This window comes from Pseudomonas sp. yb_2, assembly GCF_043103905.1.
In the GTDB taxonomy this organism is placed as follows: Bacteria; Pseudomonadota; Gammaproteobacteria; order Pseudomonadales; family Pseudomonadaceae; genus Aquipseudomonas; species Aquipseudomonas alloputida.
The window spans coordinates 1-54,931 of sequence record NZ_JBICKH010000040.1; the positions used below are offsets into that span (position 1 = coordinate 1).

General features: G+C 60.4%; 57 protein-coding genes and 5 pseudogenes (1 of these 62 cut by a window edge). 43 read left to right on the plus strand and 19 right to left on the minus strand.

From position 1 onward, the window contains the following. From ACF8FB_RS10025 to ACF8FB_RS10070, 10 genes and pseudogenes are all read right to left on the minus strand, one after another. Positions 1–104: pseudogene (locus tag ACF8FB_RS10025) on the minus strand (haloacid dehalogenase type II); the annotation flags it as partial. Positions 105–362: 258 nt separating this feature from the next. After that, positions 363–1,832, minus strand: coding sequence for an aldehyde dehydrogenase (locus tag ACF8FB_RS10030; protein ID WP_367250828.1), 1,470 nt, complete (start codon positions 1,830–1,832; stop codon positions 363–365). Between the two features lie 335 nt (positions 1,833–2,167). Further along, the gene (locus ACF8FB_RS10035; protein WP_392511263.1) at positions 2,168–2,749 is read right to left on the minus strand and encodes an IS3 family transposase; all 582 of its coding nucleotides are present in this window, start codon (positions 2,747–2,749) and stop codon (positions 2,168–2,170) included. Next, positions 2,698–2,964, minus strand: coding sequence for an IS3 family transposase (locus ACF8FB_RS10040; protein WP_367250832.1), 267 nt, complete (start codon positions 2,962–2,964; stop codon positions 2,698–2,700). Before ACF8FB_RS10040 ends, ACF8FB_RS10035 begins: the two co-directional genes overlap by 52 nt. A gap of 93 nt (positions 2,965–3,057) precedes the next feature. Then, on the minus strand, positions 3,058–4,407 hold the full coding sequence (locus ACF8FB_RS10045) for an IS110 family transposase (protein WP_367250833.1): 1,350 nt from the start codon (positions 4,405–4,407) through the stop codon (positions 3,058–3,060). Positions 4,408–4,533: 126 nt separating this feature from the next. Further along, positions 4,534–4,941 (minus strand): transposase, encoded by a 408-nt coding sequence (locus ACF8FB_RS10050; protein WP_367250834.1) that lies wholly within the window; start codon positions 4,939–4,941, stop codon positions 4,534–4,536. Between the two features lie 214 nt (positions 4,942–5,155). Next, positions 5,156–5,266, minus strand: a pseudogene (locus tag ACF8FB_RS10055) (haloacid dehalogenase type II); the annotation flags it as partial. Positions 5,267–5,304: 38 nt separating this feature from the next. Further along, positions 5,305–6,276, minus strand: coding sequence for a threonine/serine dehydratase (locus ACF8FB_RS10060; protein ID WP_367250835.1), 972 nt, complete (start codon positions 6,274–6,276; stop codon positions 5,305–5,307). A gap of 35 nt (positions 6,277–6,311) precedes the next feature. Beyond that, positions 6,312–7,301, minus strand: a complete 990-nt coding sequence (locus ACF8FB_RS10065; RefSeq protein ID WP_367250836.1) for an ornithine cyclodeaminase family protein — start codon at positions 7,299–7,301, stop codon at positions 6,312–6,314. 237 nt (positions 7,302–7,538) lie between these two features. Then, positions 7,539–7,928: a hypothetical protein gene (locus ACF8FB_RS10070; protein WP_392511264.1), complete on the minus strand. Its 390-nt coding sequence runs from the start codon at positions 7,926–7,928 to the stop codon at positions 7,539–7,541. Between ACF8FB_RS10070 and ACF8FB_RS10075 the strand changes: the two genes are divergently transcribed. From ACF8FB_RS10075 to ACF8FB_RS10160, 18 genes and pseudogenes are all read left to right on the plus strand, one after another. Continuing rightward, positions 7,906–9,231 carry an NAD(P)/FAD-dependent oxidoreductase gene (locus ACF8FB_RS10075; protein ID WP_367250839.1) on the plus strand — a complete coding sequence of 442 codons (1,326 nt, stop codon included), beginning with the start codon at positions 7,906–7,908 and terminating at the stop codon, positions 9,229–9,231. The genes ACF8FB_RS10070 and ACF8FB_RS10075 overlap by 23 nt on opposite strands. Before the next feature lie 457 nt (positions 9,232–9,688). Then, positions 9,689–11,029 (plus strand): OprD family porin, encoded by a 1,341-nt coding sequence (locus tag ACF8FB_RS10080; RefSeq protein ID WP_367250841.1) that lies wholly within the window; start codon positions 9,689–9,691, stop codon positions 11,027–11,029. A gap of 307 nt (positions 11,030–11,336) precedes the next feature. Further along, on the plus strand, positions 11,337–12,194 hold the full coding sequence (locus tag ACF8FB_RS10085) for a GNAT family N-acetyltransferase (protein ID WP_367250843.1): 858 nt from the start codon (positions 11,337–11,339) through the stop codon (positions 12,192–12,194). A gap of 46 nt (positions 12,195–12,240) precedes the next feature. Continuing rightward, on the plus strand, positions 12,241–12,954 hold the full coding sequence (locus ACF8FB_RS10090) for a cupin domain-containing protein (RefSeq protein ID WP_367250845.1): 714 nt from the start codon (positions 12,241–12,243) through the stop codon (positions 12,952–12,954). 524 nt (positions 12,955–13,478) lie between these two features. After that, a complete protein-coding gene (locus tag ACF8FB_RS10095) occupies positions 13,479–14,939 on the plus strand; it encodes an aldehyde dehydrogenase family protein (RefSeq protein WP_367250847.1) in 1,461 nt (486 codons plus the stop codon). A 206-nt stretch (positions 14,940–15,145) separates the two neighbouring features. After that, positions 15,146–15,430 carry a twin-arginine translocase TatA/TatE family subunit gene (locus ACF8FB_RS10100; protein ID WP_367250849.1) on the plus strand — a complete coding sequence of 95 codons (285 nt, stop codon included), beginning with the start codon at positions 15,146–15,148 and terminating at the stop codon, positions 15,428–15,430. A 3-nt stretch (positions 15,431–15,433) separates the two neighbouring features. Next, positions 15,434–15,784 carry a Sec-independent protein translocase protein TatB gene (tatB, locus tag ACF8FB_RS10105; protein WP_367250850.1) on the plus strand — a complete coding sequence of 117 codons (351 nt, stop codon included), beginning with the start codon at positions 15,434–15,436 and terminating at the stop codon, positions 15,782–15,784. Beyond that, complete coding sequence (gene tatC / locus ACF8FB_RS10110) at positions 15,781–16,569, plus strand: twin-arginine translocase subunit TatC (protein ID WP_367250851.1); 789 nt, start codon at positions 15,781–15,783, stop codon at positions 16,567–16,569. The genes tatB and tatC overlap by 4 nt, the downstream gene beginning before the upstream one ends. Positions 16,570–16,778: 209 nt before the next feature. Beyond that, a pseudogene (locus ACF8FB_RS10115) lies at positions 16,779–17,144 on the plus strand (transposase); the annotation flags it as partial. Between the two features lie 248 nt (positions 17,145–17,392). Continuing rightward, entirely contained in the window at positions 17,393–18,130 is a 738-nt protein-coding gene (locus ACF8FB_RS10120; RefSeq protein WP_392511265.1) for a hypothetical protein, read from the plus strand. Between the two features lie 113 nt (positions 18,131–18,243). Next, positions 18,244–18,459 carry an AlpA family transcriptional regulator gene (locus ACF8FB_RS10125; RefSeq protein ID WP_367250853.1) on the plus strand — a complete coding sequence of 72 codons (216 nt, stop codon included), beginning with the start codon at positions 18,244–18,246 and terminating at the stop codon, positions 18,457–18,459. A gap of 3 nt (positions 18,460–18,462) precedes the next feature. Beyond that, entirely contained in the window at positions 18,463–19,341 is an 879-nt protein-coding gene (locus ACF8FB_RS10130) for a ParA family protein (protein ID WP_392511266.1), read from the plus strand. 14 nt (positions 19,342–19,355) lie between these two features. Continuing rightward, entirely contained in the window at positions 19,356–20,891 is a 1,536-nt protein-coding gene (locus ACF8FB_RS10135) for a ParB family protein (protein ID WP_367250855.1), read from the plus strand. A gap of 16 nt (positions 20,892–20,907) precedes the next feature. Continuing rightward, positions 20,908–21,459 (plus strand): DUF2857 domain-containing protein, encoded by a 552-nt coding sequence (locus ACF8FB_RS10140; RefSeq protein WP_367250856.1) that lies wholly within the window; start codon positions 20,908–20,910, stop codon positions 21,457–21,459. Continuing rightward, positions 21,453–22,670, plus strand: coding sequence for an STY4528 family pathogenicity island replication protein (locus tag ACF8FB_RS10145; RefSeq protein ID WP_367250857.1), 1,218 nt, complete (start codon positions 21,453–21,455; stop codon positions 22,668–22,670). Before ACF8FB_RS10140 ends, ACF8FB_RS10145 begins: the two co-directional genes overlap by 7 nt. Positions 22,671–22,820: 150 nt before the next feature. Continuing rightward, entirely contained in the window at positions 22,821–23,576 is a 756-nt protein-coding gene (locus tag ACF8FB_RS10150; protein ID WP_392511267.1) for a PFL_4669 family integrating conjugative element protein, read from the plus strand. Further along, positions 23,573–24,067 (plus strand): DUF3158 family protein, encoded by a 495-nt coding sequence (locus ACF8FB_RS10155; RefSeq protein ID WP_367250859.1) that lies wholly within the window; start codon positions 23,573–23,575, stop codon positions 24,065–24,067. The genes ACF8FB_RS10150 and ACF8FB_RS10155 overlap by 4 nt, the downstream gene beginning before the upstream one ends. A 4-nt stretch (positions 24,068–24,071) precedes the next feature. Then, positions 24,072–24,500, plus strand: a complete 429-nt coding sequence (locus ACF8FB_RS10160; RefSeq protein ID WP_367250860.1) for a single-stranded DNA-binding protein — start codon at positions 24,072–24,074, stop codon at positions 24,498–24,500. A 94-nt stretch (positions 24,501–24,594) separates the two neighbouring features. On the opposite strand, the gene ACF8FB_RS10165 is transcribed toward ACF8FB_RS10160, so the two are convergent. Continuing rightward, the gene (locus tag ACF8FB_RS10165) at positions 24,595–24,822 is read right to left on the minus strand and encodes a hypothetical protein (protein ID WP_367250861.1); all 228 of its coding nucleotides are present in this window, start codon (positions 24,820–24,822) and stop codon (positions 24,595–24,597) included. 140 nt (positions 24,823–24,962) lie between these two features. Between ACF8FB_RS10165 and ACF8FB_RS10170 the strand changes: the two are divergent. The 13 genes and pseudogenes from ACF8FB_RS10170 to ACF8FB_RS10230 form a co-directional block, all read left to right on the plus strand. Then, positions 24,963–25,304 (plus strand): annotated as a pseudogene (locus ACF8FB_RS10170) (helix-turn-helix domain-containing protein); the annotation flags it as partial. A 101-nt stretch (positions 25,305–25,405) separates the two neighbouring features. Then, the gene (locus tag ACF8FB_RS10175; RefSeq protein WP_392511268.1) at positions 25,406–27,373 is read left to right on the plus strand and encodes a DNA topoisomerase III; all 1,968 of its coding nucleotides are present in this window, start codon (positions 25,406–25,408) and stop codon (positions 27,371–27,373) included. Positions 27,374–28,114: 741 nt separating this feature from the next. Next, positions 28,115–28,672 (plus strand): STY4534 family ICE replication protein, encoded by a 558-nt coding sequence (locus ACF8FB_RS10180; protein WP_392511269.1) that lies wholly within the window; start codon positions 28,115–28,117, stop codon positions 28,670–28,672. A gap of 67 nt (positions 28,673–28,739) precedes the next feature. After that, entirely contained in the window at positions 28,740–28,997 is a 258-nt protein-coding gene (locus ACF8FB_RS10185) for a hypothetical protein (RefSeq protein ID WP_367250864.1), read from the plus strand. Between the two features lie 67 nt (positions 28,998–29,064). Further along, positions 29,065–29,559, plus strand: a complete 495-nt coding sequence (locus ACF8FB_RS10190; protein WP_367250865.1) for a JAB domain-containing protein — start codon at positions 29,065–29,067, stop codon at positions 29,557–29,559. 65 nt (positions 29,560–29,624) lie between these two features. Further along, positions 29,625–30,341, plus strand: coding sequence for a hypothetical protein (locus tag ACF8FB_RS10195; RefSeq protein WP_392511270.1), 717 nt, complete (start codon positions 29,625–29,627; stop codon positions 30,339–30,341). A 131-nt stretch (positions 30,342–30,472) separates the two neighbouring features. Then, positions 30,473–30,979: a PilL N-terminal domain-containing protein gene (locus ACF8FB_RS10200; RefSeq protein ID WP_367250868.1), complete on the plus strand. Its 507-nt coding sequence runs from the start codon at positions 30,473–30,475 to the stop codon at positions 30,977–30,979. Beyond that, the gene (locus ACF8FB_RS10205) at positions 30,976–31,644 is read left to right on the plus strand and encodes a hypothetical protein (RefSeq protein WP_367250869.1); all 669 of its coding nucleotides are present in this window, start codon (positions 30,976–30,978) and stop codon (positions 31,642–31,644) included. The genes ACF8FB_RS10200 and ACF8FB_RS10205 overlap by 4 nt, the downstream gene beginning before the upstream one ends. Then, on the plus strand, positions 31,616–32,374 hold the full coding sequence (locus ACF8FB_RS10210) for a TIGR03759 family integrating conjugative element protein (RefSeq protein WP_392511271.1): 759 nt from the start codon (positions 31,616–31,618) through the stop codon (positions 32,372–32,374). Before ACF8FB_RS10205 ends, ACF8FB_RS10210 begins: the two co-directional genes overlap by 29 nt. Then, positions 32,356–32,910: a transglycosylase gene (locus ACF8FB_RS10215; protein ID WP_367250871.1), complete on the plus strand. Its 555-nt coding sequence runs from the start codon at positions 32,356–32,358 to the stop codon at positions 32,908–32,910. Before ACF8FB_RS10210 ends, ACF8FB_RS10215 begins: the two co-directional genes overlap by 19 nt. Then, on the plus strand, positions 32,907–33,326 hold the full coding sequence (locus tag ACF8FB_RS10220; RefSeq protein WP_392511272.1) for an integrating conjugative element protein: 420 nt from the start codon (positions 32,907–32,909) through the stop codon (positions 33,324–33,326). Before ACF8FB_RS10215 ends, ACF8FB_RS10220 begins: the two co-directional genes overlap by 4 nt. A 9-nt stretch (positions 33,327–33,335) precedes the next feature. Continuing rightward, positions 33,336–35,462, plus strand: coding sequence for a type IV conjugative transfer system coupling protein TraD (traD, locus tag ACF8FB_RS10225; protein ID WP_367250873.1), 2,127 nt, complete (start codon positions 33,336–33,338; stop codon positions 35,460–35,462). A gap of 24 nt (positions 35,463–35,486) precedes the next feature. After that, positions 35,487–36,215 (plus strand): TIGR03747 family integrating conjugative element membrane protein, encoded by a 729-nt coding sequence (locus tag ACF8FB_RS10230; RefSeq protein ID WP_367250874.1) that lies wholly within the window; start codon positions 35,487–35,489, stop codon positions 36,213–36,215. A gap of 183 nt (positions 36,216–36,398) precedes the next feature. On the opposite strand, the gene ACF8FB_RS10235 is transcribed toward ACF8FB_RS10230, so the two are convergent. The 3 genes from ACF8FB_RS10235 to ACF8FB_RS10245 form a co-directional block, all read right to left on the minus strand. Beyond that, positions 36,399–37,757, minus strand: a complete 1,359-nt coding sequence (locus ACF8FB_RS10235; RefSeq protein ID WP_392511273.1) for an MFS transporter — start codon at positions 37,755–37,757, stop codon at positions 36,399–36,401. 55 nt (positions 37,758–37,812) lie between these two features. Next, complete coding sequence (locus ACF8FB_RS10240; RefSeq protein WP_392511274.1) at positions 37,813–38,883, minus strand: C45 family autoproteolytic acyltransferase/hydolase; 1,071 nt, start codon at positions 38,881–38,883, stop codon at positions 37,813–37,815. A gap of 238 nt (positions 38,884–39,121) precedes the next feature. Beyond that, positions 39,122–40,033 (minus strand): LysR family transcriptional regulator, encoded by a 912-nt coding sequence (locus ACF8FB_RS10245; protein WP_367250877.1) that lies wholly within the window; start codon positions 40,031–40,033, stop codon positions 39,122–39,124. A 244-nt stretch (positions 40,034–40,277) separates the two neighbouring features. Between ACF8FB_RS10245 and ACF8FB_RS10250 the strand changes: the two genes are divergently transcribed. Both ACF8FB_RS10250 and ACF8FB_RS10255 read left to right on the plus strand, forming a co-directional pair. Continuing rightward, positions 40,278–41,999, plus strand: a complete 1,722-nt coding sequence (locus ACF8FB_RS10250; protein WP_392511275.1) for an amidohydrolase — start codon at positions 40,278–40,280, stop codon at positions 41,997–41,999. A gap of 121 nt (positions 42,000–42,120) precedes the next feature. After that, positions 42,121–42,846: a TorF family putative porin gene (locus tag ACF8FB_RS10255; protein ID WP_367250879.1), complete on the plus strand. Its 726-nt coding sequence runs from the start codon at positions 42,121–42,123 to the stop codon at positions 42,844–42,846. A gap of 164 nt (positions 42,847–43,010) precedes the next feature. Here ACF8FB_RS10255 and ACF8FB_RS10260 read toward each other — a convergent pair. The 3 genes and pseudogenes from ACF8FB_RS10260 to ACF8FB_RS10270 all read right to left on the minus strand — a co-directional run bounded on the left by ACF8FB_RS10260 (position 43,011) and on the right by ACF8FB_RS10270 (position 45,798). Beyond that, positions 43,011–43,871, minus strand: a pseudogene (locus tag ACF8FB_RS10260) (SMP-30/gluconolactonase/LRE family protein). A gap of 41 nt (positions 43,872–43,912) precedes the next feature. Further along, entirely contained in the window at positions 43,913–44,386 is a 474-nt protein-coding gene (locus ACF8FB_RS10265; protein WP_367250881.1) for a DMT family transporter, read from the minus strand. Between the two features lie 11 nt (positions 44,387–44,397). Further along, positions 44,398–45,798, minus strand: a complete 1,401-nt coding sequence (locus tag ACF8FB_RS10270) for an amidohydrolase family protein (protein ID WP_392511276.1) — start codon at positions 45,796–45,798, stop codon at positions 44,398–44,400. Between the two features lie 143 nt (positions 45,799–45,941). Between ACF8FB_RS10270 and ACF8FB_RS10275 the strand changes: the two genes are divergently transcribed. Then, positions 45,942–46,844: a LysR substrate-binding domain-containing protein gene (locus tag ACF8FB_RS10275; protein WP_392511277.1), complete on the plus strand. Its 903-nt coding sequence runs from the start codon at positions 45,942–45,944 to the stop codon at positions 46,842–46,844. A 68-nt stretch (positions 46,845–46,912) separates the two neighbouring features. Here the strand turns inward: ACF8FB_RS10275 and ACF8FB_RS10280 are convergent, their stop codons facing one another. Beyond that, complete coding sequence (locus ACF8FB_RS10280) at positions 46,913–47,494, minus strand: NAD(P)H-dependent oxidoreductase (RefSeq protein WP_392511278.1); 582 nt, start codon at positions 47,492–47,494, stop codon at positions 46,913–46,915. Between the two features lie 68 nt (positions 47,495–47,562). After that, on the minus strand, positions 47,563–48,771 hold the full coding sequence (locus ACF8FB_RS10285) for an MFS transporter (RefSeq protein ID WP_392511279.1): 1,209 nt from the start codon (positions 48,769–48,771) through the stop codon (positions 47,563–47,565). Positions 48,772–48,858: 87 nt separating this feature from the next. Between ACF8FB_RS10285 and ACF8FB_RS10290 the strand changes: the two genes are divergently transcribed. From ACF8FB_RS10290 to ACF8FB_RS10330, 9 genes are all read left to right on the plus strand, one after another. Continuing rightward, positions 48,859–49,653, plus strand: coding sequence for a helix-turn-helix transcriptional regulator (locus ACF8FB_RS10290; RefSeq protein ID WP_367250886.1), 795 nt, complete (start codon positions 48,859–48,861; stop codon positions 49,651–49,653). Between the two features lie 659 nt (positions 49,654–50,312). Then, positions 50,313–50,645 carry an RAQPRD family integrative conjugative element protein gene (locus ACF8FB_RS10295; RefSeq protein WP_367250944.1) on the plus strand — a complete coding sequence of 111 codons (333 nt, stop codon included), beginning with the start codon at positions 50,313–50,315 and terminating at the stop codon, positions 50,643–50,645. Then, complete coding sequence (locus ACF8FB_RS10300) at positions 50,632–50,871, plus strand: TIGR03758 family integrating conjugative element protein (protein WP_041167230.1); 240 nt, start codon at positions 50,632–50,634, stop codon at positions 50,869–50,871. Before ACF8FB_RS10295 ends, ACF8FB_RS10300 begins: the two co-directional genes overlap by 14 nt. Positions 50,872–50,886: 15 nt before the next feature. Next, positions 50,887–51,264, plus strand: coding sequence for a TIGR03745 family integrating conjugative element membrane protein (locus ACF8FB_RS10305; RefSeq protein WP_138736114.1), 378 nt, complete (start codon positions 50,887–50,889; stop codon positions 51,262–51,264). Positions 51,265–51,271: 7 nt separating this feature from the next. Further along, on the plus strand, positions 51,272–51,673 hold the full coding sequence (locus ACF8FB_RS10310) for a TIGR03750 family conjugal transfer protein (protein WP_367250892.1): 402 nt from the start codon (positions 51,272–51,274) through the stop codon (positions 51,671–51,673). Then, the gene (locus ACF8FB_RS10315; RefSeq protein WP_186556101.1) at positions 51,670–52,308 is read left to right on the plus strand and encodes a PFL_4703 family integrating conjugative element protein; all 639 of its coding nucleotides are present in this window, start codon (positions 51,670–51,672) and stop codon (positions 52,306–52,308) included. The genes ACF8FB_RS10310 and ACF8FB_RS10315 overlap by 4 nt, the downstream gene beginning before the upstream one ends. Continuing rightward, a complete protein-coding gene (locus tag ACF8FB_RS10320) occupies positions 52,308–53,114 on the plus strand; it encodes a TIGR03749 family integrating conjugative element protein (protein ID WP_392511280.1) in 807 nt (268 codons plus the stop codon). The genes ACF8FB_RS10315 and ACF8FB_RS10320 overlap by 1 nt, the downstream gene beginning before the upstream one ends. Next, complete coding sequence (locus ACF8FB_RS10325; RefSeq protein WP_392511281.1) at positions 53,104–54,612, plus strand: TIGR03752 family integrating conjugative element protein; 1,509 nt, start codon at positions 53,104–53,106, stop codon at positions 54,610–54,612. Before ACF8FB_RS10320 ends, ACF8FB_RS10325 begins: the two co-directional genes overlap by 11 nt. Next, positions 54,575–54,931, plus strand: the 5' portion of a protein-coding gene (locus ACF8FB_RS10330; protein WP_392511282.1) for a TIGR03751 family conjugal transfer lipoprotein. It continues 63 nt past the right edge of the window; 357 of the gene's 420 nt are visible here — the first part of the coding sequence; the start codon lies at positions 54,575–54,577; its stop codon lies off the right edge, out of view. The genes ACF8FB_RS10325 and ACF8FB_RS10330 overlap by 38 nt, the downstream gene beginning before the upstream one ends.

Genomic DNA, 54,931 nt, shown 5'->3' on the forward strand with positions numbered 1-54,931 from the left:
CTGACGCGATCGGCGAACAGCTCGCGGGTCAGCGGGCCCATCTGGAAGTTGGTCAGGGTGCCGTAGCAGTCGAAGGTGATGTACTTGGGGCGCATGAAGCTCATGAAAGGAGTCCTGAATGTTAGTTGATAAAAGCGACGAAGCGTCGCAGCACCACAAGGTCATTACAGCACCGAGCACTCAGCAGATGGGGTTAAAAGCTCAATCCGCTCGATACTAAAAGACAATCTTTCAGGGCAATCTCAGCAGACTCTGCGGAGTGGCTTCACATTACAAAATTGCGCCCGGAACGCATTTTTCGCAGGCTTGCACAAATACCAAGGGCGCCCATCGTGGCGCCCTTGATACTCATCGCAGCAGAATCAACCAATGTCGATAAGCACACTTTTGTGTCGCTGATTGGCTTCGAACGCCTCGCTGCCCAAATCCTTGCCGATGCCCGAACGTTTGTAGCCCCCGGTCGGCAGGACATGATCGTCGCTGCGCCCGTATCGGTTGACCCACACAGTGCCGACCTCAAGACCGCGGACCAGGCGTAAAGCACGATTGAGGTCGGATGTGTGCACTCCGGCTGCCAAACCATAGGTGGGGTGTTCGGCCAGCTGTAGCGCCTGCTGCTCGGATTCGAACGACTGGATGGTCAGCACCGGACCGAACACCTCTTCGAGCACCGCCGGGTTGTGGCTATCGGCGATGCTCAATAGGGTGGGCTGGTAATAAGCGCCGCCAAGGCCATCGATTGACCCGCCGCCCTCGAGCACTTCGGCACCGGCCTGGCGCGAACGCTGAACGATCTCATCGATACGTTCGGCCTGCTGACGCGAGATGATAGGCGACAGGCTCGTATGTGCCGACCAGGTATGGCCGGGGCGCAGCTCTCGGAAATACTTCTGCAGGTACTCCACAAAAGGCTCGAGAATTGAGCGTTCGATAATCAGCCGAGAACCGGAGACGCAGACCTGCCCTGCGTTTCCGCTAATGCCCTTGGCAACGCTGAAGGCTGTCTTGCGAAGATCCGAAACATCGGCGAACACCAGCTGCGGACTTTTGCCGCCAAGCTCGAGGGTAACCGGTTTGGGGCCGAATCTGGCGCAGGTCGACATGATGCTCGACCCAGTGGTGGTTGAACCCGTGAAGGTCACCTTGCTGATTCGAGGGTGTCGGCACAACGCATCCCCAGTGAGCCGGCCGTCGCCCTGGACCACATTGAAGATGCCCGGCGGGAGGCCCGCCTGCACTGCCAGCTCGGCGTAGCGCAGGACGGAAAATGGCGTCAGTTCGGACGGTTTGAGAACAACGGCGTTGCCTGCCGCCAGTGCGGGAGCGACCTTCCAGTTGGCCATGCTTAGCGGGAAGTTCCACGGGGCGATTGCACCGATCACCCCATATGGTTCGGCGATCTGCATGCCGAGGCGGTCGCGCTGGGTGGCCGCCACCTGACCACCGTGCTTGTCCGCGAGCTCGGCAAAGAAGCGCAGCACTTCGGCTACGTAGGGAATATCCCAGCCCAGAACATCCTTATGTGGACGCGTCGAGCCGACCGCCTCTAACGGCGCCAGCGTCGCCGCATCAGCTTCGATCAGATCGGCCCAGCGGCGCAGCACGCGGCAGCGCTCGCGCGGCGGACGGCTCGACCAGTCGCTGCGGCAGAAGGCCTGCCAGGCGTTCTCCGCTGCCTCATCAACCAATGCTACATCGGCAACCGGCAGCGGTGCGTAGTACTGGCCATCGGAGGGGCGCGCCACATCCAGCCCCGGAAGGCCGTCGCGGTATTTGCCACCGATGAAGTGGGCACTACGAACCTTGACGGTGCTAGGATCGAAGCTGTTCATAAAGGACTCCAGGATGAAGAGTTGGCACCGGCTCGGTGCGTATGGGACCAGACCTCCATCCTAGGAAACATTGCCCGATAGATGCTGCCGACCTTTCCCTTCATTTGAGCAGTAGCTGCGGCTTGTCGAGGCGCTATTTATGGAATCTGCCGAAACTCTCTTCGGGCCTGGCAGCAGCTGCGTCTAGACACCTTAGCTGCGCCATTACTGAAGGTCCATCCATGGTGGACGACAAGCTCGAACCTGCATCCAAATCGCTGTAAGAACCGCGCCGACATTGCACCCCATCAGTCCCGACTTGATCTGGTCAAGTAATTTTGGACACCGGTTAAGGTTCATGCCGCTGCCCTGAGCTTTTCCTCCATGGCTACCGGCGTCTCGTAGCCGTTGTAGCTGTGGAGGCGCTTGAGGTTGTAGCGCATCAGATAAGCCTGGATATCCACTCGTGCCTGTGCTTCGGTCTCATAACCCTCCGCTGGCATCCATTCTGATTTCAACGCGCCGAAGAATCGCTCCATGGCTGCGTTATCCCAGCATTGGCCACGATGGCTCATGCTCTGGCTCAAGTTGTACTCATCGAGTGCCGCCCTGAATTTGTGGCTGGTGTACTGACAGCCCTGGTCTGAATGAAACATTACACCCGTCGGCCTGCCTCGCGATTCGGCAGCCATGCGAAGGGCGTTACAAGCCAAATTAGCGTCTGCAATCATTGAGAACGCCCAACCCACTACTCGACGGGCATAGAGGTCAATCACAGCGGCCAGGTACAACCAGCGCCTGCCAACCTGGATGTAGGTCACATCGCCACACCAAACCTCATTGATCGTCGAAACCTTGAAATTGCGCTTCAGCTGATTTTCCGCGATCAATGATTCCGCCCCGATGACCGATACCGGTGCGGCCTGCGCTGCTTGCACTTCAGGCCAGCTTCACGCATTAACCCGCGCACCTTGTATCGTCCGACTTCATGATCTTCTCGCCGCAACTCCTGCACCAGCGTCCGCGAGCCAGAGGCACTTCGCGAGGCGTTGAAGTTCTTGATTACCAGCAGGCGCAGAGCATCTTTGGCCGGGTCTTCACGCCCTTGCCGTTTGCGCCATGCATAGAAACTGCTGCGCTTGACCCCAAGCACGCGGCAGCAGTCGATAACAGGGTATTGCTCACTCAGCTCGTTGATCAGCGAGAACGATCTTTGGAGTCCCGAAGCAGAAGAGCACTGGCCTTCCTAAGAAACACCATCCGCCGGGCGCAGCGTGAAGCCAAACTCAGCTGCACGCCGGTATAAACCTTTTACCACTCGCTCCCGATATTTTTGCTCGTAGTGATCTGCTCCTGGGTCTTGATAATTCATGCCGAAACGCATGGCGTTGTAGAACAGGATGGCGATCTTTCGCGCGGTCGCCGTGACTGCCTTGGCTTTACCGATTCGAGCCGCGAGACGTCGATAGAACGCACCCAATGCCGTATTGGTTCTTCCGACGGTCACTGCTGCTAGCCGCAAGTGGGCGGTCACTCGATTTTTGGTTTTGCGGGTATGGGCCGAAAGCACCTTGCCACCGCTTATGCGGCAGCCGGGGGCGAGCGTTAGCCAGGAAGTAAAGTGGTGGCAGGTACGCCATCGGCTTAGATCCGTGCCGCACTCAGCGACCAATCGCAGGGCCAGATAAGGGCCGATGCCGTGGATCTGCGTCAGATCGACCCCGACCAATTGATAGAGCAAGGTACGGACATCGAAGTTGAGCGCATTGGGTTGCCGTGTGTTGTGGCGTGGTTTTGGCAACGGCTCGGAGGGAGTTACCTTTTGCTGCGAGAGTGTCATCAAGGTTTGTGCAATCTGCTGGTCACAGACAACGAGTTGCGCTTGATAGGCGTCATACATGGACAGCGCTTGAGTTAAGGCGAATATGTGCTCGGGCTGGTAGTTACCGACCAATGACGCCTCAATGACATCAATACCAGCCTTGCAGCGTTTGTCACTCATCGCCGCTAACGAAGAGGGATTGCGCTCACCAGCGACAATAGCCCGGATTATCCGCATGCCCGTCAATCCGGTGATATCGGCCACGACGTGATGCAATTGCAAGTTCATGTGCGTGAGGGCTTTTTGCATGTGCTGGATATGTGCGGCGCAATAGTCGAGATGACGCTCCCGTAGCCTCAAATAGCTGCGCAAGGCTGAAATCTCGCGATTCGGGTGAAAACTGGCTCGCAGCAAACCGCAGGCATGGAGTCGTTGTATCCACTGCGCATCATTCACATCGGTTTTACGCCCTGGCACGGCGCGAGCCTCGCGGGCGTTGGCCAGTACCACCTGAAGACCATGCGCTTCCAAAATCTCGTAGACGGGAATCCAGTAAACGCCGGTCGACTCCATCGCGACGGTAGTGATGCCGAGATTGACCAGCCAGTTGGCCATGCGCTCCAGATCAGCAGTAAACGCCTGGTAGGTTTGAACAGACTCTTTGGCCAAGTCGGCGGGAACGGCCACCACATGAAAGCGTGAGCCAACATCGATGCCAGCTGCGCGATCATGAATAACCGGTAACCCTCGCTGCTTTAGATCGTGCCTTTTCATGAGCACCTCCAGTCAAGTTGAACTGGACGGGGACTCGGATCAAATCACCTTCCTAAACGGGGTCACGGTACGCGCCACCACTAACGGGTCCGCAGCTTCCCCTGGGTCAAGTTTTTTGACGGGGACTTAGCCTCCAAAAAGCCAGCGACCACTGTCCAGTGGGATCAGTGTAGAACGCAGTGTTTCTAGTCCAATGGGCCGCGGAGCGCCGGGGAGGCGGTTTTTTAGAATTTCGATATCCCGATCTTTTTGCCGAACCAGCGCCTCAAGTTCTTCGATTCTCTGCTGCTCCGGCGTGATCGCTTTGGCTCCGACCGGAACCTTGCCCGCTCTCTCTTCACGCACCTGCTCAACCCAGCGACGGAGGGCCGTAGGCCCCAGCCCAAGGGCTGCGCAGACTTCAGGAACTGACTGGCCACCGTCCAGCACCATTTCGGCAGCTTGGACTTTGTATTCTCTTGAGTAAGATTTACGCACTGATTTTGCCTCTAATTGGGCGCCATCATAGCGCCCGATGAAGGTGTCCAAAATCATTAGGCCAGTTCAACTTGACTCTCCGTTTGCGATGGAGCTCAGCGGATATCCACGCTGATCGAGCGGTTGTCGCAGTACGATCCGACTGGCAAATTTCTCGATGCCAATACTCTCCTCTAGCAACCGATTGTTCGCGTTGTGCGGTCCCCGACAAGCTCCACACCGACGAACATTCTCGCGCCGCGTACGTCGCCTAGCCGTCGCAGGCAGGTGTGTGACCGCGGTCGGCCATGAATCCGAGATCCGACGTAGTCATCAGGTCGTAACGGAAGCACGACGAGACGTGCATCATCTGTTCCGGCCCACAGCCAAGGCGATCGAACATACCGCGCACTCTGCCCGCATCTTTAGCGTACCAACCGCTTAGTCGGCAGTGCCGTATACCTCGGCCAGATCCCGCAGGTCCCAGTTGCCGCCGCTCAGTACTACACAAACCTTCTCATCCGGCCGCACTTTGACCACGCCCGCCAACAGGGCGCCGATGCCGATCGCAGCGGCGGGTTCGGCAATCAGCTTCGCGTCCTTGGCTAGGCAACGCATGCCTTCGATGATGTGCTGGTCCTCGACCAGGACGATCTCGTCGACGTAGCGCTCGATGATCGGGAAGGGGTTCCGACCCGGCACGCTCAAGCGCAAGCCGTCGGCAATGGTGTTCAGCAAAGGCAGCGAGGTGCGCTCTTTGTTCAACCGGCTGTGATAGTACTTGGGAGTCAAGGCAGGTTCGGCCCCGACCACCCGCACCGACGGCTTGGTTTCCTTGATGGCGGTGGCGATGCCCGAGATCAAACCGCCGCCGCCCATGGGAACGATGACGGTATCCACATCCGCAAGGTCCTCGAGGATCTCGCAGCCGATGGTGCCCTGGCCCGCCATGACCAGCGGGTCTTCGAAGGCATGGACGGGCACATAGCCGTTCTCCTCGGCGATTTCGTAGACCCTTTTCCAGCGGGCAGCGTTGTCGCCATCAAAGAGGATCACTTCCGCACCGAGGGCTTCGGTATTAGCGATCTTGATCTTCGGGGTCATCACCGGCAGCACCAGGATGGCTTTCACCCCTAGCATGCGCGCGGCGTAGGCAAGCCCCTGGGCGTGATTGCCGGAAGAGGTGGCAATGATGCCGTTGGCGATCTCTTCCCTGGGCAGCGAGAGCGTTTTGTTGAGCGCGCCGCGAATCTTGAACGCTCCAGTGATTTGCAGGGTTTCGGGCTTCAGATAGAGCTGGCATCCGGCGGCCTTCTCTATCTTCTCCGCGCGCAGCAGCGGCGTATGTTTGATATGGGGTTTCAGGCGCTCCTGAGCTTCTCGAATGTCCTGAATGGTTGGATGGTCGCGCATATGATGTCCTCTCTCCTATTGCCCAAAATCACGCTTTAAAGAAACACAAAGAAGGTTCCAACGTTACTTTCCACTGCATTGCGATAGATTTTTTCGGCTGTGGTGTTGTCCTGGATGGCCATGCCGGTGGAGTCGAAGATGGTGATTTCCTCATCGTTCTCCCTACCTGGCTTGGTGCCCAGCAGAATCTCGCCGAGTTCACCGTGGATATCGCTCAGGCCGATGGTCTTCGCGTCCAGCGGATGCCAGACCTCCCCTTTTTCGATGCACTGCGAGGTCGAGTCAGTGACGATCTTGGCGTTGCGGAATATCTCAGGCTCGAACTCCTGCTTGCCTTTCATATCCGTGCCGATAGCGACGATATGAGTGCCAGGCTTAACCCAACTGGCTTCCACCAGCGAGCCCTTGCCACGGGTGGTAGTGATGAGGATGTCGGCCTGCTCGACCGCTGCCTTCTTCGATTCACACAGGATCACCGGAATACCGAACTCCTCTTCGATATCCACCTTGAAGCGCTCGCGCGTCTCCGAGCTTCTGCTCCAGGCATAGATCTCCTCGATCTGCATCACCAGGCTGATTGCGCGAACTTGCATCCGCGCCTGGTTGCCGGTGCCAATGCAGGTAATTTTTCTGGCGTTCTTTCTTGCCAGCACCTTGACCGAGACGGCACCCGCGGCGCCGGTTCTGAGACCGGTGAGCAGGCTGCCATCCATCATGCAGATCAGCGCGCAGTTCCTGGCATCGAACAGCAGCACGCTGCCCATCCCGTTGGGCACGCCATACGCGGTCGGGTTGTCGAGAAAGCCGCCGGAAGAGGCCTTCATCGAGATGATTTCATTGGTTTTGCAATAACCGACTTTGAAGTCGATCTCACCGCGCGGCTCAGGCAGATGTATGCCGATATAATCGGGCTGTACCACCTGTCCGGCGCTGAAGGCCTTGTAGGCCTCCTCCACCGAACCGATGACCTCCTCCATGGATATCAATCTGCCGACTTCCGCTTTATTAAGTAGCAGGGTTTTCATCTGCCGGACCTCACTATTCTCTGATTGGGCGACCTTTATTGACCGGGTTTACGCACGCAGCATCGATGTTGGGCTGCTCGCCCTGGTCGGCGCACGTAGTGCGACACTACAGTGCCGACTTTCTGTAAGTATGCTGGTGAGCACTCGGCAGAAAGTTTCGAATGCAAGGGCGAATACGCTATTCCCGCATCCTTTCCCCTCTATAGACAAAAGCTAACGCTTCGCTGCTGCGCCCCATCATCCCGCCAGGCCATAGCCTCTTCTGCATGGAGGGAAGGGATGCAGAGGCTCAAAAACCTGCTGCGCCAGCGCCGCAGCAGAAACTTCCAGTCCCCCTTTGGAAAACACCCGATTCTGCGATCGCACACGGCCAATACGACAGCCCCTTTGGGGTGCAATGCCTAAAATAGGATCAGCGCAACGGTATGGGTGACTGCCGAAGCCTGTCTGCCGCGCCGAATCAAGCGACGAGGCAAACTCAATTTCGATCATCCGATTGATGCACCCCAATCCGCTCATCGGCGTACCCAACGTGGCCTTGTAGCTCGCCAGCTTTATTCGCTGCAAAGCCCTAACAGCAACAGGTTCAGGCCAGGAGAACATAATGCCGGCTCCCTTGATCACCATGCAGTCCAGTCCGGAGCTTCCGAATAGCGCTGATGTCGTCATTATCGGAGGTGGCATCATCGGCGTATGCGCCGCCTACTTCATGGCCCGTCGCGGCATGAGCGTTGCCTTGGTGGAGAAAGGCCGGATCGGCGCCGAGCAGTCGAGTCGCAACTGGGGCTGGTGCCGCCAGCAGAACCGCGACGCGCGCGAATTGCCCCTATCGACCCAGAGCCTCAAACTGTGGGAGGAGATCAGCGCCGACCTCGGCGAAGACCTTGGTTTTCGCCGTTGCGGGCTGTTCTATCTGTCGGATGACCAGGCCGAACTGGATGGCTGGGCCAAATGGCGTGACTTCGCCATCACACAGGGGGTCACCACCAATATGCTAAGCAGTGCCGAAGCCACCCAACGTGGCGCGGCGACCGGCAAGCCCTGGCTGGGCGGGGTGTTCTCGCCCTCCGATGGCATTGCCGACCCGTCGCGGGCTGCACCGCTGATCGCCAAGGGCGTCATCAAGCATGGCGGAACAATCCATCAATTTTGCGCCGCCCGCGGTATTGAGACCGAGGCCGGCCACGTATCGGGGGTTATCACCGAAAAAGGCGTGATCAAGACCCGCCAGGTGGTGATGGCCGGCGGCGCTTGGGCTTCCTCTTTCTGCGCACAGCTGGGAATTCGTTTCCCGCAGGCCTCGGTGCGCTCCTCCATCCTCTCGGTAATGCCAGGTGTACAGGGGATTCCCGACGCGCTGCATACCAGTGAGGTGACCGTCACTCGGCGCGGCGACGGCGGCTACACACTGGCCATTTCTGGACGTGCCTGCGTGGATCCGACGCCACAACAACTACGCTTCTCCTCGTACTTTCTGCCGATGTTCGCCAAACGCTGGCAGATGCTCTCACCGGGTGACCTGCAGGGTTGGCAATACGGCCACGAAACGCGCCGCAAATGGGCACTCGACCGCCCCACACCGATGGAGCGGGTGCGCATTCTCGATCCGCGCCCGTCGGAATCGATACTGCGCGATACGCTGGCCCGCGCGCGCCGACTACTGCCCGTCTTGGGCAGCGTCCCGATTCAAGCCGGCTGGGCCGGGTACATCGACAGCACCCCCGATGGCGTACCCGTCATCGATGAAGCGCAAAACCTGCCCGGCTTCATTCTGGCCGCAGGCTTTTCGGGGCATGGCTTCGGCATCGGCCCCGGTGCGGGGCGCCTGATTACTGAACTGGCGATAGGTACAACTCCCTTTGTGGACCACACGCAATACACACTCACTCGCCTGAACAAAGGAGTCTGGGGGAAGGTTTCCGAGTTCTGATCTTCTTTCTTCGTTATTCGGCGGGAGCTTCGCTCCCGCTTTTTTTTGTCTGTTGCGAGCCCGCCTTCGAAAAGCCGCCCCCCCTCCCCCGCAGACCTTTCCTCGCACTCGGCTCGACAACGCTTGGGCAACCTAGAACTTTTTCCGAAAATCTGGAGGCCCCTTACATGGCACGCTGGTTAAGCGTTCATCCCGAAAAAATAGCCGAAATTTGCTGCCGACATTGCCCTCGATTTGAGCCATAGATGCGGTCGATCAGGCGATCTTTTATGCAATCTACCGAATTGCGTTCGGCCTATTGTCAGGCCTCTCAGCAACTGCGATACAGCCGCTACCAGAGCAATAGGAAGGGCTCCATTCACCTCCCTCACTTACCCTGGAGCAGTTCACTGGTCTGCCAAAAACGTTGTCCGCTGTAGGGGCAACGGACACTAATAAAAACTCAATGGAGTAACCCATGAACGTTGTGAAACACAGTTGTCTTGCCCTGGCAGTCACCGCCACGGCCTCGCAATTGGCTATCGCCAGCCAGCAAGAGGAAGCCAAGGGTTTTATAGAGGACAGCAGCTTGAACCTGCTCAACCGTAACTTCTACATGAACCGCGATTTGCGCAACGGCGGCAGCAACAGCCAGGGCAGCAACGGCGCCAAGCCGGCCAGCGAGCGCAATGGGTACCGCGAAGAGTGGGCACAGGGCGCCATGTTGAACTTCGCTTCAGGTTTCACTCAAGGTACCGTCGGCTTCGGCACTGATGCCTTCGCTTACGGCGGGGTCAAATTGGACAGCGGTCGGGGGCGAGTCGGTAATGGCCTGCTACCCATCAGCAACAACCGAACCTCCGATGCAAATGTGCCAGACTCATACGGTGAGATTGGCGGAGCAGTGAAAGTGCGGGTCTCCTCCACTGTGCTTAAGTTCGGTGAACAGCGCCCGACTGCACCTGTATTCGCTATGGGTGACAACCGCCTGTTGCCAGAAGTGGCAACCGGTTTCCAGGTGTCGAGCAAAGAATTCGATGATCTTTTTCTCGAAGCTGGCCATTTCACTGCGTACAACGGGAGAAACTCCACTAACTCGAATGATAAACTGATCACCAGCTACGCAGGTGTCGAGGCGGACAGCGTCGACTTCCTTGGTGGCTCCTATATGGTCAGCGAAAACCTCCGCCTGATGGCCTATACCAGTCGAGCCGAAGAGGTCTGGCGCCAGTATTTCGGCAGCGCCTCCTACACCCTTCCTTTGGCAGACAAGCAATCGTTGAACTTCGGTTTGACCGCCTACAAGACCAGCGACGAGGGCGAGGCGCGCGCCGGCAAGATCGACACCACCAGTTGGTCGGCCAAGGCAGCCTACACCTTCGGGCCGCACAAACTCACACTTGCCTATCAAAAAATTGATGGCGACGAGACCTTCGACTATATCGGCGTGGACTCGATCTGGCTGGCGAACTCGATTCAGTACTCGGATTTCAATAGCCCCAATGAGCGGTCCATGCAGGTCCGCTACGACATCGACATGGCCAGCTTCGGGGTACCTGGTCTCACCCTGATGACTCGCTACGTAAAAGGTGACCAGATCGACTTCACCAAGGCCGATCCCTCGGGCGCATACTTCCGCGCCGGTGCAGACGACGAGAAGCACTGGGAGCGCAATATCGAGGCCAAGTACGTGGTCCAGTCAGGTTCGGCCAAGGACCTCTCCTTCCGTTTGCGCCAGGCCACCCACCGCTCCAGCTCATATGAAAGCGACGTGGACGAAGTGCGTCTAATCATCGAGTATCCGTTGAGTATTCTGTAAAGGTTCTGCGGTCGGATCCTCTGAAGTCTTAGTGCACACTCCCTCAGTTTTAGGCGCCCAATCGGGCGCCTTTTCACTCTGTCTGATCTTGCAAAAGATCTCTTCGTTGCCTCTCACAAGAACAAACCTCCAAGTACTTATTGCTGATAGCACGTGGCGTTCAAGTCAAAAATTGGGCTGTTGGAGCTTTCAGTTGGGGAATCTGCCGAATTGAGCGCCGCCCCTTGTCAGGCCTTTGCGCAAGTGGGATACAAGCTCCAACGTCGATGATTTTTTCGCACCGATCAGCCATTCACGGAGACCTGTCATGTCCGTCTCGCAGAAACCCTCTTATCGCTTTCGCCCCTTTACCCCAGCCGATTTAATGGAGGCCCACGCATTGTCGGTCCAGTTGAAATGGCCTCACCGCCTGGAGGACTGGGCGATGTTGCAGCGCGTCGCCGAGGGTTTCGTCGCCGAAGACGGCGAACGTCTGATCGGCACCGCATTCACCTGTCCACAGGGCGCATACGCCACCATCGGCCTGGTTATTGTCAGTGACGATTACCAAGGGCAAGGCATTGGTCGCAAACTGATGGACCTGGCACTCGAGGCCTCCAGTCCGCGCACGGCCATCCTCAATGCCACACTGGCCGGGGTCCCGCTTTATAGCAGCCAGGGGTTTGTCGAGTTCGGTCAGGTCCAACAGCATCAGGGCCAGGCGCAAGCCGCCTGCCTGCCTACCCTGCCAGCCAATGAACGGTGCCGGCCATTGACCGTAGCCGACCGGCGCCGTCAACTCGAACTGGCTAACGCCGGCAGCGGTCTGGATCGTGCGAGCGTGCTCAACGACCTGTTCGATGTCATTGAGCACGCAGTCGGCATAGAGCGTGATGGTCAACTGTGTGCTTTCGCCATTCAACGCGCCTTCGGTCGCGGCCACTGCATCGGCCCGATCATCGCGGAGAATCCTCGACAAGCCCAACACCTGATAGCCGCGTTAGTGGCCCAGGTGCCCAATGAATTCATTCGCATTGATGTTCCGACAGACAGCGGTCTGTCCGACTGGCTCGAAACCGCAGGCCTGAAACAGGTCGACAAAGTCGCGCAAATGGCTCGCGGAACCCCACCTCAGGCTGTCGGCGGCGTTAATCAGTTCGCGCTGGTTAGCCAGGCCATCGGCTGACCCTCCCACACCTCTCGCCTTGCCCACCCCTACCAGGAGAACGCAGATGTCACTACCCACCACCTTGCTGCTGGCACGCGCCGACGGCAATCCTGTCTCAACCACATTCACCGCTGGCCCCCTGGACGCGGGAGACCCTTTCGGTGCGCAGCGAAAAACGGCCTATGCAAGTGCAGGAGAAATCGCTGCGGGCCTGATCGAGGCCAGCGGACAATTCACCGTTGACGAGTACCCTTATGTCGAAATGATCGTGGTCCATTCTGGACGGGTCATCCTGCAGAGCCTGGGCACCACGTTGGAACTCGGCCCAGGTGCCAGTGCCGTTATTGGCCGCGGTTCGCCACTTCAGGTGCAAGCGCAGGCGAACTCCCGTTGGGCATTCTGCGCTGATCTCCAAGATGTCGGCGAGGACCGCCCTGGACTCACCGCACTCGACTCGCTCGCGGCACTCTCGCCCTCCCGGGGTCTGGACGCCGAGATTCTACTCAGCCCTGCGCCGCAATGCCGCTCAAATAATATGTTCATCGAAGAATCGGCCAATCTAAATATTGGTGTCTGGGACTCAACGCCCTACACCCGCCGGGAGCGCCCGCACAAAGTGCATGAGCTGATGCATTTGATCGAAGGCAGTGTCACCCTGCAAGCAGCCGACGGGAGCGAGCTGACGATCAACACCGGCGATACGGTTTTCGTGCCCAAAGGCGTGCCATGCGCATGGAAGAGCACTGTCTACGTTCGCAAATTCTACGTCGTTAAGTAAACGCAGACAGGATTGGGTGCCCGAGAACGCGATAACACCGGTGCACCCTTCGCAATCGGCTCAAACGAGCTTGAGGAATAGCGCTTCGCCAGGGATGTCTGTGTTCGCATCGTTCCTACGCCTGGACTCTTACCTCGTCAGCATTAGGCTCTGCCGATTACTCCAATCTGATTGTACTGGCAATGGTAATTGCAGCATCACGCATAGATATCAGGAACGGTTCGGGCTGGCCATCTGGATGGAAAGCCAGATTTACAGCACACCGAAACAGCATTGACACAAAGTTTTCAGTGCAAAAAAAGCAGATTATCCTCCACAACCTTAAAGAACAGAAAATTATCGCTGGATAGCTTTGGTATTTTATTGAAGAGGACAGTATCTCCGTGCGCAGCACGGCGATATCCTGATGAAGTACACCGCCCAGGCCAGGTTCGGATATTTGCTCCAGCGGCATTCAAGTGTCGCAAGGCAGGCAACCCTATGCTGCTCGCAGTGCCTATTACTATTCTAATGGAGCTAGTTGGATGACAATACAATCTTTGAACACCTACAGCGTTAATCCTGAAACGTTTCACAAGCTTTACATTAATGGTAATTGGTCAGCCCCTGCAGTTCCCACAAGTGTGCCGGTGGTGAACCCAGCAAACGAAACCGTTGCCGCTCAGGTCGCGAGCGGATCAGCCAAGGATGTCGATCGAGCCGTAGCGGCTGCGCGTGCAGCTTTTCCGGGTTGGTCTGCTACATCGGCAGAATCGCGTGCACTTATCATAGGAAAAATTTATGATCTGATCCTTGAAAGAAAGGAAGTGCTTGCACAGGCCATTTCTCTCGAGATGGGAGCAGCCATCAGTTCCGCAAGGGCCATGCAAGTTCCATTGGCGGCCGAACACGTTCGCGTCGCACGTGATTTGCTTTCTACCTATCGTTTCCAAACGGTTGAAGGCGGCACAGCGATCGAGCGCGAACCCATAGGCGTCTGCGGCCTCATCACTCCGTGGAATTGGCCGCTTTATCAGATTACCGCCAAAGTCGCGCCTGCTATTGCGGCCGGATGCACAGTGGTTTTGAAACCAAGCGCACTGTCACCTCTGAGCGCGCTTCTTTTCGCACAACTGGTGCACGACGCAGGCCTTCCACCGGGCGTGTTCAACCTAGTTAATGGTAGTGGCTCCGAAGTCGGCACAGCCATGGCGGCGCACCCCGATATCGATATGATTTCAATTACCGGTTCAAATCGCGCGGGCGCTCTGGTCGCACAGGCTGCCGCGCCTACGGTGAAGCGCGTCACTCAAGAGTTAGGAGGCAAGTCACCGAATCTGCTGCTTCCCGATGCAGACTTTGCCAAAGCCGTTCCGCTGGGAGTGATGTCTGCGTTTCGCAACGTCGGACAATCGTGCAGCGCACCGACAAGAATGATCGTTCCGAAGGACCGGCTGGCGGAAGTTGAGTCGCTGGCTGCTGCAACCGTGGATGCGATCATCGTTGGTGATCCACAGTCCGAAGATACGGTACTCGGGCCCATTGCCAATGAGGCCCAGTTCAACCGCGTGCAGTTGATGATCGAGGTTGGCCTGAATGAAGGCGCAAAACTCGTTTGCGGTGGACCAGGACGTGTGCTGGGTTATAAAAAGGGCTTCTACACCCGTCCGACTGTGTTCTCGGAGGTTAACTCCGCCATGCGGATCGCTCAGGAGGAAATTTTTGGTCCGGTGCTGTGTATCATTCCGTATGACACGATCGATGAAGCGGTTGCTATCGCTAACGATACGATCTACGGGCTAGGTGCGCATGTTCAGGGGCAGGACCTTGATCTTGCACGAGCCATTGCATCTCGTATCCGCGCAGGCCAAGTGCATCTGAATTACCCGGCCTGGAATCCGATGGCTCCATTCGGAGGCTACAAGCAATCAGGTAATGGTCGTGAGTACGGTGTCTACGGCTTTGAAGAGTACCTGGAAACCAAAGCAATTATTGGATTTGGCTGATTATTTCCGTGACAGTTGACTGTACCGTGAGTCAACGTAAACAGTGCGCCTTAATGCCACCAGCCTGCACGATGGCACTGTGTGACTGGCCGCCAGTGATGCACGCCATGGAGGCCAAACACAAAAGCAACACGAGATACGAGCGGTTTGGTCCGCGCAGTTGACCTGGGCCATAACCGACTCACGTTATTCGGGAGTAATGAAAAATGGGTGTTTTTGACTGGAAACACTGGATCGTCCTGCTGGTCGTCGTGGTCCTGGTGTTCGGCACCAAGAAACTGAAGAACTTCGGCGGTGACCTGGGCGAATCGATCAAGGGCTTTCGCAAAGCCATGAACGAAGAAGAAAGCAAGTCGGCCGAGCAGCCCCCACTGTCTGCTCAGCCTGTGTCGCCAATGCAAACCACACAACAGCCAACCACCGCAACACATCAGGGTCACATCATCGAAGGCCAGGCACAGCCAGCTCAAGGGCCACAACGGAGAGACTAACCCATGTTCGGCATCAGTATCAGCGAGCTGCTGCTCGTCGGCCTGGTCGCCCTACTGGTGCTCGGCCCCGAGCGCCTGCCCGGTGCCGCGCGTAAGGCAGGCTTGTGGATCGCTCGGCTCAAGCGCGGCGTCAGCAGCATCAAGATGGAAGTGGAGCGCGAAATCGGAGCCGACGAAATTCGCCGCCAGCTGCACAACGAGCACATCCTGCAGATGGAAGAGGAAGCCAAGCGCATCCTCAACCCGATGACGCCACCGGCGCAGCCCCCCGCCGGGCTCGAAGCCAGGCCAGCCGCAACAACGGCCACCCGGGCAACGCCTTTTGAACCGCCTCAACCGCCGCGAGCCCCATGAGCGAGAATCCGGAACACGACCAGCCAATACCGCTGGTTTCGCACCTGACCGAACTGCGCATTCGCCTGTTGCGCTGCGTTGCCGTCATTTTCCTGATCTTTGCCGGGCTGTTCCCCCTCGCCCAGAAGATCTACACCTTGGTCTCCGCGCCGCTGCGCGAACACTTGCCGGCCAATGCGACAATGATCGCCATCGATGTGGCCTCGCCGTTCCTCACCCCGTTCAAGTTGACCATGATCGTCTCGCTCTTCCTGGCGATCCCGTTCATCCTCCAGCAGATTTGGGGTTTTATCGCGCCAGGGCTGTACCGCCATGAAAAGCGCATCGCCATTCCACTGCTGGTGTCGAGCATCTTCCTGTTCTATGCCGGCATGGCCTTCGCCTATTTCCTGGTGTTCCCGCTGATCTTCGGCTTCTTCGCCAGTGCCACGCCGGACGGTGTGTCGATGATGACCGACATCGCCAGCTACCTCGACTTCGTGATGACGCTGTTCTTCGCCTTTGGCGTAGCCTTCGAAATCCCGGTGGCGGTGGTGCTGCTGGTATGGATCGGCGTGGTCGACGTGAAGTACCTGAAGAAGATTCGCCCCTATGTGATCATCGGCTGCTTCGTGGTCGGCATGGTCCTTACCCCCCCGGACATCTTCTCCCAGACCCTGTTGGCAGTGCCCATGTGGCTGCTGTTCGAGGTCGGCGTACTGTGCAGCAGCCTGATTCGCAAGCGCAGCGCCCACGACGAAACCGCCAACGACCTTAACGACCAACCGCCAGCGACCCAACCGTGAACCTGTTACTTCTTGAAGAGGCCGACTTGGTCTCGGTCGACGGCATCGTTCTCGCTAAGGAAACTCCGATCAAGTCAGTACAGGCCGTCTGACCTGTGCTGAAATAGCCTCCCGTTCAGCCAACCTCCACGAGCCTTGCCCATCAACCAGATGAGCTTTCCGATTTCGAGTACGCTGGTAAGCGAAAACAGACCCGCCGTGAGCGCTTCCTGGGCGAGATGCAGCAGGTCGTGCCGTGGCGCGGGTTGGTCGCGTTGATCGAGCCGCACTATCCAAAGGCAGGTGGCGGTCGCAAGCCTTATCCATTAGAAACGATGCTGCGTATTCATTTGCTGCAGAACGGGTTTCCGCTGGGCGATCCGGCGATGGAAGAAGCGTTGTGTGAGATTACCTTCATGCGCCAGTCTGCGCGGTTGACACTCAGTGCCCCGATCCCCGAAGTCACGACGGTAATGAATTTCCGGCACTTGCTGGAGAAACAAAAATTGGCTGCAGGCTTCCTGGAGACCATCAACGCCTCCCTGCAAGACAAGTGGCTGTCGTTGCGCCAGGGTACGATTGTCGATGCCACGATCAAGGCAACTTCTTAGATTCTCCCAAGACACTTAAAAATACTTTATATCTCTGAATGTTATAGTCCAGTTTTAATAACGCCCAAATCCGTCGCGTTCAAAACATGCCCGCGGAACATACCGAATGGTCGCTGGTCATCACAATTGGATTGTAAAAAACGATCTAGTGAAATCAGGCTCGCTTGACAGAGGCCAAGGACTGCCGCCCCCGCCAGCGATTCTGGGACGAACGCAGCAGGAGGCTGTGTGCCATGATCTCGATCCGAAGCTCCTATCACCCTATCGAAGTCGCGATCCTTTGGTGTGACCTCGTCGATCATGCAGAAGAGATTCTCCAAGTCGATCTTTCCTTGCCAGGGAGCCTGCTCAGGCATTTTCCGCAATGGCCGCTGCTTCATAAATCAATCGAGTGCATCAACGACGCCATCGGCTGCGGCGATCTACCCGCGACTTATCTGGGTTGCCCTATGACAACCGCCATCCAGATTCACCGCGAGTTTTGCTGTGTACGGCGTGCAGACTTGCTGGTTTGGTTCATGCGCAATTTCCCAGATCAGAAGCCCGCCTTCCTGTTTTCTTCAAATTTGGATCACGCGGAATGCATCAGCTTGAATACGCATCTGGTTCAGCAAGCAGACCTCCAGGCGTCGCAGCGCATCATTGAAAAGCTGCGGGAGGAGCTCAAAGCTACCACCGAAGAAATGACCGCGCTCGTCAATCTCAACAGAGAGCTGTCAGAGAAGCTGAATGCCTGCGGGATCCCCTCCGAACTGTCCGAAGGCACGCACAACCTGCTGGTCGGCGCGTTGCTGGAAGTCACATTGGGCAAATCGAAAAGCGGTCAGAGGCAATCGATCTATCCGAGCCAGGCAGCTCTGGTCGAGGCTATCACCCGTCGATTTCCCGGGATGGGAGGCCTGAGTAAACACACCATTGATCGGAGATTTGCCAACGCTCGCCGTCATTTGGCTCAAGCTCTACCGGGTTGACGTCGTATAGCCAGGCAATGGCGAGCATTGCCTGGCAATGATTTTTCTCCCCGCCGGTCCTTGACTGACTGTCACATCCCACCACGCGCCACCTGGCGCTAAGGAGTGACATCATGCAACCGACCAGCCCTGCCCCCCTGCCTGCCGACCGCCATATCATGCGCCGCGATGAAGTGGAGCAGAAAACCGGCTTCAAACGTTCACACATCTACAACCTGATGAAGGCCGGCCAGTTCCCGCAGTGCCGGCGGATCGGCACCCGTGCCGTCGGTTGGGATTCGCTGGAAATCGAGCAGTGGGTGCAAGACCGGCTGTCCAGCGGGGACTGAATCATGGACGTCCTTTCGCTGATCTCGACCAAGGGCGGCGCGGGCAAGACCACCGTCGCCGCCAATCTAGGTGGGTTGCTCGCCGATGCAGGCCTGCGAGTATTGCTGCTGGACCTGGACAGCCAGCCAACGCTGTCCAGTTACTACGGCTTGCGCGAACCCCGTGAAGCGGGCAGCTATGAACTCCTCGCGCAGGGGCTCACAACGCCAGAGTTGGTGATTTCCGCCACCGTTATTCCACACCTGGACCTGATCGTGTCCAACGACCGGGCTGGGCACATCAGCACTCTGCTCTTGCACGCAGCCGATGGCCGATTGCGGCTGCGCAATCTGCTGTCCGCCTTCGAAAATCTCTATGATATATTGATCATCGATACCCAGGGTGCGCGCAGCGTGGTGGTCGAGATGGTGATTCTGGCCACCGATTGTGCGCTGTGTCCGGTCCCGCCAGAAATGCTCGCCGCTCGCGAACTGCGCCGGGGCACGCTGGGGTTGTTCGAAGAGTTGGAGCCCTATCGCTACCTGGGCTTCCCCTTGCCCTCAGTGAAGCTGCTGCTCAATCAGGTCAATGCCAATCGCCGCGACACCCGCTTGATCATGCAGAGCCTGCAAGCTTCCTTCCAAACCGATCCGCATGTCAGCGTCTGCACCACGACGATTCCCGACCGCGTGGCCTATACCAATGCCGCTTCGCTGGGGCTTCCCGTGCACCGAGTGGACCCTACGCCCCCCTCCGGCAGCCGCAGTCCGTGCGCTGCCACGGTGATGCGCGCGCTGGCCGTCGAGCTCTTCCCTCAGTGGACCGAACAGCTTCTTGGCTTGGATGCACGCTATTCAGGCCCACGGTCTGCTGCCGGACACGTGCTGGTCCGTCGCGGCTAAACGGAGGATGGGTAATGAAGCCGCCAACGTCCGAAGACATTACGCGTCAGCTGCAGCAGGCACATTTTCCACAAAACCCCGGCCGCGAGGTTTCGTCCGTACCGATCGCCGATACCCCGATTGTGGTCAGCCTTGAGCAACTGCGCCCGTATGAGCTGAACCCACGCGTGGTGCGCAACCCTATTTACGACGACATCAAGGCTTCGATCCGCGAACGCGGGCTGGACCAGCCGCCTTCCATCACCCGCCGTCCTAACGAACCGCACTTCATCATCCGCAACGGTGGCAACACGCGCCTGAGTATCCTTGGCGAACTCTGGCAGGAAACCCGCGAAGAACGGTTTTTCCGCATCCACTGCCTGTTCCGGCCTTGGCAGTCCGAGGCGCATACATTGCTCGGGCACCTGGCCGAAAGCGATCTGCATGGCCAACTCACCTTCATTGAGCGGGCACTGGCGGTTGCGCAATTGCAGGGCATGCTTCAGGGGCCAGATGAACTCTTGAGTCAGCGTGAGCTTTCTTCACGCCTGAGCCAAGGCGGTTACCCGATCTCACAATCGCAGATCAGCCGCATGTTCGACACGCTTGAGTACCTATTGCCTGCTATCCCGCAGATGCTGTACGCCGGCCTTGGTAAACCTACCATCGCTCGGCTTATCAGCTTGCGGCGCCGGACGGAGTCAATTTGGAACCAGCATTTCGGCGACGCTTTACAGTTCGTGCAACTCTGGCTCGAAATACTGTCGATGTATGACGGAGAAAAGCCCGAGCTGGACGCGGGCGAGTTGCAGGACGAACTGCTGGCCAGGATGTCGGTGATCCTCAAGCAGACACCTCGACTGCTGGCCCTGGAGTTGCACCAAGAACACCAACCTTCGCCGCTTCAGTCGAGTCCCGCCCGGCCCCTGCTCCAAGATCTACCAATCGATGCACCGCCGCAGTCGGTTATCGAAGGCGTGCCCAAATCAGCGACGGAGTCGCCCAACCCAGATCAGAACGCTAGTGGCGACGACACCAGTCCATTGCAAGCACCACGTCTCCCCGACATCCGCCAGGCACTGAGTGACGAACCGTCGTTCGCTGAAGGGTCAGATGACCTTGAGGCCGTGCAGGTGCAGGGGGACTCGCTGGCACTCCAGGTTCAGGCAGAGGATAACCTCAGTGCCTTGCGTAAGCGCTGCGCCGAGTTGGCATCCGAACTCGCCAGGTATGCCGATGCCACTGCCATGGTCAATCCACACACGGATGGCCTGGGCTTTACGCTAGCACCCGAACATGGCGAGCAGATGAGTGCCCGTCACACCGGCATTCAACTGCTGCTATCAGCGCTGCTACGACTGCAGGACGACGTGAGCTGGAAAGAGCGCCAACAGTTACCCGCCGCCCTTTTTGGACAACTGCTGATTGGCGCCTATGACCTGCCCTTTGCCGAGCGCCCGGCCCTGACGGTGGGCCTCGAGCGGCTCCCCGACGCCCAGCTTGAGCAGCTGTTCACTCTGATTCGCCACGCTCGGCAGCTGATTGAACTGACGCTGTCGACCACTCGTTAACGTGAGGAGCTGCCTCATGACCACGACCTTCAATCTGTTGAACCATGCCATGTTGAATCAGGTGCTGCATGAGCTGCGCCATGGCCGACTGCAGCGCTGCAAAGCCCTGGGGCTGGCCGATGAGGACATCGAGGTGTTGCAGTCGCTGCCGCCGACCACCCTTTCGCACCTGGCGCATTCGTCGATCGCCTGGGTCGAAGTAAAGGTTGATACCACGGTGCTGCGTCGCCTCATTGCCCAAGCCGAACGTGACGAGCAGAACGAGCGGTTGATCAACCGCGCGCTCAAGCTGGGGGCGAGCTCCAACATCATGTACCGCTGCTTCGGTCTGGACCACTCGGAAACCGCCTTGCGCCGGCGCGTGCTGAAAATCGAGACCCATCGCGGCCGACCGGTTCAGCTTAGCGAGGCCCAGGAGCATGCGGTGTGGAACCGATGGAGCCAGCTGCGGGCGGAGGACCCTGACAACGACCCGCTGGACACGATGATGATGCTGGCCGAGGAGCAACACATCACCCTGACCCTGGTCTGGCAGCAGGTCGAACTGTACGGAGGTGCACCGTGCTGAGTTTCTACGAAGTCGATTGGCAGGACGTGGTGCGCCAGTGCTACGACGCACTGCGCCGGCGGAATGAATGGCAGGCTGCGCAGGCCAAGCTGGCCGACACCGGCGAGGCCCCTGCGGTGCGCACTATCTACTACGGCGACAATAATCCGTTGCCGATGGCGCTGCTGCTGGATCGTCGACTGACACCCTTGGAGCGCAATACCTGGCAGGTGCTGCGCTGGCTCATCACCGAGCGCAAGGTCAGAACCCCGCGCTACCAAGACCTGCAACCGTATCTGGCCACCAGTCCGTGCGGCACTCAAGCCTCACGCGAGACCATTGCCCGCGCACTTAACGTCTTGCGCACCACCCGCTGGCTCAGCCTGGTCGACCGCTCACGTGATGCCCAAGGCTGCCTGCGTGGCTGTGTCTACGTGCTGCACGGCGATCCGTTGACTCCGGCCGAGCAGCTTGAACTCGACAACGGCTACGCGCCCCTGCTGCAGCAGAATCTCAGCCATGCCAACAAAGGCGTGCGGGATGTGACGCAGCACGTCATTGAAGAAATTCAGGCCGATACGCAGGTGGCCCAGGTCGACAAGGACCGGCTAGTTGCCGCAGTGCCGCCGTTGCAACAGCAGACGCTGCCGCTGACGTGCGGCAATGCGGAGAATTCCGAACCTGGCGAGCACCACCCCGTTCGGGATTCTGGCGCCGCCCTGTCCGATTCCGAACCTTGTGGCAATGCACCGGTTTCAGCTGGAGTTCGGGATGCCGACGTTGGCCGTACAGTACGGAAAGACAAAAGCAAAAAAAGTACGGTACTGGCGCAGGTGGAATTTGGCCGAGCGCGATGGCCCGAAGACTTACCGCTGAACCCGACTGAGCGACGCATGGCCTCCCAGGCAATGCGTCAGCTCGAGCCGGAACAGCAACAAGCGGTAATCAATGAAGCAGCGGTGCGCTGTGCTCGCGGAGAGATCCGCAAACCGGTCGCCTACCTGATGGGTTTGATCAAGCGTGCATGCCAGGGCGAATTCACCTTGTGGGCCGCCCGCGCCGATGCGTCGACCTCGGCGCCCACCCCTTCGCGGGCGTCCACGCCGCAGCCAATCCCGCGGCCACCCAGCGAACCATCACGCCGTAGCGGCCAGCGTACTGCCTCGCCCCTCGCCCTTTCCTGTCTTGAGGAACTGAAACAACGCTGTCGCGGGGTCAGTGCACCGACGTAGGTTGGACGTCGGTGGAATCAATGCCTCTGCAATCATTTCCAGAGACGTCCACTGCCGGAAAAATGCGACCTGATCAGCTTCGTGTTGATGCTCGTAGGCCTTCACGGACCAGCCCATCGTCGGCGTCATTCCGACGGCGAGGTACTGGCGATGGCCGATCACTACCAACTCAACCTGGGGTCCCTGCGCAGCAGCATCACCCTGACCCTGCACACGCATCATGCGGCGCGGCTGTGGCAGGGCCGCTCCCGCCGCGAGGGCGTGCATCCCATCCTCGGCATGCCTGGCTATATCGCCGTCACCAATCTGCTCAAGCAAGCCAGCAGTCAGGATGACCCGTACGCCGACTGGTTCATGCTGCAGCTGGAGGAAAAGATGCTGCAGACCAAGGCTGAGGTGCGCAATCTGGTCCACCAGGTCAGCCAGGTGGAGCGCGACCTGCCCACCCAGGTCGATGTCGGTGACAACCTTAATATCCACCCCGTTACCCTGCCGCTGTATATCGGCAGTCAGCTCGGCTTTCTCGCGGTCTACCTGCTCACCGATTACGACACCCTGGTCCGTCGTGTGCTGCTCGCCCACCACACGGCGCTGATCGGTCGGGTCGACATGGAAAGCTGGATTGATGGCGGCGCCCATCACCTGCGCAGCCTGTTCGGCCTGGCGCAGCACTACCGCTTGGCGGGCGTCACTCGGGGTGATATGGCCGCCAACAACGCCCGGGCCCGCGAAGCCCTCGAGAAGTTTGGCACGCCGCCCCAGGACATTCTGGAAGGCACCCGCCGCTCCCAGTTCGCGCCTCCGATTGTGCGCACTTCCGCGGGCTCTGTAACTGAGCTGCCTGAATCGCTGGAGGCCGAAGCCCCTCCTCTACCGGATGTCTCGGACGAAGGGAGTGACGCATGACCTTGGCTGAGGCGATTGCCCGACGCTTATCGACGAATGCCTACCGTGAGTTCGCACAAGGTGCCTCCCTAAAAGGCCTTTTAAAGCCTTTTAAGGGTAAGGGGGAGCTGCAGCAGTTCGCCGACACGATCCTGCGCCTGCGCACCCAGGTCGCCGGACTGATGGGGGTGATGCTGGCGATCATGGCGCAGCCACCCTTCGTGTTGCTCGACCTGCGACTGGTCATCCAGCACAGCGCGACGGGCACCGACTTTCTGCGCTGGCGCAGTCCGGACTTTCAGCGCATGGGCGTGCAAGTGTGGCAGGCAGCGGTGGTTCATCCGCACCTGCACCCGGAGCTGCGGCAGGCGCTGTACCAACTGGAGACCAACCGCGTGGTGCTGAACCTGCAGATGAGCAGCCTGCAATCGCTGTATCGGCAAGCCAATACCGGTGTCTGCAAGCTCGAGGCCGCCGAACACGCCCTTTCCTGTTCCCCCACCGAGGAGTAGCCCCATGAGTACGTTATTTGTTGGCGAAGGCAACATCGGCAGCGTGCCGGAGTTTCAGGAGTTCAACACCAACCCAGATGAACCGCGGCGCCTGCTGCGGTTGAACGTGTACTTTGATAACCCGGTGCCGCGCGAAGGCGGTTACGAAGACCGCGGCGGCTACTGGGCTCCGGTCGAACTGTGGCACCGCGACGCCGAGCACTGGAGCACCTTGTTCCAGAAAGGCATGCGCATCCTGGTCGAGGGACGCACCGTCAAGGAGGAATGGGAGGACAGCGAGGACAACGCGCGGGTGACCTTCAAGGTGGAGGCACGGCGCATCGGTATCCTGCCGCACCGCCTGGCGTCGGTATCCATGCGTGAAAAGGCGCAGGATTACGCCGGTTCCGGGCGCAAGGGGGGCGGCAAGAAAGCCTCGCGCACGGCCGGTTGATCACGTGGTACTCAGTGGAACGAGCGCCCGCCGCGCGATACTGCTGGGGTTCTTACGCCCTGCCCAGCGGGCAATCCAGGCTACCGGGCACTGTTCAGCTCCGCCGGGACCTCCCTTCCCCATCGCCATGCAATACGTGCGACACCTCTGCCAGGTACTGGTCCAGGGCAAGGAACGCCTGCCAGTGCTCCGGGCTCTCCTGAACCCAGGTGATCAACGTGGCGCGCGCCTCGGCATTGTCGGGTTCCAGGTGGGTGGCCATGAACAACTCGTAGGCCTTGATCGCGAGCGCATCCGTCTGACGCTGGTTTGATCCGTGCAAGGGCTTGCCTCCGTAGTGACGGGCGGGTCTTACAGGTATTTTCGGTGGTACGCCTCATAGGGTTGGCAGTAAACCTTTCAGGTCGTTCATATCTTTGGGTGGCTGGTCGACCATATGGGTCGAATTGGAGAGTGCCCCCATTGCCAGTGAAAGAGCCTAGCCCACATCACATTGGTCGCCAGCTGGCGGAGTACCGTCGCGCCCGCGATCTGACCCAGGCGAAGGTGGGCGAGCACCTGCGGATCTCCGGTGAAGCCGTGTCGCGTCTCGAACGTGGCGAGGTCGAGCTCTCAGTCAGTAAGCTGCTGCGATTGGCCGACCTGTATGGCTGCCCGGCCGATGAGCTGCTGTTGGCCATCAGTCCGCGCCCGCAGGATCAAGGCCAGCAGATCACCTCGATCATCAAGGAGCTGAGCGAGGCGGATAAGCAGTTTGCACTGCAGTTTCTGCAAACGCTGGCCAGCCACCTCGCACAACGCAAAGAGTACTGTCCCCGCCGATATGAGCGCGGCGCCGTCGCATTTTTGCTAGCACTCCCTAATCCCCCCGCCACCCTGTCGGTACTCACCGAGAGGGCCAAGCCATGCGCCTGTTTATCTGCGAGAAACCATCCCAAGCCCGCGATATTGCCCGCGTCCTGCAGGCCAACCGTCGCAGCGACGGCTGCCTACTGGGGCAAGGCATCACCGTGACGTGGTGCATCGGGCATCTGCTGGAAACCGCGCCACCGGAAGCCTACGGCGATTACAAACGCTGGTCATTGGAGCATCTGCCCATCATCCCCTTGCGCTGGAAAGTGGTCATCAAACCCAAAGTCGCCAGCCAGCTCAAGGTGATCAGCCAGCTGCTGCGCACCTGCAGCGAGGTGATCATTGCCACCGACGCCGATCGCGAGGGCGAGATGATTGCCCGGGAGATTCTCGAACGCTGCCAGTACCAGGGGCCGATCGCGCGCCTGTGGCTGTCCGCGCTCGACGATGCCTCGATCCGTCGCGCCTTGGCCACACTGCGTCCGGGTGAGCAGACGCTGCCGCTGTACTACTGCGCGTTGGCCCGCTCGCGAGCCGACTGGCTGGTGGGCATCAACCTGAGTCGGCTGTTCACCCTGCTCGGCCGCCGTGCTGGCTTCGAGGGATTGCTGCCGGTGGGGCGCGTGCAGACGCCGACCTTGCGGCTGGTGGTGGAGCGCGACCGTGCGATCGCGAGCTTTTTGCCGCAGCCGTTCTGGATCGTCGATGCCCAAGTGGAGGCTGATGGCGCAAACTTCAAAGCGCGCTGGCAGCCGCCGGAATCCGCCTGTGACGCCACGGGTCGCTGCATCGAAGAGGTCGCGGCGCAGCAAGCGGCTCGACGCCTGAACCAGCAGGCGACGGCGAGCGTTCAGAGCATCGATGTCGAGCACGTTCGCGAAGGACCGCCGCTACCGTTCGACCTGGGCACCTTGCAGGAGATCTGCTCCGCCAAACTGGGCCTAGGCGCGCAGGAAACCTTAGCCACCGCACAGGCCCTGTACGAAACCCACAAGGCAACCACCTATCCACGCACCGACTGCGGCTTCCTGCCCGAAAGCATGCTCGACGAGGCGCCACGAATCCTTCGAGCCTTGGTCGCCGCCAGCCCATCCCTGGGCAAGGCACTGCAAGAGGTCAACCTCTGCCGCCGTTCTCGCGCCTGGAACAGCAGCAATATCACCGCGCACCACGGCATCATCCCCACCGCCGTCTCTCTGGACCTGGCCCAGCTCACCGAGCGCGAACAGGCGGTCTACGCGCTGATCCGCGCCCGTTACCTGGCGCAGTTTCTGCCAGAGCACGAATACCTGAAATCACAGGTGCTGCTGCAGAGCGGGACCGATCAACTGCTGGCCCGCGGCAAGCAGATTCTGGCGCGTGGCTGGAAGGCGGTGATCGACGAAAGCCACAGCGACGAGGGCGGCGAACAGGCCCAGCGTTTGCCCACGCTAAGCAAATCCGCCGTGGTGGCGTTAACGGACGCCAAAGTCGTCGCCCAGCGCACCCAGCCGCCAAAGGCCTATACAGAAGGCACGTTGGTGAAGGCGATGAAAACCATCGCCAACCAAGTGGCTGACCCACGCCTCAAGCAGAAGCTCAAGGACAGTTGCGGGCTGGGTACCGAGGCTACCCGTGCGGCGATCATCCAGGGCCTGATCGACCACGGTTATCTGACCAAGAAGAAACGCTGCTTGGCGGCCTCGGCCGCAGCCCACACCTTGATTGAGGCAGTGCCACCGGAGGTGGCTGATCCCGTGCTGACTGCACTGTGGGAGCAGGCGCTGGACCGCATCGAAGCGGGCCAATTGAGCGTCGACACCTTTCTCGTCAAGCAGGCGGAGTGGTTGACCCGCCTGGTCCGCTCACACGCCTCGCTGACCCTGCGCCCACCTCCCGTCAAAGGGCCGCACTGCCCGGTTTGCCGCAGCGCCATGCGCCAGCGCAAGAGTCGCACCGGCAGCTTCTGGTCATGTACCCGCTACCCGGACTGCAAGGGCACTCAGCCGGTGGCCAAGCCCAAATGCTCGAAAGACGCATAACTTGACGCGGGCCAGCGGTGCTGGTGTAGTGATCAAGCCCTTCGCCGCTTGGCGACCAAAGACCGATTCGCTCCGGGCAGCTCGGTCGGACTCCTAGAGTTCGGAGCCACACTACTCAGCGTCCTCGGATCGCTTCTCAGTGTTTTCAAGTTACCCAGGCGGATGACCTGTACGACTTATCCTAGGTCGTACAGGTCATCCGCTTCGGCGACGATGCTCAGCTCCGGTGCCCGCCGGCGAAACACTGGGCACCTTTTGTGCGCGGATGCGTGCCAGTTGATTCCGACCCAGGCCACGACAAGGGTCGGTTGATTCAGGTGGATCGATAGCGGTGGTTTTGCGACGAACCTCGGTGTCCGATTGCTGGGTCAAGCGTGGTCCAACTCCTCCTAGCCTGACGACCGTTGGGCTATTTTTTCGCCGCTGAGAATCCACTGAGCACCAACCACTTCCGCTTACCTAGAGCGCGTTGAATCAGCAGTTGACGGGCCTTTCCCGGGGTTTTATAGATAGGCTGCACCGCTGTCGTTGACAGCGTCCCGGTAGCCAGAACCTTCAAGGCTACGCCCGTTTCGGGTGGTTCTCCCCAAGTGCGATCCGCGTTCGGTAGCTCGCACGGTTACTGCCTCCGGCAGTGATGAGCGCCCTCTAAACGATCACGTTTTTGTACGTCCCCTTGCGGAACTCACCAGCCGCCAGGGCCGGTGGCTGTCCGCGTTTCTGCTCACCAGGAGATCAATCATGACTACTGCAAGCAACAACGCCCCTACCACCTACTTCAACCTGCACACTCAAGGCATCGGTTACCTGAACCGTGTGCGCGAAGTCCCCGTTCGCCGTGGGCAAGCGTTCATGGCATGTGACATCGCCGCCTTGCACGGTGCCGCTGACGACGTCGAGTACACCCGCTTCGACTGCAAGGTCGCCAGCGGTGAACCCGACCGGCTGATCCGTGAACACCTGGAAGACGTCCGCGCGGAGCGCAAGGTGCTCATCGCGTTTCGCATTGGCGACCTTTGGGTTGATCCGTTCATGTACGAGAAAGGCGAGCGCAAGGGGCAACCCGGCGCGAGCCTCAAAGGCCGGCTGATCTTCATCGAATGGATCAAGGTCGATGGCCAATTCAGCTACCGCGCACCTGCTCGAACCGAGTCCGCTGCTGCTCCTGAGGCTGAAGTGGAAGTGGAAGTGGAAGTGGAAGTAGAAGTGGAGGTGGACGAGCCCGAAACTCACGCCGAACAGCATCAGCCTGCCCAGGCCGCTGCACGCAAGTCCACCGCAGCCCGCCAGTCTGCCTGAGGCAGCTTGAACGGCAACCACAGGCGCTCTCCCGAGCGCCTGTGGTTCATCTGTGTCGGAGGCCGCCATGGAAAGTTTCTGGCTATGCGAGGACTGCTTGCAGGCAGTCGCGTATGACGACTTCAGTGCACTGTCGCTGTACTACAGCGAGGCTGAGATCGACCAACGCATCGCCCATATGCGCAGCGAACTGCAAACCTTGTTGCCACTGAGTGCTGATTTCGATCCCTGCACTGGCACCGGCATTGAGGTCTTCTCCACCCGACCGTGCGAGGCCTGCCACAGCCCACTGCACGGAGCTCGACATCGCTTTACGCGTCAGTGACTCACCACTCTCTCACCAGCCTGGGGCTCTCCCCCGGGGGCGCTCCGTCTTCCACGAGGAATTGCCCATGAACACTGCTCAGATCCGAGTCGAGCGTCTCGATCCTGCATTGGCCCAGCGTGCCCGCGAGGATGCGTTGCTGACCGAAGCACTGGAATTGTTGGATCAACGTTACTTTCAGCGCGGCGAACAACTGATCACGCCGTGCGATGCAGCGTCCTATCTAAAGTTGCAGCTCGCACCCTACCACCATGAGGTGTTTGCGCTGCTCTGTCTGGACTCCCGGCACCGCGTGCTGAGCTTCGACATCCTCTTCACCGGCAGCATCGATGGGGCCTCCGTGTATCCGCGCCAGGTCGTCGTCAAGGCGCTCGAGCACAACGCCGCTGCGGTGATTTTCAGCCACAACCACCCCTCTGGCTGCTCGGAACCGAGCGGCGCCGATCGGGTGCTCACTAATCGTCTGATCGAGGCCTTGGCCCTGGTAGAGGTACGTGTGCTGGACCACATCATCGTGGGCGAAGGCACGCCGCTTTCGCTGGCCGAGTACGGCTGGATCTGACCATCCCCACCACGTGGAGGGTCACTGCCTGCACGGGGTGACCTTCGCATTCTTGGAGCGCCCCCATGTCCACTTCCCTTCGCAATCCCTTCCTCCGCGGCTTTCAGGACCTGAGTTTCGAACGTGTGGTGCAGATCAGCTACGCCGACGATTGCCCGCCCTGCTACCGATCCCTTCACCCTGCCCTGAATGATCTGCCGGATGACGGCATCAATTTCCAGCCGTGCCTGTTCGATGATGACTTCGCGGTGATCACCGATGGCGAAAGCGTACCCGAGTTTGTGCGCATGCCATGTCCTGCCGATGGTACCGTCAGCCAGGTGCTGTATCAGGTCACTGGGCTGCATCATGGCAAGCGGCAACACGTCAGCGATCTTCCCAGTGAGGAAGCTGCACAGGACTTGATTGACCAACTGTCCTTCGCAACCGGGCACTACAGCCGCAGTTGGGAAATCAGCAGTGCGCACCTGCCAGCAGAAGAGTTTGAGTACCTGCAGGTGTGCGCCTGGTGTCGTTCGCCCTCGGGCTTCTTCGAGTGCTTCGTACTGAACAGCAACAACGCGGTGGGCTGCAAGCTGTACTCGACGCCTTGGCTCAGAAACATTGCCGCGGGCGGCAGCTACTGCTGCATTGAGGAAGTGACTGCACGTCTGCGCGCAGATCATGTGCCACCGGTGCTGCTGCGCCTGCTCTTGATGGCCGGTGAGGCCGACACCGGTTTGCTGATCTTCGACCCTGATGCGCGGCCGCTCCCCGAACTGCCGTTGTTCACCGAAGATTGACCTCAAGGCGCCCTCCGGGCGCCTTTATCATGGTTGCGCCAGCGTAAATCGGCCGGCGAGATTCAATTTTTTAGTGGGGGCGCACTCTGGCTTTTCGACAAGGTGTCGGCATCTTTTGTCGAGATCTGGCCATGCATACTCCCACCCTCTTCACGCTTGGACTGATGCTCACGTTGCTGGGCTGCAGCACGCCGCCACCGGCGTCCCCCCCTGCGCCACCTGCACCGGCCCCGACGGCAGTGGCCAAGCCAAAGTCCCCGGTACCCGCCTGGGTCCGACAGGACCGCTACACCCTCGCCAGCACCCGGCCAACGCTGGAGCAGCGCCAACCGCTGTATCAGTTGGTCAACGTCCAGATCGCCCCCGGGCTGCACGCGACGGTCGGTGAAGCACTGCGCCACGTGCTCAAGCACTCGGGCTACTCCCTCTGTCCCGACAGCCCTGCCGTGGCGCGGTTGTTCCGCCGCCCCTTGCCGGCCGTGCATCACGACCTCGGTCCGATCTCGCTGCTGGATGCCTTGACCGTCATCGGTGGCCCCGCTTGGCGGCTCGACATTGACCCAGTCGAGCGGAGCGTGTGCTACGCCCTGCGCCTGCCCACGCCCGAACCACCCTCGACACTGGAGACCGCACCATGAAGGTTCACCATTTTCAGGCCTTGGTGATCGGCGCCCTGTGCCTGGGTGCTGCCGTCTTCGCGGCCGAAAGCTACAACCAGCACCAGCAACTGGCTGAGCTGCAGGCCGCCGCACGCAATGCCCCGGCTGATCCCAGCCCGTCATTGCGCCGTGATATCGGGGAGTTGCGCAGCACGCTGTCCACGCTGCCGCCACAAGTCGCGGCACTGGAAGACGCCCAACTTCAGCACACCAGTGCACAGGCAGCGCTCGGCCAGCGACTCGACAAGTTGGCGGCTTCCGTCAGGATCCTGCAAGCGGTACCACCAGGACCCAGCAGCGCCGAACTAACCGCCCTGGCGCAACGCATGGGCGCGGCAGAAGTGATACTGGAGAAACTGTCGACCGCCCCTAGAGTGCCGGCCGCCGCTGTGCCCAGAACGTCCCCCATCAGCAATCAATCAAAAGCCAAGGCGCCGCAGCCGCCCTTCACCCTGCAGGGTATCGAAACGCGCGGCACCGTCAGGTTCGTGGCCGCTCTGCCTGCCGGCGCCCATGCCCTGTCCACCGTGCACCTGCTCCAGCCCGGCGACAGCTTGAACGGCTGGCAACTAAGTGCGATTCGCGAGGGCCAGGCCGTGTTCCACGTCCCGGGCCATGGCGATCGCACCCTGCCCGTCCCGTGAGGAGGTGAACGTGCATAGGTTTTCCGCTGTTGCGCTCATCCTACTGCCGGCTTATGTGTTCGCCGATCAGGGCTTGAACGCCCCCAAGCATGTCGACGCGCAGGTGCAGTTCAGCGAGCAGTCGCCGCTGGCACGGCAGGCGTCTGCAGCAGACCAGGCCAAGGCCTGGGGCCTGACGGATGACGAGTGGACCACCTTTGAGCACCTGCAGACCGGCCCCCGCCATTACTGGTCGCCGCAGCTTGACCCGCTCACCACCCTGGGTGTTGAGGCCAATTCGGATCACGAGCGGCAGCGCTACGCCGAACTGCAGGTCCGTCTGGAAGCCAGGCGTGCCGAGCGCGAACTGGCCTACCAGAAAGCCTACTCCGCAGCCTGGGCACGGATGTTTCCGGGGCTGCAGCCCGTGCAGGGCATGAGTGACGATGCCGGCCCCTCGAGCAGCAGCCGCACGGCGCTGTTCGTGGAGGACCACTGCCCCGCCTGCGTGACCAACCTCCAGCGATGGCTGCAGGCCGGTGCGCGTCTGGATGTGTACCTGGTCGACAGTCAAGGCAACGATGCGCGACTGCGCCAATGGGCCAAGGGCGCAGGCATCACCGCTGGCCAGGTCAGCGGCGGCCAGGTCACCTTGAACCATGACCGCGGCCGCTGGTTTGCTCTGGGCGCCAGCCGGCCCTTGCCAGCCCGCTATCAGCAGGTGGATGGAAAATGGCAGCGTATCTTCTGATCCTCGCCCTGGCGATGGTCGGTGCCACCGCCGTTCACGCCGGTACGCTTCCGCCGCCGGCCTATCAATTGGCAGCCGCGCGCGCCGGTATCCCCGCCTCGGTGCTGTTCGCCATTGCCCTGCAGGAAAGTGGCACGCCGCTGCGTGGGCGGCTCATACCCTGGCCCTGGACCCTGAATGTTGCGGGTTCACCGCTGCGGTTTGCCCGTCGCGACCAAGCGTGTGTTGCGCTAAGGGAGGCGCTCAGCCATCACGATCCCAAGCGCATTGATGTCGGGCTGGGACAAACCAACCTGGGTTATCACCCGGACCGCTACCCCAGCGCCTGCGATGCCCTCGATCCCCGCACCAACCTCACTGTCACCGCCGAGTTGTTGCGCGCGCACTACGCCGAAACCGGCGACTGGGTTGTCGCCGCCGGCCGCTATCACCGGCCCGCCGGCGGTCCCCCTGCGGCACGCTATCGCCGTCAATTCACTCGTCACTGGCAAAGCGCCCAATCCGTCGCGACGGCACCAGGGCGGTCCCTGCCATGAGCCGTTTGCACTTGGTCGCCATAGCTCTCTGCCCCTGGCTGTCACTTGCCGCGAGCGCTGAGTCCAAAAGCCCACCCGACCCCACCACGTTGAATTGGGTGCTGCCGGTGCACAGCGCTCGACTCTCCCTTGGCGCCGTACCGCCAAGGACGTTGACCCTGCCGGGCATGACACCACTGTTCCTGGTGGGGCAGGACGCCGGCTCCCTGGAATGGTTATCCCGGCACGCCCACGCGCTACTTGAGCTGGGGGCCAACGGGTTGGCAGTCGAGGTCGACGGCGCGCGGGCGCTGCGCCGTATCCAGATGACAGCGCCCGAGCTGAACATCTGGCCAGTCAGTGGCGACGACATCGCCGAGCGGTTGGAGCTGGAGCACTACCCGGTGCTGATCACGCCGACCGGTCTGGAACAGTGAGGCAACTCCATGAGCGAACATGCGATGGAATCCCTGCTGCGCCCAGCGGTGGAACTGTACACCGTGGGGATCTGCGCCGGCGCCGGTGCGCTGTGCCTGCACTCGTCCTGGGCCGTGGCACTGTCGCCCGAGGTAGGGGCAGGTATGGCGCTGGCGTACACCGCGTTCGGCCTGAAACGGCTCAATGAGGCGCGGATCGTCCTGCGCTACCGGCGCAATATCCGCCGCCTGCCCCGCTACTCGCTAACCAGCCGGCAGATCCCGGTGAGCAGCAAGCGCCTGTTCATGGGCCGCGGCTTCCGTTGGACGCGCCTGCACACGCAGCGCCTGCTCGAAGCTCAGGACCCGGCGCTGGCCCACTATGTCAACCAGTCGGCTGCCCACCAGTGGGCACGACGGATGGAACAACTGCTGGAGAAGGCTCCGCCGGGGCTGTCGCTGCTGCCCCGCCTGACTGCCTGGGACAGCCCATTCAACCCAGTGCGTCCGTTACCACAGGTGGGAGGCTCGCCATTACTGCACGGCGTCGAGCCGAAGGAACAGGAAGCCAGCCTGCCGCTGGCCGAACGAGTTGGACATACCCTGGTGCTGGGCACCACACGGGTCGGCAAGACGCGCTTGGCCGAGGTGTACATCACTCAGGACATCCACCGCCCAAGCCGGGAGGTAGTCATCGTCTTCGACCCCAAGGGCGACGCAGACCTGCTCAAGCGCATGTACGTCGAGGCCCGTCGCGCCGACCGTGAGCACGAGTTCTATGTGTTCCACCTGGGCTGGCCGGAAATCTCCGCGCGCTACAACGCCATCGGCCGCTTCGGGCGGATTTCGGAAGTTGCCACCCGGATCGCCGGCCAGTTGAGTGGCGAGGGTAACTCGGCGGCCTTCCGCGAGTTCGCCTGGCGCTTCGTCAATATCATTGCCCGGGCCCTGATTGAACTCGGCCGCCGTCCGGACTACCTGCAGATCCAGCGCCATGTGGTCAACATCGACGCGCTGTTCATCGAGTATGCCCAGCACTTCTCCGCCCGCCATGATCCGCTGGCGTGGGAAGCGATCGTGCAGATCGAAGGCCGCTTGAACGAGAAGAACATCCCGCGGCACATGGTTGGCCGGGAAAAGCGCGTGGTCGCCATTGAGCAGTACCTGACCGCCAAGCGTATTTTCGACCCCGTCATGGACGGCCTACGTTCGGCCGTGCGCTACGACCGCACCTACTTCGACAAGATCGTCGCCTCATTGCTGCCACTGTTGGAAAAACTCACCAGTGGCAAGACTGCACAACTGCTGGCCCCGAATTACTCCGCCCTGGATGATCCGCGACCGATCTTCGACTGGCTACAGGTGATCCGCAAACGCGGTATCGTCTACGTCGGCCTGGACGCCTTGTCGGATGCCGAAGTGGCGGCCGCCGTCGGTAACTCGATGTTCGCCGACCTAGTCTCCGTCGCCGGCCACATCTACAAACATGGCATCGACCACGGCCTGCCAGGCTCCTCCAGCGCCGCCGACAAAGTGCCAATCAACCTGCACGCTGACGAGTTCAACGAACTGATGGGCGATGAGTTTATCCCGTTGATCAACAAGGGTGGCGGTGCCGGTATTCAGGTCACCGCCTACACCCAAACGTTGAGCGACATCGAGGCACGTATCGGCAACCGGGCCAAGGCTGGCCAGGTCATCGGCAACTTCAACACCCTGCAGATGCTGCGCGTGCGGGAAACCGCGACGGCGGAGCTACTGACCAACCAACTGCCCAAGGTCAACGTGCAGACACGCACCCTGGTCTCCGGCGCGACAGACACTGCCGACCCCGATGCCCGTACCGACTTCACCTCCTCCTCACAGGACCGGGTCACCACCACCGCTGTGCCACTGATCGAACCGGCACACATCATCGCCTTGCCCAAGGGGCAAATGTACTCGTTCCAGCAAGGCGGGCAACTGTGGAAGGTTCGCATGCCACTACCGAAGCCAGCCAGCGATGATGCGATGCCAGAGGACCTGCAGACCTTGGCCGCGCGCATGCGTGAGTCCTACAACGCCAACGCGGGGAGTTGGTGGAGTAGCGCGGGAGGTGCCCCAACGGCCGATTTCGACCCCGAGATGCCTCTACCAGGGCACAGGAACGCGCCGTAAGCGAGCGAGTACTGTGGAGACCCCATGCCGACCACTCCAGCCAGCCAACCTCCTGTGCAAAGACGTCCGGGACTGATCTTCGGCACGCTTGAGCTTTGCCTGCAGTTGCTCGGTTTGCTGTTCGCTTCGCTGATCTTCTCTATCGTCCTGGAGTTCGTGGGCATGCTGTGGTTCTGGCCCGACCAGGGCTGGCATCACAGCCATGCCATGTGGCTCAGTGAACTGGGATGGCTCAGTGATCACTTCAAAAATTCGCTGCTCGTGAAGGAACCCGCGCAAGCCACCGCTAAAGTCCTTCAGCATCTTAACGAATGGGTCGTGGTCCGCTCTGGCTGGGCGCAATCAGACACTCAACTCAAGCTCTTGATTCACGAGATGTCGGTGCAGGGCCAGTTTGCTCAAGTGTACGTTGTGATGCAGGACTACCTATTGGCCGCCCTATTCACCGTTTTTACCTTCGTCGTGCGCCTCACCGTCCTCACCCTGGCCATGCCCCTATTCGTGCTCGCCGTGATCACCGGCGCTGTCGATGGTTTGATGCGCCGCGACCTTCGCAAATTCAGCGCCGATCGCGAGAGCAGCTTTGTCTACCACCGAGCGAAACGGACATTGTTGCCATTGATGGTGAGCCCCTGGGTGATCTACCTCTCTCTTCCCACCTCAATAAATCCCAATTGGGTGCTATTGCCATGCGCTGCGTTGCTGGGGTGGATGGTGGCAATCACCGCTACAACCTTCAAAAAATACCTTTGACTGTCCGCTATCGACCCATTGCGGACATTCGCAGAGCCAAGACAATGAGTAGACCAAGTTTACACCTGGGCGGCACGCATGTCGGGAGGGCTGCCTTAAGCATTACGCGGGTAAAGAGCGAAGGCAGCTTCTGTAGCTCACGATCAACTTCGATTCGGACGCCTCCTATCCAGAAATACACATTCAACTATTTTTTCGCCAACGCGTACTGGTTCCGCACCAGCTCGCTTCCCCTGCAACACTATCAGGTTCATCGTCGATTTCCGCCATGCTCAGTCGCGATGCTTCGGGCAACAACAACGAACACAACGCGACTAATGCCAGCGCGCCAACTCCATACAACGCCACGCCTAGCGGATTGTGGTCAGTAAAGATAAGGATTGCAGTGGCGATGCTAGATGCCGTGCCGCCGCCCAGTGCTGCACCGATCTGATAGCTGGCCGAGATTCCCGAGTACCGCATATTGCGCGGGAACTGCTCCCCCAGAAACGATGGTATGGGACCTTGGGTTGCGCCCATCAGCAGACCGGTCAAGCTGTAGGCGAACAGGGCAATACCGAAGCTCATCATGCCTACCAGTTCGAAGAAGATGAACAGCCCGAGCGCCATAACCACAGCACCGAACACCATCACCGTGCGTCGACCCAGACGGTCAGACAGGTAGCCGAACAGCGGCGCGGAGAACACGATGGCGATCGACAAGGTAAGGTCGAACATCAACGCCTGGGTGCTGCCGAAGCCCACCTGGGTAGCATAGGTCAGGAAGAAGGTGCTGCCGATATAGGCGATGGTGCAGTAGCCAAAGGCGATCCCGGTGCACAGCAGCAGCTGGCGTGGACGCTGCCGCAAGGCATCGGCCATCGGTGCGCGGACCGCCTTCAGCGTGGGGGCGGCGACCGGTACCGCAGCTTTCAGGCGCGCATACAGGCCGATCAGCACCAGCGTGCCACCGAGCCAGAAGGGGATGCGCCAGGCAAAGCCCACCAGGTTGTCGTTGAAGGCGGCACTGACGATGGCGAACACCGCAGCGCCAAGGATGCCACCGACGCCGATGCCCATGCTCGTGAAGCTGCCCCACAACCCTCGCCTGCCCGGCGGCGCCGACTCGATGCCGAACAGCGCGGCACCGCCCCATTCGCCACCGGCGGCAAAGCCTTGGATCAGGCGCAACAGCACAAGAAGGATTGGGGCAGCGACGCCGATACTGGCATGGCTTGGCAAGCAACCGATGAGGAAGGTGCTCAGGCCCATGAGCAGCAAGGTCGCGACCAGCACCTTCTGGCGGCCGATGCGGTCACCGTAGTGGCCGAACACCAAACCGCCCAGCGGACGGGCGAAGAAGCCGGCGCCAAAGGCGCTGAAGGCCACCAAGGTCGCGGTTAGGTGGTCCATCCGGGGGAAGAACACCTGGGGAAACACCAGCGCAGCCGCGGTGCCGTAGATGATGAAGTCATAGAACTCCAGCGCAGTGCCCATGCCGGAGACACAGAAGGTGCGCAGCGCAGACCGGGACGACGCAGGGTTGGAATGTTCCGCATGCATTGTTGTTGTTCTCAGTGTCAGGAGGGCCGCCCTGTTCAGGCGGCACCGGGTGGGCTCAGAAACGTTCGAAGCCAGCCTTGGCCAGTTGCAGCGGCGTGCCCGCTACGTACTCCAGTGCGCAGCGCTCGGTGTCGATCCCCACGCTCAGCAGGGTTTCCCAACGCTCGGTATCGGGCATGGCCATGTCCGGGTGGAAGCAGATCGGTGCGCTGTCGCCTTGCGCGCCGCACATGGCTTCGGCACGGGCGCGCAGATCGGCGTTGCCCATCTGGCCGATCACCTGCTCCAGGTGCCCCAGACGACACTGGGTGTCGGCGCGGTCGGCGACCTGTTCGCCCAGGCTCAGCTGCGGGTCGAGGAAGTGGTTGGTGTGCAGCAACCAGCCGTCTTCACGCGGCAGCACCAGCGCCGTGCACTCAGGGCTTAGCTCGATGCTGACGGCACGCGGGCTGCTGTCCTCGCGGGAGAACACGGTGAGCACGGTGGAGGCGCTGACCCGCGCCGAACGGGCCAGTTCGATGGCTTCCTCGACACTGCTGGCGTCTTCGAGCAGACGGCGGGCAATCGCGTGCACCGGCACACCCCCGCTGTCGTTGTCGCTGGTGTGATGGAGAATGTTGAAGTGCAGGCCCAGACCTGCGCTGTTCACCCCCAGCTTGGCGAGCATGCCGAATTCACAGAACAGTTTGACGTTCATGCCACGCTCAGTGTGCAGCGCCAGCATCAGGCCGTTGGGGCAGAGGCTGTCATGCCAGTCCCAGGTCTGCAGGGTCTGCGGTGCACGCGGGCCGCGCGGTGCATGCACAGTGGTTGAATATTCGCTGTGACGGGTGCGCGCCGCCAGCACCTCGGTGCGGGCGTTCAGGCTTGCCAGCTGCCACAACGGCAGCTCGGCGCCGCTGGCCATACCGATCACCTCGGCTGCCAGGTTCGGGCTCCAGGCTTCCAGGGCGGCCAGGCTGTTTTCGCCGATGCGCTGCGCCTCGCGCAGGGACACGCCCACCCGCGGGAAGAAGTCCAGGTACAGCTGGGTGGTATGGCGGATCTGCTCGGCGAAGCGCTCGCCTATCTGGCGACCACGCTCGGAGGGCGTGCGGATATCGGTGACTAGGGTGTGGATCTTCACTGCGGGGGAACTCCTGGTACAGCAGGCTCGTGGCATCGTTGCTGTTCTGGAAAGAGTGAGGCCGCCTCGCCCCCTGTTGCATGTACCTGCCATGAGAGTGACAGGGCAATGGACCGGGCACGAAGTGGCCGCTGTGTTCAAGCGACCACCCCTAGCCTAGCGAGCCACCCCCGGTCGATCATCGCCACAACCGCACAACTTTTGTGCCTGAGCGGAACAATTGAGCCCCGCTGCCTGGTCACAGCCCCTGGCTGCGCAGTTGTTCATGCAACAAGGCGATGAAGGCCTGCACCTTGCGCGTGTTGCGCCGATGGGGCAGGTACAGCACGTGCACCCAGGGCCCGAAGGCACTCAACGCCCGCCAGTAGTCGGGCAGCACTTCCACCAGTTGTCCCTTGGCCAAATAGGGCGCGGCGCACCAGGTGGGCACGAACTGCAGGCCATGACCATCGAGCAAGCAGGCAAGCAGGAAGTCGAAGTTGTCGCTCACCAGTCGAGGAGTGGGCTGGCGCACGCGCAAGGTCTGGCCCTCGTGCTCGACCCACCAGAAGCTGCGATTGAGCAGAGGATGGCGCAGCAGCAGCCAATCGTGCTGGGCGTAGTTCTCCAAGGTGATGGCCCCACCACGCCGGGCCAGGTAGTCGGGGCTGGCGCAGAGAATCACGCGGTTCTCGATCAGCGGCTGGGCGATCAGCTCGGGCTGGTCGGTGGGGCCATCGCGCAGCGACAGGTCGTAACCGCCGTCGATCAGGTCTTCGTTAGCGTCGTTGAGGTTCACCTCCAGGCGCACCTGCGGGTGTTCGCGCATGAAGCGAAAGCACACCTGGTTGAGAAACGCCGGGCCGAACGACGGCGGCGCGGTGATGCGCAAGGTGCCACGCAGCTCGTGCTGCAACTGCTCCACCTCCTCGGTCACCAGTTGCAGGTGCATCAGGGCCTGGCGCGCGCCTTCCAGGTACAGGCTGCCGGCCTCGGTGAGCGCCATGCGCCGGGTGGTGCGCTCGAACAGGCGCACCCCAAGCTCTGCCTCCAGATGGGCGACAGCCTTGGTGATGGCCGAGGGCGTCTTGCCCAACTGCTCGGCCGCACGGCTGAAACTGCCGTGCTCGGCGGCGGCGACGAAGATGGTCAGGGCCGTCATTTTGTCCATGGTTTCTTCCTGTTCGGCACAAGCGAGGCAATGGAGGGGAGCGCGTGAGTATCCGCGCCTTTTCATCAAGCCCGCAAATGGCGCGGATTTGAATAGGCGCCGAGCGGCCTGTGGCTTGCACCAGGGCAATCACAGGCCAGGGATTGTTTCCTGATCGCGAAAAAAGTTGTGCCTGTCGTCGCATTTAACCGGCCTTGCGCGTTGGCTAGGCTGCGGCTCCATCCCAACAAGAACGAGGCATCGAATGAAGCACCTCCTGAAGATGGCGATCAGCGCGGGCCTGGCCTGCACCTCCCTGCACAGCTTCGCGGCAGTGGACGTGATCTTTCACAACGCCAAGGTCTACACCGCCGAACCAGGCCAGCCGCTACAGCAGGCGGTGGCGGTGGAGGGCGAGAAGATCGTCGCCGTGGGTTCGGACCAGGCCGTGCTGGCCCTGAAGGCCGACGGCACCCGGGTCATCGACCTAGGCGGCAAGGTGCTGATGCCAGGCATGCTCGACTCCCATTCCCATGCCATCAAAGGCGGCCTGCAACTGGAGTTGGCCAACCTGATGGGCGAGCAGATCCCTCTCGATGAACTGGAACAGCGCCTGCGCGAGTGGCGCAAAGATGGCAAGGCCGTGCGTGGTGAGTTTCTGGCCGTCGGTGGCGTGCCGGGGACCTACTGGGACGACATCCCGGCCCTGGAACAACGTTTCAACCACGGCGAATGGGCCGAACAGCCTCTCCTGCTGGCCACCAACGACATGCACACCGGGTGGGCCAACCAGGCCCTGCTCAAGCGCGCCAAGATCGACGCCAAGACCATCGCGGCATTGCCCGCCGAAGCGCGCAGCACCATAGGCCAACACCAGGACGGCACGCCCAACGGGTTTCTGGCCGACGCCAGCTACTACCCGGTGACCGACCTGCTGCCGCCGCTGTCCCACGACACCCTGATGACCGCCGGGCGCATGGCCCTGGACTACTCCAAGCAGTTGGGCATCACCGGCTGGATGGACCCACTGGCCAACGAACTGCCCGGCGCGGATGTGAAGAACGACTCGCTGGGCGTGCTGCCGGTCTACAAGGACCTCTCCGAACGAGGTGAACTGACGGCGCACATCGCCGCCCTGCTGATGGCCGACTCCAAGGCCCGCCCAGCCGACCTGGATGAACTGGACAAAGTGCGCCAACAGTTCCTCGGTGTACGCAATCTCACCCTGCCCGGCATCAAGGTCTTCGCCGACGGCGTCGCCGAAATGCCAGCACAGAGCGCGGCGATGCTCGAGCCCTACAAGAACTCCGGCCAACGCGGCGAACTGCTGCTGGACCCTAAGCACTTCGGTGAGCTGGTCGATGCCGCCGATGCCCGTGGCTGGCTGGTGCATGTGCATGCCATCGGCGATCGCGCCGTGCGCGAGGCACTCAACGGCGTGGAACAGGCCCGGCGTGCGCGGCACAGTGGTGTCCCGCACTCGATCACCCACTTGCAGATGGTCAGCGCCGAAGACTATCCGCGCTTCAAACAACTCGATGTGATTGCCTCGATGCAGTTGTACTGGGCCAGTGCCGACGAAACCAACGTCGACCTGGTCAAACCCTATGTCGATGAGCATGCCTTCGCCCACAGCTACCCGGCCCACTCGCTGTACAAGGCCGGTGCGACCATCGCCGGTGCAAGCGACTGGCCGATCACCACCCCGGAGCCGTGGAAGGCGATCTACCAAGCCGTCAGCCGCAAAGGCCCCAAGGGCGTGCTCAATGCCGACGAAGCCATCGACCGAGAAACCATGTTCCAGGCCTACACCCTCAATGCCGCCCGCGCCATGCGCCTGGAGCAGCAGGTCGGCTCACTGAAGGTGGGCAAGCAGGCCGACATGATCGTCCTCGACCGAGACGTGCTCAACGTCGATCCCGAAGCGATGCGTGACACCCAGGTGCTGCAGACCTGGTTCGCCGGCAAGCAGATCTACCAGCGCTGATCGCATCGCAGAAAAACCCGCTTCCACGGACTCGACACGAGTTCCTGTGGGAGCAGCTGCAGCCGCAAAACGCCCCTCCCCCGTTACACCGTGCACAACAACAATAAATGGAAAGCACCGAATGACCGTACGCAGCCTAATCGCAGGTGGCCTGCTCGCCTGCGCCCCGCTGGCCCATGCCATCGACCTCAACGACGATTTCAGCCTCGAGGCTAAGGCTGGCGTTTTCAGCGACTACCGCACCCGCGGCATCTCCCAGACCCAGAACGATCCCGCCCTACAGGGCTCGTTGACCCTGGCTCACGCCAGCGGCATATACGCAGGCGTATGGAGCTCGAACGTCGACTTCGGCTTCGGCAGCAGTACACGCCAGGAGCTGGACTACTACGCCGGCTACTTCTGGCAGATCAACGACGACGTCACCCTCGACACCTCGTACATCAAGTACGCGTACCCGCGCCAGGGCGACTTCAACTACGGCGAGTACCATGCCGAACTGCGCGCCTGGGGCGTGCTGCTGGGCGGCAACTATTCGGACAACTTCAACGGCGACCAGTCGATGTTCTATAGCTACGTGGGCTACACCACGCTGCTGCCGTACGACACCAACTTGCTGGTGCGCTACGGGCGCAACGACTACAAGGACCCGAGCTGGTTCGCCAATGACGGCGCCACCCGCGACGACTACCTCGAATGGGAAGTGAAGCTAACCCGCACGATGCTGTCGCTCGACTGGTCGGTCAGCTACATCGACACTGACCTCTCCAAGAACGAATGCGCCAGTTACCTCGGCTTCAAGGATATCTGCTCGGCCACGGTGGTGGTCTCGGCCAGCAAGACGTTCTAAAGCTGCGAGTTGCTACAAGCTGGCTGTTATGGGTCGAAGGAAGCAGGGTGGCGGCTTTCGACCCGAAGCGGTCACTAGCGACGGGCCGCAATCGGCCGCAAGCGGGCATCCCGAGGCATCTACAAAATAGGCATTTAGGACGATGCGCTAGGCTAGACCGTTATTCAGTTCGGGCGCCCTGAGAATCGCTCTTCAGGCAGTCCCACGGCGACAATAGCTTCGGCTTTCATAAACGTGCCATCCGAATCTGTCGGCTTATCCAGTCCTATCCGCGCGCTGGTGCAGTACAGCGTTGCATAACCGGGGCCTGCTAATACTGGGCAAGTGGTCTGAACACACGGGGAGTCGATTACGCGATCGACTGTTCCATCGGGCGCATAACGCACCACTCTGCTGCCGCCCCATTCGGCATTCCAGAGAAAGCCTTGCGCATCAATGCACGAACCGTCTGGAGCGCCCTGACCGTCGACTGTCGTGAACACGCGCTGGTGTTGCATCGAGGGGTAGTCGCAGCAGTAAATGCATCCCTATAGGGAATCGGCGTAGTACATGGTGGAACCGTCCAGGCTGAAACAGATGCTGTTCGGGATAGCTACTGCGGGAAGGCCGAGCGTTTCTGCTTCGAGCGTCGCCGCATTGAGTCGGTGAAATTTGCCGATGTTTTGCACCTGCTCGGCTGCGTCCATCGTGCTGAATACAAAGTTGCCGATGCGGTCGCAGCGGCCGTCATTGATCCGGGTTCCGGGCACGCCCGGTGTAGCTGCAATTTTGCTGAAACGACCAGTGCTCAGCCGGTAGTAGCCCAGGCAGGATGCCAACCCCATTAGCAATATGTCTTCGTCTGCCGTGAGGGCAAATGAGCCTAGTGACTCGGGCAGTGACCAACGCTGCACTTCACCGCTTGTGGGGTCCAGAGCACGCAGCTCCCAGCCGGGGATGTCGGTCCAGAACAGGCGTTCGGTTCTCTCACACCAGACAGGGCACTCGCCAAGCAGGCTGGTGGTGCCGTTAAGGGTTTTAAACATAGTTACGATCTACAGAACAGGATGGGGGGTGAGCAAGGCAATCAGTTGGAGAAAAGCGCTGACCACCTGTCACCGAACAGCGCGATAGCAAGGCCTGCGAGCATCACCATGGCCCCGACCAACTTGATTGCAGACACCGGCCTCTCCAATGCTCCCATCAAGCCGAAATGATCGATAACCAAAGACGAAATGATCTGTCCGGCGATAGCGAGGCCCAGCAGGGCTGACAGACCGATTTTTGGCGCAAGCACTACATAGCTGAGCAACGCGCCGGCACCCAGCACGCCGCCCAGCAGGCTCCACAAAGGCTGGGCAGGGATAGCTACCAGTGAGGCCGCTATCCCGCCACGCATCAATGAAAAGATGCCCAGACATAACGCACCGGCAGTGAAAGAGAACAGCGCGGCGGCTACCGAATCTCCTCCCACACCTTTAGCGAGTTGGCCATTCAGCGTGGTCTGCAGGGTTATGCCGAGCCCCGCACAGACGGCCAGCAGGTAGTAGGCTGCGTTCATCTCGCGCCTCCTTACTTGGCTGACTCAAGCGGCAGGAATCTCTCGGCAAAGATATCCGGCTGATAGCCTGCAGCAGCAAACAGATGCTCACGGGACTCGTCGATTGCGGCCCGCAGTTGCTCGCTGTTCAAACCCAGTACCTTGCCGTTGCGTTTGACGATGCGCCCGCCAATCATGACCGTGTCGACATTGCTGCGCTCGGCTGCATGTACCACAGTGCCGAAGGCGTTGCCTGACGGGTAAAGGTTGATGTCTTGCGCATTGATAAGAATCAGATCCGCCTGTTTGCCGGGAACCAAGCTGCCGACTTTGTCTTGCAAGCCGGCGCAGGTGGCGCCGTCGATAGTCGCGGCTTTGAGCAGGCCATGTGCGGGCAGAGTCACCACGGGATGATGGTCTTCGCCGCAGCAGCGCTGTTGGTGCATGCCCATGACACGTTGCAGGTAGAACGCCATCCGCATCTCCATGAACATGTCGCCGCTGTAGGAGGTTTCATTATCGACGCTCAGCCCCGGACTGATGCCGTGACGCTGGGCCGACTGAATGGCGAACATTCCATCTTCAATGCCGTAGTGGGCATCTGAACGTGGGCATACGTTAACCCGCACGCCAGCCTCGCGAAGGATCTTCCAGCCGGCGTCCGGCAGCGCGGTGCAGTGGTTGAAGATGTTGTCGGAACGCAGCAAGCCTTCGCGATGCAAGCCTTCCAACTCAGCGGCCATGTCCCCGCCAAAAAACTCGGTGATGATTGGCAGCCCCAGGCGCCTGGCCTCAGCCCACAGCTCAGGCTCCAGCTGCGCCATCACCGCCAGCGAGAGTAGCGGGTTGTCACCGTTCTTGATGTATTTTTCCTGCAGCCGCTCCAGGTTGCCGGGCCAGTGTGCTTTGTCCCACTCATCCGCCACCGGCGCCCCTGAGGCGTGTACGGCGCGTATGCCAGCATCGAGCAGTGCCTCAACAGCGGCATCGGAGTGAGCACCGGTGCGACTGTTATGCGAATTGTCCACGAGGGTCGTAATTCCGGCATCGATGCAGCCCAGTGCACTCAGCAGGTTGCCGATATACATATCGGCCGGACGATAGTATTTGGCGAACGAGAAGTGCGTGGCGTTGCAGTAGTCTTCCAGGGTGGCGGCGTTTGGGTTGATTCGACGCAGCTGCCCTTCCCAGGAGTGACGGTGCGTATCGACCATGCCGGGCATGGCGATCATGCCGGATGCCTCGATCACAACAGCGTCGCCGGCTTCGAGATTTTCGCCGATGGCAGTGATGGTGCTGCCTTCGATGAGGATATCGCCAAGAGCCAGATTGCCGACGTCCTCGTCCATGCTCAGCACCGTGGCGCCGCGGATAAGTGTGCGGGCGGCCGGAGCTGATGGGGCTTGCACAATGCTGCGGTTGTAGTCTGCCATGTCAGTACACCTCTTCAAATTTCGTTGGAAGAACTGTACGCAAGGCGATACTGCTGGAAAAAGATGGTTAAACTGTTTTTATTATTCATTTTAATCGAATAATAACGTCTTTCTGGATCATTGCCTTGAGGCGGTTAAACATCATGGATCGTATTCAAGCGATGCAGATTTTCGTACGTGTGGCTGAAGCAGGAAGCTTTATCCAGGCGGCGCAGACACTCTCTTTGCCAGCCTCGACTGTCACCAGCAGCGTCAAGAATCTTGAGAAGTACCTGCAAGTGCGCTTGCTGAACAGAACCACGCGGAGAGTCAGCCTTACACCTGAGGGCGCTCAGTATTTGACGCAGTGCCGAGAAATACTTGAGCTGATCGAACATACAGAGACCAGTCTGACGGATTCCGTAAAACGGCCGCAGGGGCGCTTACGGGTCGATATGCCGGGCGGCATTGCCCACTTCATCGTCATGCCGAAACTGCGCGACTTTTACCAGCGCTATCCGGATATCTATCTGATGATCGGCGTCAACGATCGACAGGTTGATCTGGTTCAGGAAGGCATCGATTGCGTCATTCGTACGGGTGAGCTCCATGATTCAACCCTGGTTGCGCGCCCACTTGGCCGGTTTCGCTGGGTGACCTGTGCGTCTGCCGCCTATCTCGAAGAGAACGGTACGCCGCAAACACCACAGGACCTATCGCACCACCGGGCCATCCACTACTTTTCGGGCGGCGCGAGGCAGCCGGGTGAAATGCGCTTCGCACGTGATACTGAAAAGATCTCAGTCCCAGTCAACGGTACAGCGGCCGTCAACGAGACGGGGCTCTACATCAAAATGTGCCTTGAAGGCTTTGGGCTGGTGCAGCTCGCTGAGAACGTGGTTGCCGAGCATCTGCGAGATGGTCGGTTAGTCGAAGTGCTTGCTGATTGGCAGCCTGCTTCGGTTCCTGTGCACCTGCTATACCCGCATCAGCGTTTTCTCTCGCCAGCCGTGAGAGCATTCGCTGACTGGATTGCCGGGCTCGTGCGTGACGGCGATTCAGCTTGAGGTCAGTGGCTGCAGGGCTGAACGAGCGGGTTTGAATATTCCTCTGGTGCGCAGATGGCGACGACGGCTCAAGGAAAGTGTTGATCGAGGTGCCGACGATAGTTGGCGATATCTTGCTCAATCTGTGGGTTCTTCTCGACATCGTTAGCGATGAAGGTAGGCAGTGCTTCCAACCCGAGGAACTGATTGGCCTTGTGGAAGTGCAGGTAGACGCCATCGACCCCTACGCCGTGGAAGAACTGCTCGGGGTCATCAAAGGCTTCCAAAGGCGCGTTCCAGGTCAGCGACAGCATGTATTTCTTGCCCTGCAATAGGCCGCCAGTGCCGTACTTTTTCGAGGCGTCATTACGTGAACGGCCATCGCTGGCATACAGGACGCCATGGCCGGCGGTGAAAACTTCATCGATGTATTGCTTGACGATCCAGGGCTCGCCCATCCACCAACCGGGCATCTGATAGATGATGACGTCGCTGTTGGCGATTTTCTGAATTTCCTCGTCAAACGAATAGGGGGCGTCGACCACTGTGGTCGAGACGCTATGTCCGAGCGCGGAGAGGTGCTCGGCGGCAAGGGTGGCGAACATATTGTTAAGTTTGCCCTTGGAGATGAGAAATGGCTTGGCGCCGTTGATGATCAGTACGTTGCTCATGGGTTTACTCAGTGGTCACGGCAAAGGTCGTAATAAGGCCGTGCTATGGTGATCGGCATGTTTGCTGGCTAGTTGTGTTGCAGGGTGGTGCTTCTGCAATGGGTGGGTTCGAGTTGAACATTGCGCCCTGCCAGCATTCCGGTGAATGCGCCGGCTACGGAGATTGCGGCGGTGAGCAACAGCGGTGCTGACCAGCCACCTGTCCAATCGTGCAGCTGACCCAGTAGCAAGGGACCTGCGGCTGCCATCAGGTAGCCCACGCACTGCGCCATTCCTGACAATGCCGCAGTGTCACCGGCGTTTTTTGTGCGCAAGCCGATAAAGGTCAGGCCGAGCATCATGCTGGCACCAGAGCCGAAGCCCAGGATGGCAGCCCACAAGATGGCGTAGCTTGGCGCGTACATGAGCCCGACCAGGGATGAAGCTGTTAACAGGCTCACGGTAGCGGCGGCCAGTTTCTGGTCTTTGAGACGGCGAAGCGTGGCCGCCAGAATCAAGCCGGGAATGGCCGTGGTCAGTTGCAGCGTGCCGTGAACCGCGCCTGCTTGCTCGGGGGATATGCCATGGTCCATCAGAATGGTCGGCAGCCAGCCGACGGCGACATAAAATGGCATCGCGTTCAGCCCCATGAACAGCGTGACCTGCCATGCCAGCGGCGAACGCCAGACGGCAACGGTTGGCGTTTGTTTCGCGCCGGCCAGATTCACGTGTTCGTGTTTTTTCAACTGTGGCAGCCACACTACCAGCGCCAAAAGCGGGGCGGCGACCAGCAAACTCAGGGCAATCGGCCACCCCCATGATTGGGTCAGCGGAATTATCATGGCTGAGCCGACAGCGCCCGCTGCGCCCATCGTGATGGAGTAAGCGCCGGTCATGGAGGCCATTTTCGTTGAGAAATCGCGCTTGATCAGGCCGGGCAACAGCACGTTGCCCAAGGCGATCCCAGTGCCTATGAGTACCGTACCGACGTACAACGCCCACGCGCTACCTGCGGAGCGGAGTAGGATGCCCGCTGAAATGATCAACAGCGCACCGAAAAGTGTGCGCTCGATGCCGAACCTGCGGGCGACCGAGGCGCTGAGCGGGGAGAAAGCGGCAAATGCCAGGAGTGGCAGTGAAGTAAGCAGACCTAGCGCTGAGGCGCTAAAGCCAAAATCGTTCTGGATGAGCGGCAAAACGGGCGCGATGCTGGTAAAGGGAACGCGTAGGTTTATAGCAATAAGCAGAATGCTTGCGACGAGCGCGATGGCATGCCAATTGATTTTTGTATCTGACATATTCTGTAGCTGTCCTCTGAAAGAAGACAACTCTAGAGAGCTTCAGGATTGGCTAATATAGATATTACGACAGCTGATACCTAAATTATGCCAAGCTCAAGAACAGTCATTTCCTCGCCAGAGGATTTCGATTCAGATCTCTTCGCTCAGGCTGCTATTGCCCTCAAGGTAGCGCCTGACCCCAATGAATCAGCTGACCGCTCTCATGATCATCGAAAAGGCCAGCTGATCCTGTCTTTGCACGGTGCGGTGAGCTGTCAAGTGCAGAGCGCATTGTGGCTTGTGCCTCCCCAGCACGCGGTATGGATTCCTGGCGGCACGCCGCACAGTTGCCGCATGACCAAAAATGCCCGAACCTGCTTTCTATTCATTGAACCCGACGCGGCAGCCATGCCTGAAGAATGTTGCACGGTCGCCATCACACCCCTTGTTCGGGAAATGATTTTGTATCTCGCTGAACAGGAACCTGCTTACCATTCCGAGGGGAAGACAGCACGGCTAGTTGCGGTGCTGCTTGAGCAGCTTTCTGATGCTCCGCTGAAAGAGCTGCACTTGCCGATATCAGACCATCCCAAGATCAAGCAGATCGCGGATACGCTCTTTGCAGACCCCGGTGATCGAACGACGTTGCGTGAGTGGGCTACTCGGCTTGCAACGAGTGAGCGAACGCTGGCCAGACTGGTGGAAAACACGACCGGGCTGAGCTTTGGACGCTGGCGCCAGCAACTGCAGTTGATGATCGCACTGAGTCACCTGGCAGAGGGTGTCCCCGTGCAGCGTGTGGCGGGCAATCTGGGCTATGACTCTGTTAACGCCTTTATCACGATGTTCAAGAAAGCCCTGGGAAAACCTCCCACGCAGTACTTTTCCTCTCTGCGCTAATGCCTTGCTTGTTGGCACATAGCGCCGAAGCTATCGAGCACTCACTGTCTGCTTCTGGCCGATAGCTGCCTGTTGCGAAGGGCAGCAATGGGGCGAAAGCTGCCGATCATGAGTGGCCGCTCTTGACCCAAGGCGGACATCTGTAGCCGGGGCCGCTTCGCGGCCCATCGCGGGCAAGCGCGGCTCCCACAGGTACAGCGCATGCCTGAAGGCTGGTGATATTCCTGTGGGAGCCGGCTTGCCGGCGATGAGGCCGGTACTGGCTACAGTGCTTTGGATCAGTGTCCGCCTTGGGTCGATTGCGGGCATTCGAGAACTGCTGCAATCGACCCATTGTAGACATTGCTAAACCACCAGAGCGCGTGTTGAAAAAGCAACAAGTGGTGCCAGACAGAAAAGGAAGGCTTCTGTTCACCCCAGTACTGCGGCGAATGCGTCAGGCGCTCCTCCTCCTCCTCCTCCTCCTCCAGAGCACCAAGGGCCGCGGACACAGGCGCGATGCAAGTGGAACTGCCCTTTTAGACTGAGGCATCTCGCCTCTGCTAGCGACCGCGCTCCCGATTCGTTAAAACCGAACCCTCTACATTCCCTTTAGCGCATGCCAACGCCAACCTTACTGGTCATGGTGAAGACCAGTTACTCAGCTGGATTTCGCCATGATGCTTTCCCCCTACCCCTTACTCATAACCTGCTTAGTTGCCCTCACGGCCGCCGCACAGGATGGGCGTGAGCACTCGGATCTTGGCCTGGTGCATCGGCAGCTCGATGCCATCGAGCTCTTGGCTGATAGAGCCCGTAGCAGCGCTACCGCAACTGATCGAGTTCGTTATCGCTTCGACTACCCCAGATTAACGGCAGACTTGGAGCGCGTCCGGCACGGTATCAGCAACTACCTATCGCCCTCACGTGCGCAGCCGGCCGATCTGGTCGAGCTTACCGGTGATTACCGTACTGACGCGCGCCACACGAGCCCCTCCAATGAGCATGACTGACGCTCAACTCAGCGCGTTTTCTGCCGTTGCCGGGTTTACCCCGCAGCTCAGTTCGGTGCTGTGGCGCTCATCGGTGCTAGTGCTCGCGTTGCTCTGGTGCACCTGGGCCCTGTGGACCGGCTACCGCGGCTGGGCGGCCGGTAACCTCAATTTCGGTGCGCTCGGCGGCAGCACGCTGCGCCTGGCACTCGCCTTGATCGTGCTCATGTTTTTCATGCTGTCGTAATCCGGAGACCTTGCCATGAAACTCTCCCGCCACTTCATTCGCCCGTTTCTCCTGCTGGGGAATACCTGTTCCAAAGCCCTGTTCGGCGGTCTAGTTTTGCTGAGTTCGACGTTCGCCATGGCCGACCTACCGACTATGGAAGCGCCCTCTCGCGGCGAGGGTTCGGGGCTGATCGATACCATCAAGAACTACGCCTACGACGGCGGCATACTGCTCGGCCTGTTGATCGCCACCCTAGCCTTCCTCGGCGTGGCCTGGCATTCGCTCACGGTCTACGCCGACGTGCAGAACCAGCGCAAGACTTGGAAGGACCTCGGCGCCGTGGTCGGGGTCGGCGCGCTGCTGGTGGTGGTGATCCTGTGGTTCCTCACCAAAGCCGCGACGATTCTGTGAGGTCATCATGTCCGACGTCCCTGCCACCCTGCCTGACGGCACACTGACCTTCCTGCCGGAACGCCTCAACCGTGACCCGGCCGTCCTGCGCGGCCTCACCAACGACGAGATGTGGGTCGCCTTGATCGTCGGTGCCGTGTTGGGCGTGATCCTCGGTGCACCGCTGGCGGTGGCCACCGCCTCCATCGCGACTCTCCCCACCTGCATGTTCCTATGCATGGCGTTGGTGCTGCTCGGCGGAGGCAAGCTGCTGCGCCGGGCCAAGCGTGCCCGCCCGGAAACCTGGTTGTACCGGCGGCTGCAGTGGCACTTGGCGGTGCACTGGGGCATTGGTTCGCACCAACTGATCCTGCATTCGGGACCGTGGACCGTGCGCCGTACACGCCGGCATAGAAGAGCCAACCCATGAGCCGCTTCCGCAACAAGGTGGATGCGCAGCAGGCGCATATTTTCAGCCTGCGCCTTGCCGTGGCCATCCTGGCGCTCCTGTGCTGCGGGCTGTGGTACGGCTGGCAGGCCGCTCCCTCCGAGCTCACCATTCACGTACCACCTGATCTGCGCTCCGGCAGCACGCGCAAATGGTGGGATGTTCCGCCCGAGAACATCTACGCCTTCGCCCTGTACATCTTCGGCCAACTCAACCGCTGGCCCACCGACGGCGAGGTCGATTACCACCGCGCCATCTTCGCCCTGCAGCCCTATCTAACGCCCGCGTGCAAAACGTTCTTCGACGGAGACTTCGAATATCGCAAGGCCGCTGGCGAACTGCGTGGCCGGGTGCGAGGAGTCTATGAAGTACTGGGCCGCGGCTACAGCGACGACCCCGACTTGCGGGTGAAGCAACTGGATAAGCACAGCTGGCTAGTCAAGCTCGACCTCAACGCCGACGAATACTACGCCGCCGAGCCAGTAAAACGCGTGGTCGTACGCTATCCGCTGCGGGTGGTGCGTTTCGATGTCGATCCCGAGCGCAACAAGTGGGGCTTGGCGCTGGACTGCTACGAAGGCACACCGCAGAAGCTGACCCTGCCGGGAGGTGCGTGATGATGCGTGTATTGATCCTGATTCTGATAATGGCCAGCGGCTGGTGTTCAGCGGTCGGCGCCGTCGAGGTCAAATACTGGGACCGCCTACCCTTGGCCGTTCCGCTCACGGTGGGCCAGGAGCGGGTCCTGATGCTCGATGAAGACGTTCGCGTTGGACTGCCCAGTGCGATCGCCAGCAAGCTCCGCATACAGTCCGTAGCTGGTACGGTGTACCTGCGCGCCGCCGTGGCGTTCCCTCCTACCCGGCTGCAGCTTCAGTCGGTGAAGACGGGCGACATCATCCTGATCGATATCGAGGCGCTCGAGGGCAGCGAGGCGCTGGAACCAGTCAAGATCGTGGCCCAGATTCAAGTGCCGGACGCGGACACCAAAAAAGATGCAGCACCCTCGGCGACGCCGGTACCGGTGGTGCTGACCCGTTATGCCGCGCAGAACCTCTACGCGCCTCTGCGTACCGTGGCGCCATTGCCGGGTGTACGGCGTGTGCCGCTGACCGACTCCATCGCATTCAGCACCTTGCTGCCCACCGAACGAGTTTCGATCAAGGCGCTTGCAGCGTGGCGGCTCGGCGACTACTGGGTAACGGCGGTAAAGATCGTGAACCGCGGCCCCGACAAAATCGCGCTGGACCCACGTCACCTGCAGGCCACGCTGTACGCCGCAACGTTCCAGCACCCGGACCTCGGCCTCGCCGGCACGCCTGAAGACACCACCGTGGCTTACCTCGTCACCCGCGGCGGCGACCTGAAGCACGCGCTGCTGTTGCCTCCGCCAACACCAGAGGCCGCCGATCATGAAAGCTAACAGCCTGCTGAAGTGGTTGGTACCCGGGGTCCTGCTGGGCATCGTGCTGATCATCGGCAAGTCCTGGATGGCCACGCCGGACGGTCAGCCCGCTCATGATCCGGACAAAACCACGCTCAGCGCGGAACAGGCCAAGGCCCTTGGCATCGCGGGCGATACCCCGCGCGACACCGTGGCCACCCTGATTGGCCAGGTCAAGGCGATGCGCAGCGAGATGCAGACGCTGAAGAAAGGCAACGATGCGCTGCAAACCGAGAACAACCGGCTGCGCTCGCGCGAAGGCAATATCGACACGCGCATCCAGAGCACTTTGAGCAGCGTCACCCAGCAGGTCACCGAGCAGCGCCAGCAGGCCAACGATGCCCGGCAGAAGGCCGAACAGCAGCACCGCGAAACCCAGGGCCTGCTGTCCAGGCTCAAGGACCAGCTTACCAGCAAGCCGGCCGCGAAGTCGGATGTCCCCGCAGGCTTTGGCCTTGAGCCCAGCGACGGGCAACAGTTTTCGGGGGCGGATTCCGCGTCTGACGCAGTCCAGTGGATCGAGCCGTCGAATGCACGCGCCGGCCTGGACGACACCAGCAAAGCGGAAGGTCCGCTGTCATCGCTGACGTCGACGTTCAAGGACCTGCACGGCCTGGACAACAACGCCATTGATCGTGGCCAGGACCGTTTGCGTGCCGTCGCCAAAGGCGAGCGTGACTTGGAGAATGCCCAGGACCGCGCCGAGGGCGCCAAGCCCGCCTATACCATCCCCGAGAACTCGACGCTGATGGGCTCGATCGCCATGACCGCGCTGATTGGCCGGGTCCCGGTGGACGGTACGGTGAACGACCCCTATCCGTTCAAGGTACTGGTGGGCCCGGACAACCTCACCGCCAACGGCATCGACCTGCCGGATGTGGTCGGCGCGGTCATGAGCGGCACCGCTGCCGGCGACTGGACGCTGTCCTGCGTGCGCGGCCAGGTCGAGTCGATAACTTTTGTCTTCAGCGACGGGACCGTTCGCACGGTGCCACAGCCGCAGAAGGTTGTTAGCCGCAATCGCAGCAGCGCCCAGACCTCGGACACCGAGAAGATCCGTGGCGGGCTGGGCTATATCTCCGATCCCTACGGCATTCCCTGCATTTCTGGGGAGCGCCGCTCCAACGCCCAGCAATACTTGGGCAGCCAGAGCCTGATCACCGCGGCCGGTGCCGGCTTCGCCGCGGCCCTGGGCAGCGAGCAGACCAACACCTCGTTCATCAACTCGGCCGGCGGCAGCCTGGGCCTGACCCAGAACAGCGGCAACAGTGCGTTGAACTCGGTCATCAGCGGTGGAATTGGCGACATCCGGGAGTGGATCAACAAGCTCTATGGCGAAGCCTTTGCCGCCATCTACGTGCCGCCCGGGGCCAAGGTGGCCCTGCACCTGGACCACGAGATCAGCATCGACTACGAGCCTAAAGGCCGGAGAGTGAACCATGAAAGCCCATCCATCTCGGTACTGGATCTGGATTAGCCTGCTGCTCGGCCTGCATCTGAGCGGGTGCTCCACCAGCAAAGAGGAAATGCTGCCCCACGGCGATCACACCATGCTGGACATCTGGAACGGCGGTGGCTCCGTCGGTTCCCAGCAGCAGCTGCAGGAGGCGCGTGGCGAACTGCGCCGTCCAGTGCTCGACCCTGAGCGCCTGATAGGCGACCAAAGCGCTTACACGCGCACCGCCGCCAACGAGATCCGCGCCCAGTTCCCGCGCCTGCCCAATCCGGACCTGGTCATGTACGTGTACCCGCACCTGGCCGGTACCCAGCAGACCCCGGTACCTGGCTACTCGACG

What these genes read in the sequence shown, in the direction of transcription:
- ACF8FB_RS10120 (WP_392511265.1), top strand. Translation starts at nt 17,393, where the DNA reads ATGATCTCGATCCGAAGCTCCTATCACCCTATCGAAGTCGCGATCCTT.
- tatC (WP_367250851.1), top strand. Translation starts at nt 15,781, where the DNA reads ATGAGCGAGAATCCGGAACACGACCAGCCAATACCGCTGGTTTCGCAC.
- ACF8FB_RS10290 (WP_367250886.1), top strand. Translation starts at nt 48,859, where the DNA reads ATGCCAAGCTCAAGAACAGTCATTTCCTCGCCAGAGGATTTCGATTCA.
- ACF8FB_RS10310 (WP_367250892.1), top strand. Translation starts at nt 51,272, where the DNA reads ATGTCCGACGTCCCTGCCACCCTGCCTGACGGCACACTGACCTTCCTG.
- ACF8FB_RS10100 (WP_367250849.1), top strand. Translation starts at nt 15,146, where the DNA reads ATGGGTGTTTTTGACTGGAAACACTGGATCGTCCTGCTGGTCGTCGTG.
- ACF8FB_RS10135 (WP_367250855.1), top strand. Translation starts at nt 19,356, where the DNA reads ATGAAGCCGCCAACGTCCGAAGACATTACGCGTCAGCTGCAGCAGGCA.
- ACF8FB_RS10220 (WP_392511272.1), top strand. Translation starts at nt 32,907, where the DNA reads ATGAGCCGTTTGCACTTGGTCGCCATAGCTCTCTGCCCCTGGCTGTCA.
- ACF8FB_RS10175 (WP_392511268.1), top strand. Translation starts at nt 25,406, where the DNA reads ATGCGCCTGTTTATCTGCGAGAAACCATCCCAAGCCCGCGATATTGCC.
- ACF8FB_RS10195 (WP_392511270.1), top strand. Translation starts at nt 29,625, where the DNA reads ATGTCCACTTCCCTTCGCAATCCCTTCCTCCGCGGCTTTCAGGACCTG.
- ACF8FB_RS10130 (WP_392511266.1), top strand. Translation starts at nt 18,463, where the DNA reads ATGGACGTCCTTTCGCTGATCTCGACCAAGGGCGGCGCGGGCAAGACC.
- tatB (WP_367250850.1), top strand. Translation starts at nt 15,434, where the DNA reads ATGTTCGGCATCAGTATCAGCGAGCTGCTGCTCGTCGGCCTGGTCGCC.
- ACF8FB_RS10050 (WP_367250834.1), bottom strand. Translation starts at nt 4,941, where the DNA reads ATGATTTTGGACACCTTCATCGGGCGCTATGATGGCGCCCAATTAGAG.
- ACF8FB_RS10205 (WP_367250869.1), top strand. Translation starts at nt 30,976, where the DNA reads ATGAAGGTTCACCATTTTCAGGCCTTGGTGATCGGCGCCCTGTGCCTG.
- ACF8FB_RS10230 (WP_367250874.1), top strand. Translation starts at nt 35,487, where the DNA reads ATGCCGACCACTCCAGCCAGCCAACCTCCTGTGCAAAGACGTCCGGGA.
- ACF8FB_RS10095 (WP_367250847.1), top strand. Translation starts at nt 13,479, where the DNA reads ATGACAATACAATCTTTGAACACCTACAGCGTTAATCCTGAAACGTTT.
- ACF8FB_RS10280 (WP_392511278.1), bottom strand. Translation starts at nt 47,494, where the DNA reads ATGAGCAACGTACTGATCATCAACGGCGCCAAGCCATTTCTCATCTCC.
- ACF8FB_RS10125 (WP_367250853.1), top strand. Translation starts at nt 18,244, where the DNA reads ATGCAACCGACCAGCCCTGCCCCCCTGCCTGCCGACCGCCATATCATG.
- ACF8FB_RS10090 (WP_367250845.1), top strand. Translation starts at nt 12,241, where the DNA reads ATGTCACTACCCACCACCTTGCTGCTGGCACGCGCCGACGGCAATCCT.
- ACF8FB_RS10210 (WP_392511271.1), top strand. Translation starts at nt 31,616, where the DNA reads ATGGCGATCGCACCCTGCCCGTCCCGTGAGGAGGTGAACGTGCATAGG.
- ACF8FB_RS10285 (WP_392511279.1), bottom strand. Translation starts at nt 48,771, where the DNA reads ATGTCAGATACAAAAATCAATTGGCATGCCATCGCGCTCGTCGCAAGC.
- ACF8FB_RS10065 (WP_367250836.1), bottom strand. Translation starts at nt 7,301, where the DNA reads ATGAAAACCCTGCTACTTAATAAAGCGGAAGTCGGCAGATTGATATCC.
- ACF8FB_RS10320 (WP_392511280.1), top strand. Translation starts at nt 52,308, where the DNA reads ATGATGCGTGTATTGATCCTGATTCTGATAATGGCCAGCGGCTGGTGT.
- ACF8FB_RS10200 (WP_367250868.1), top strand. Translation starts at nt 30,473, where the DNA reads ATGCATACTCCCACCCTCTTCACGCTTGGACTGATGCTCACGTTGCTG.
- ACF8FB_RS10305 (WP_138736114.1), top strand. Translation starts at nt 50,887, where the DNA reads ATGAAACTCTCCCGCCACTTCATTCGCCCGTTTCTCCTGCTGGGGAAT.
- ACF8FB_RS10235 (WP_392511273.1), bottom strand. Translation starts at nt 37,757, where the DNA reads ATGCATGCGGAACATTCCAACCCTGCGTCGTCCCGGTCTGCGCTGCGC.
- ACF8FB_RS10080 (WP_367250841.1), top strand. Translation starts at nt 9,689, where the DNA reads ATGAACGTTGTGAAACACAGTTGTCTTGCCCTGGCAGTCACCGCCACG.
- ACF8FB_RS10300 (WP_041167230.1), top strand. Translation starts at nt 50,632, where the DNA reads ATGAGCATGACTGACGCTCAACTCAGCGCGTTTTCTGCCGTTGCCGGG.
- ACF8FB_RS10160 (WP_367250860.1), top strand. Translation starts at nt 24,072, where the DNA reads ATGAGTACGTTATTTGTTGGCGAAGGCAACATCGGCAGCGTGCCGGAG.
- ACF8FB_RS10070 (WP_392511264.1), bottom strand. Translation starts at nt 7,928, where the DNA reads ATGGTGATCAAGGGAGCCGGCATTATGTTCTCCTGGCCTGAACCTGTT.
- ACF8FB_RS10180 (WP_392511269.1), top strand. Translation starts at nt 28,115, where the DNA reads ATGACTACTGCAAGCAACAACGCCCCTACCACCTACTTCAACCTGCAC.
- ACF8FB_RS10295 (WP_367250944.1), top strand. Translation starts at nt 50,313, where the DNA reads ATGCTTTCCCCCTACCCCTTACTCATAACCTGCTTAGTTGCCCTCACG.
- ACF8FB_RS10255 (WP_367250879.1), top strand. Translation starts at nt 42,121, where the DNA reads ATGACCGTACGCAGCCTAATCGCAGGTGGCCTGCTCGCCTGCGCCCCG.
- ACF8FB_RS10265 (WP_367250881.1), bottom strand. Translation starts at nt 44,386, where the DNA reads ATGAACGCAGCCTACTACCTGCTGGCCGTCTGTGCGGGGCTCGGCATA.
- ACF8FB_RS10030 (WP_367250828.1), bottom strand. Translation starts at nt 1,832, where the DNA reads ATGAACAGCTTCGATCCTAGCACCGTCAAGGTTCGTAGTGCCCACTTC.
- ACF8FB_RS10075 (WP_367250839.1), top strand. Translation starts at nt 7,906, where the DNA reads ATGCCGGCTCCCTTGATCACCATGCAGTCCAGTCCGGAGCTTCCGAAT.
- ACF8FB_RS10245 (WP_367250877.1), bottom strand. Translation starts at nt 40,033, where the DNA reads ATGGACAAAATGACGGCCCTGACCATCTTCGTCGCCGCCGCCGAGCAC.
- ACF8FB_RS10275 (WP_392511277.1), top strand. Translation starts at nt 45,942, where the DNA reads ATGGATCGTATTCAAGCGATGCAGATTTTCGTACGTGTGGCTGAAGCA.
- ACF8FB_RS10215 (WP_367250871.1), top strand. Translation starts at nt 32,356, where the DNA reads ATGGCAGCGTATCTTCTGATCCTCGCCCTGGCGATGGTCGGTGCCACC.
- ACF8FB_RS10270 (WP_392511276.1), bottom strand. Translation starts at nt 45,798, where the DNA reads ATGGCAGACTACAACCGCAGCATTGTGCAAGCCCCATCAGCTCCGGCC.
- ACF8FB_RS10315 (WP_186556101.1), top strand. Translation starts at nt 51,670, where the DNA reads ATGAGCCGCTTCCGCAACAAGGTGGATGCGCAGCAGGCGCATATTTTC.
- ACF8FB_RS10060 (WP_367250835.1), bottom strand. Translation starts at nt 6,276, where the DNA reads ATGCGCGACCATCCAACCATTCAGGACATTCGAGAAGCTCAGGAGCGC.
- ACF8FB_RS10155 (WP_367250859.1), top strand. Translation starts at nt 23,573, where the DNA reads ATGACCTTGGCTGAGGCGATTGCCCGACGCTTATCGACGAATGCCTAC.
- traD (WP_367250873.1), top strand. Translation starts at nt 33,336, where the DNA reads ATGAGCGAACATGCGATGGAATCCCTGCTGCGCCCAGCGGTGGAACTG.
- ACF8FB_RS10150 (WP_392511267.1), top strand. Translation starts at nt 22,821, where the DNA reads ATGGCCGATCACTACCAACTCAACCTGGGGTCCCTGCGCAGCAGCATC.
- ACF8FB_RS10045 (WP_367250833.1), bottom strand. Translation starts at nt 4,407, where the DNA reads ATGAAAAGGCACGATCTAAAGCAGCGAGGGTTACCGGTTATTCATGAT.
- ACF8FB_RS10250 (WP_392511275.1), top strand. Translation starts at nt 40,278, where the DNA reads ATGAAGCACCTCCTGAAGATGGCGATCAGCGCGGGCCTGGCCTGCACC.
- ACF8FB_RS10140 (WP_367250856.1), top strand. Translation starts at nt 20,908, where the DNA reads ATGACCACGACCTTCAATCTGTTGAACCATGCCATGTTGAATCAGGTG.
- ACF8FB_RS10185 (WP_367250864.1), top strand. Translation starts at nt 28,740, where the DNA reads ATGGAAAGTTTCTGGCTATGCGAGGACTGCTTGCAGGCAGTCGCGTAT.
- ACF8FB_RS10085 (WP_367250843.1), top strand. Translation starts at nt 11,337, where the DNA reads ATGTCCGTCTCGCAGAAACCCTCTTATCGCTTTCGCCCCTTTACCCCA.
- ACF8FB_RS10190 (WP_367250865.1), top strand. Translation starts at nt 29,065, where the DNA reads ATGAACACTGCTCAGATCCGAGTCGAGCGTCTCGATCCTGCATTGGCC.
- ACF8FB_RS10325 (WP_392511281.1), top strand. Translation starts at nt 53,104, where the DNA reads ATGAAAGCTAACAGCCTGCTGAAGTGGTTGGTACCCGGGGTCCTGCTG.